Source organism: Nostoc sp. JL34 (assembly GCF_017114945.1).
Lineage (GTDB): Bacteria > Cyanobacteriota > Cyanobacteriia > Cyanobacteriales > Nostocaceae > Nostoc.
The window spans coordinates 1-42,784 of record NZ_JABXKQ010000184.1 but is presented as its reverse complement, the minus strand read 5'-3'; the positions used below and the strand labels follow the sequence as shown (position 1 = coordinate 42,784).

General features: G+C 42.6%; 39 protein-coding genes and 3 pseudogenes. 19 read left to right on the top strand and 23 right to left on the bottom strand.

Annotation, left to right across the window (positions count from 1 at the left end; translation table 11 throughout):
* Positions 1–48 precede the first annotated feature (48 nt).
* Positions 49–996 (bottom strand): serine/threonine-protein kinase, encoded by a 948-nt coding sequence (locus tag HWQ44_RS33465; RefSeq protein WP_292726787.1) that lies wholly within the window; start codon positions 994–996, stop codon positions 49–51.
* 322 nt (positions 997–1,318) lie between these two features.
* On the opposite strand from HWQ44_RS33465, the gene HWQ44_RS33460 reads away from it, so the two are divergent.
* Positions 1,319–2,647, top strand: a complete 1,329-nt coding sequence (locus HWQ44_RS33460) for an acetyl ornithine aminotransferase family protein (RefSeq protein WP_292726785.1) — start codon at positions 1,319–1,321, stop codon at positions 2,645–2,647.
* 52 nt (positions 2,648–2,699) lie between these two features.
* On the opposite strand, the gene HWQ44_RS33455 is transcribed toward HWQ44_RS33460, so the two are convergent.
* Complete coding sequence (locus HWQ44_RS33455; RefSeq protein ID WP_292726783.1) at positions 2,700–4,046, bottom strand: FAD-binding oxidoreductase; 1,347 nt, start codon at positions 4,044–4,046, stop codon at positions 2,700–2,702.
* A 234-nt stretch (positions 4,047–4,280) separates the two neighbouring features.
* Here HWQ44_RS33455 and HWQ44_RS33450 point away from each other — a divergent pair, with 234 nt between their 5' ends.
* Together HWQ44_RS33450 and HWQ44_RS33445 are read left to right on the top strand one after the other, a co-directional pair.
* Entirely contained in the window at positions 4,281–5,510 is a 1,230-nt protein-coding gene (locus HWQ44_RS33450; RefSeq protein ID WP_292726781.1) for an ABC transporter substrate-binding protein, read from the top strand.
* Between the two features lie 384 nt (positions 5,511–5,894).
* Complete coding sequence (locus HWQ44_RS33445) at positions 5,895–6,506, top strand: hypothetical protein (protein WP_292726779.1); 612 nt, start codon at positions 5,895–5,897, stop codon at positions 6,504–6,506.
* A 95-nt stretch (positions 6,507–6,601) separates the two neighbouring features.
* Here the strand turns inward: HWQ44_RS33445 and HWQ44_RS33440 are convergent, their stop codons facing one another.
* Positions 6,602–6,970 carry a Dethiobiotin synthetase gene (locus HWQ44_RS33440; RefSeq protein ID WP_292726777.1) on the bottom strand — a complete coding sequence of 123 codons (369 nt, stop codon included), beginning with the start codon at positions 6,968–6,970 and terminating at the stop codon, positions 6,602–6,604.
* Positions 6,971–7,179: 209 nt separating this feature from the next.
* Between HWQ44_RS33440 and HWQ44_RS33435 the strand changes: the two genes are divergently transcribed.
* The 3 genes from HWQ44_RS33435 to glmS all read left to right on the top strand — a co-directional run bounded on the left by HWQ44_RS33435 (position 7,180) and on the right by glmS (position 10,480).
* Complete coding sequence (locus tag HWQ44_RS33435) at positions 7,180–7,416, top strand: hypothetical protein (protein WP_292726775.1); 237 nt, start codon at positions 7,180–7,182, stop codon at positions 7,414–7,416.
* A 527-nt stretch (positions 7,417–7,943) separates the two neighbouring features.
* Positions 7,944–8,189, top strand: a complete 246-nt coding sequence (psaC, locus tag HWQ44_RS33430) for a photosystem I iron-sulfur center protein PsaC (protein WP_015175986.1) — start codon at positions 7,944–7,946, stop codon at positions 8,187–8,189.
* A gap of 401 nt (positions 8,190–8,590) precedes the next feature.
* Positions 8,591–10,480, top strand: coding sequence for a glutamine--fructose-6-phosphate transaminase (isomerizing) (gene glmS / locus HWQ44_RS33425; protein ID WP_292726773.1), 1,890 nt, complete (start codon positions 8,591–8,593; stop codon positions 10,478–10,480).
* A 306-nt stretch (positions 10,481–10,786) separates the two neighbouring features.
* Here the strand turns inward: glmS and HWQ44_RS33420 are convergent, their stop codons facing one another.
* Positions 10,787–11,035 carry a Ycf34 family protein gene (locus HWQ44_RS33420; RefSeq protein WP_292726771.1) on the bottom strand — a complete coding sequence of 83 codons (249 nt, stop codon included), beginning with the start codon at positions 11,033–11,035 and terminating at the stop codon, positions 10,787–10,789.
* A 287-nt stretch (positions 11,036–11,322) separates the two neighbouring features.
* Here HWQ44_RS33420 and HWQ44_RS33415 point away from each other — a divergent pair, with 287 nt between their 5' ends.
* Positions 11,323–12,621: a CCA tRNA nucleotidyltransferase gene (locus HWQ44_RS33415; protein ID WP_292726769.1), complete on the top strand. Its 1,299-nt coding sequence runs from the start codon at positions 11,323–11,325 to the stop codon at positions 12,619–12,621.
* A gap of 771 nt (positions 12,622–13,392) precedes the next feature.
* Positions 13,393–13,605 carry a hypothetical protein gene (locus HWQ44_RS33410; RefSeq protein WP_292726767.1) on the top strand — a complete coding sequence of 71 codons (213 nt, stop codon included), beginning with the start codon at positions 13,393–13,395 and terminating at the stop codon, positions 13,603–13,605.
* 1 nt (position 13,606) lies between these two features.
* Here HWQ44_RS33410 and HWQ44_RS33405 read toward each other — a convergent pair whose 3' ends face one another.
* From HWQ44_RS33405 to HWQ44_RS33395, 3 genes and pseudogenes are all read right to left on the bottom strand, one after another.
* Positions 13,607–14,002 (bottom strand): DUF2294 domain-containing protein, encoded by a 396-nt coding sequence (locus HWQ44_RS33405; RefSeq protein ID WP_292726765.1) that lies wholly within the window; start codon positions 14,000–14,002, stop codon positions 13,607–13,609.
* A 255-nt stretch (positions 14,003–14,257) separates the two neighbouring features.
* On the bottom strand, positions 14,258–14,893 hold the full coding sequence (gene upp, locus HWQ44_RS33400) for a uracil phosphoribosyltransferase (protein WP_292726763.1): 636 nt from the start codon (positions 14,891–14,893) through the stop codon (positions 14,258–14,260).
* A 263-nt stretch (positions 14,894–15,156) separates the two neighbouring features.
* Positions 15,157–16,259: pseudogene (locus HWQ44_RS33395) on the bottom strand (ISAs1 family transposase).
* Positions 16,260–16,483: 224 nt separating this feature from the next.
* Between HWQ44_RS33395 and HWQ44_RS33390 the strand changes: the two are divergent.
* Positions 16,484–17,125: a hypothetical protein gene (locus HWQ44_RS33390; protein ID WP_292726761.1), complete on the top strand. Its 642-nt coding sequence runs from the start codon at positions 16,484–16,486 to the stop codon at positions 17,123–17,125.
* Positions 17,126–17,289: 164 nt separating this feature from the next.
* On the opposite strand, the gene HWQ44_RS33385 is transcribed toward HWQ44_RS33390, so the two are convergent.
* A complete protein-coding gene (locus HWQ44_RS33385) occupies positions 17,290–18,519 on the bottom strand; it encodes a URC4/urg3 family protein (RefSeq protein ID WP_292726759.1) in 1,230 nt (409 codons plus the stop codon).
* A gap of 72 nt (positions 18,520–18,591) precedes the next feature.
* Positions 18,592–19,848 carry a GTP cyclohydrolase II gene (locus HWQ44_RS33380; protein WP_292726757.1) on the bottom strand — a complete coding sequence of 419 codons (1,257 nt, stop codon included), beginning with the start codon at positions 19,846–19,848 and terminating at the stop codon, positions 18,592–18,594.
* A gap of 255 nt (positions 19,849–20,103) precedes the next feature.
* On the opposite strand from HWQ44_RS33380, the gene HWQ44_RS33375 reads away from it, so the two are divergent.
* Together HWQ44_RS33375 and HWQ44_RS33370 are read left to right on the top strand one after the other, a co-directional pair.
* Positions 20,104–20,586, top strand: coding sequence for a tetratricopeptide repeat protein (locus tag HWQ44_RS33375; RefSeq protein WP_292726755.1), 483 nt, complete (start codon positions 20,104–20,106; stop codon positions 20,584–20,586).
* Positions 20,587–20,826: 240 nt separating this feature from the next.
* A complete protein-coding gene (locus tag HWQ44_RS33370) occupies positions 20,827–21,144 on the top strand; it encodes an ABC transporter substrate-binding protein (RefSeq protein WP_334847783.1) in 318 nt (105 codons plus the stop codon).
* A 614-nt stretch (positions 21,145–21,758) separates the two neighbouring features.
* Here HWQ44_RS33370 and HWQ44_RS33365 read toward each other — a convergent pair.
* The 3 genes from HWQ44_RS33365 to hemW all read right to left on the bottom strand — a co-directional run bounded on the left by HWQ44_RS33365 (position 21,759) and on the right by hemW (position 25,065).
* Positions 21,759–22,880 (bottom strand): THUMP domain-containing protein, encoded by a 1,122-nt coding sequence (locus HWQ44_RS33365; protein WP_292726752.1) that lies wholly within the window; start codon positions 22,878–22,880, stop codon positions 21,759–21,761.
* Positions 22,881–22,985: 105 nt separating this feature from the next.
* Positions 22,986–23,873 (bottom strand): UTP--glucose-1-phosphate uridylyltransferase, encoded by an 888-nt coding sequence (locus tag HWQ44_RS33360; RefSeq protein WP_292726750.1) that lies wholly within the window; start codon positions 23,871–23,873, stop codon positions 22,986–22,988.
* 10 nt (positions 23,874–23,883) lie between these two features.
* Positions 23,884–25,065 carry a radical SAM family heme chaperone HemW gene (gene hemW, locus HWQ44_RS33355; protein ID WP_292726748.1) on the bottom strand — a complete coding sequence of 394 codons (1,182 nt, stop codon included), beginning with the start codon at positions 25,063–25,065 and terminating at the stop codon, positions 23,884–23,886.
* A 250-nt stretch (positions 25,066–25,315) separates the two neighbouring features.
* Here hemW and HWQ44_RS33350 point away from each other — a divergent pair, with 250 nt between their 5' ends.
* The gene (locus HWQ44_RS33350) at positions 25,316–26,392 is read left to right on the top strand and encodes a PIN/TRAM domain-containing protein (RefSeq protein ID WP_292726746.1); all 1,077 of its coding nucleotides are present in this window, start codon (positions 25,316–25,318) and stop codon (positions 26,390–26,392) included.
* A gap of 76 nt (positions 26,393–26,468) precedes the next feature.
* Here HWQ44_RS33350 and HWQ44_RS33345 read toward each other — a convergent pair.
* The 3 genes and pseudogenes from HWQ44_RS33345 to HWQ44_RS33335 all read right to left on the bottom strand — a co-directional run.
* Positions 26,469–26,603 (bottom strand): annotated as a pseudogene (locus tag HWQ44_RS33345) (flagellar assembly protein H); the annotation flags it as partial.
* The gene (locus tag HWQ44_RS33340; RefSeq protein ID WP_292726744.1) at positions 26,600–27,061 is read right to left on the bottom strand and encodes a GNAT family N-acetyltransferase; all 462 of its coding nucleotides are present in this window, start codon (positions 27,059–27,061) and stop codon (positions 26,600–26,602) included. The pseudogene HWQ44_RS33345 and the gene HWQ44_RS33340, both read right to left, overlap by 4 nt.
* A 9-nt stretch (positions 27,062–27,070) precedes the next feature.
* Positions 27,071–27,457, bottom strand: coding sequence for a VOC family protein (locus HWQ44_RS33335; protein WP_292726742.1), 387 nt, complete (start codon positions 27,455–27,457; stop codon positions 27,071–27,073).
* Positions 27,458–27,851: 394 nt separating this feature from the next.
* Here HWQ44_RS33335 and HWQ44_RS33330 point away from each other — a divergent pair, with 394 nt between their 5' ends.
* The gene (locus HWQ44_RS33330) at positions 27,852–29,234 is read left to right on the top strand and encodes an esterase-like activity of phytase family protein (protein WP_292726740.1); all 1,383 of its coding nucleotides are present in this window, start codon (positions 27,852–27,854) and stop codon (positions 29,232–29,234) included.
* A gap of 405 nt (positions 29,235–29,639) precedes the next feature.
* On the opposite strand, the pseudogene HWQ44_RS33325 reads toward HWQ44_RS33330, so the two are convergent.
* The 6 genes and pseudogenes from HWQ44_RS33325 to HWQ44_RS33300 form a co-directional block, all read right to left on the bottom strand.
* Positions 29,640–29,876: pseudogene (locus tag HWQ44_RS33325) on the bottom strand (hypothetical protein); the annotation flags it as partial.
* Positions 29,869–30,078: a PIN domain-containing protein gene (locus tag HWQ44_RS33320; protein ID WP_292726738.1), complete on the bottom strand. Its 210-nt coding sequence runs from the start codon at positions 30,076–30,078 to the stop codon at positions 29,869–29,871. The gene HWQ44_RS33320 and the pseudogene HWQ44_RS33325, both read right to left, overlap by 8 nt.
* A gap of 68 nt (positions 30,079–30,146) precedes the next feature.
* The gene (locus HWQ44_RS33315) at positions 30,147–30,353 is read right to left on the bottom strand and encodes a type II toxin-antitoxin system VapC family toxin (protein WP_292726736.1); all 207 of its coding nucleotides are present in this window, start codon (positions 30,351–30,353) and stop codon (positions 30,147–30,149) included.
* On the bottom strand, positions 30,350–30,550 hold the full coding sequence (locus HWQ44_RS33310; protein WP_292726734.1) for a hypothetical protein: 201 nt from the start codon (positions 30,548–30,550) through the stop codon (positions 30,350–30,352). The genes HWQ44_RS33315 and HWQ44_RS33310 overlap by 4 nt, the downstream gene beginning before the upstream one ends.
* Positions 30,551–30,694: 144 nt before the next feature.
* Positions 30,695–31,975 carry a VWA domain-containing protein gene (locus tag HWQ44_RS33305; RefSeq protein ID WP_292726732.1) on the bottom strand — a complete coding sequence of 427 codons (1,281 nt, stop codon included), beginning with the start codon at positions 31,973–31,975 and terminating at the stop codon, positions 30,695–30,697.
* Positions 31,972–33,228, bottom strand: coding sequence for a VWA domain-containing protein (locus tag HWQ44_RS33300; RefSeq protein ID WP_292726730.1), 1,257 nt, complete (start codon positions 33,226–33,228; stop codon positions 31,972–31,974). Before HWQ44_RS33300 ends, HWQ44_RS33305 begins: the two co-directional genes overlap by 4 nt.
* A gap of 238 nt (positions 33,229–33,466) precedes the next feature.
* Here HWQ44_RS33300 and HWQ44_RS33295 point away from each other — a divergent pair, with 238 nt between their 5' ends.
* The 3 genes from HWQ44_RS33295 (at position 33,467) to HWQ44_RS33285 (ending at position 35,666) form a co-directional block, all read left to right on the top strand.
* A complete protein-coding gene (locus HWQ44_RS33295; protein ID WP_292726728.1) occupies positions 33,467–34,129 on the top strand; it encodes an ATP-dependent Clp protease proteolytic subunit in 663 nt (220 codons plus the stop codon).
* Positions 34,130–34,218: 89 nt separating this feature from the next.
* Positions 34,219–34,830, top strand: a complete 612-nt coding sequence (locus HWQ44_RS33290) for an ATP-dependent Clp protease proteolytic subunit (protein WP_292726726.1) — start codon at positions 34,219–34,221, stop codon at positions 34,828–34,830.
* Positions 34,831–35,042: 212 nt separating this feature from the next.
* Positions 35,043–35,666: a J domain-containing protein gene (locus HWQ44_RS33285; RefSeq protein ID WP_292726724.1), complete on the top strand. Its 624-nt coding sequence runs from the start codon at positions 35,043–35,045 to the stop codon at positions 35,664–35,666.
* A gap of 116 nt (positions 35,667–35,782) precedes the next feature.
* Here HWQ44_RS33285 and HWQ44_RS33280 read toward each other — a convergent pair whose 3' ends face one another.
* A complete protein-coding gene (locus tag HWQ44_RS33280) occupies positions 35,783–36,982 on the bottom strand; it encodes a PLP-dependent aminotransferase family protein (protein ID WP_292726723.1) in 1,200 nt (399 codons plus the stop codon).
* A gap of 151 nt (positions 36,983–37,133) precedes the next feature.
* On the opposite strand from HWQ44_RS33280, the gene HWQ44_RS33275 reads away from it, so the two are divergent.
* The 3 genes from HWQ44_RS33275 (at position 37,134) to HWQ44_RS33265 (ending at position 41,779) form a co-directional block, all read left to right on the top strand.
* Positions 37,134–37,934, top strand: a complete 801-nt coding sequence (locus tag HWQ44_RS33275; protein ID WP_292726721.1) for a basic amino acid ABC transporter substrate-binding protein — start codon at positions 37,134–37,136, stop codon at positions 37,932–37,934.
* A gap of 355 nt (positions 37,935–38,289) precedes the next feature.
* Positions 38,290–40,311, top strand: a complete 2,022-nt coding sequence (locus HWQ44_RS33270; RefSeq protein ID WP_292726719.1) for a serine/threonine phosphatase — start codon at positions 38,290–38,292, stop codon at positions 40,309–40,311.
* 184 nt (positions 40,312–40,495) lie between these two features.
* Positions 40,496–41,779, top strand: coding sequence for a protein kinase (locus HWQ44_RS33265; protein ID WP_292726717.1), 1,284 nt, complete (start codon positions 40,496–40,498; stop codon positions 41,777–41,779).
* Positions 41,780–41,836: 57 nt separating this feature from the next.
* Here the strand turns inward: HWQ44_RS33265 and HWQ44_RS33260 are convergent, their stop codons facing one another.
* Complete coding sequence (locus tag HWQ44_RS33260; protein ID WP_012407469.1) at positions 41,837–42,055, bottom strand: DUF4327 family protein; 219 nt, start codon at positions 42,053–42,055, stop codon at positions 41,837–41,839.
* Positions 42,056–42,784 lie beyond the last annotated feature (729 nt).

Here is a 42,784-nt window from a genome sequence, read left to right as displayed (position 1 = left end):
TTCTACTACTTAACTTTTCGTTACATAGCTGTAAATTTTTCCGCCCACCTACTTAAGTGCTGAAATCAAAGGTTCTATTTTAGTTGCAAGTGCGCCAGCTGCGAGGATTGCTGCTAGCAGTACCTGTAAACGTTTATTTCCCAAACTAGGAAAAGTAAATCTCCTTCTCCAACCCAATTCCTTTAACCAGTCTTCTACTGTTTCGAGACGGTTGTCGGGTTGTAGTTCCATTGCGTGGAGAATGGCTTGATTGACGCGATCGCTAATCTTATCATTCAATTCGTTCGGTGGAATTAAACGCTTATTGTTATCTTGGCGTTCAATAGCACTTTCTGGCTGTTTTCCTGTTAATAAAAAATATAAAGTTGCTGCAAGAGAATAAATATCAGTCCAAGGTTTACGTCGCGCCTGTTGTCTAGGAGAGTTGGAATACAGTTCAATTGGTGTAAACTTGTCAACTAAGTTACCGCGACTTGACACTGGGTTATCAACAAATCTTCGTGCTAAGTCGAAGTTTATCAAAACAACCTGATGCGTACCCGCCCGCAAAATGATATTTTCTGGTTTCACATCTCGATGTAAAAATCCTTGTTCATGCACTATGATGAGTGCTTTTCCAATTTGTTGAATATAATCTACGGCCTCTTTTGCTGGGAGAAATCCTCGCGGTTGGACAATCTTGGCTAAATTATCTCCTAGAATATGCTCCATGACCATGCATTTTAAATCACCTTCCTCGAAGGTATCAATGACTTGGACAATATTCGGATGTTTGCATATTGCTAGTTTGCGAGATTCATCAGCAAAACCTGATTTTAAGCGATCGCGGTCTTCGTTACTTAATTGATTCAGCAAATTGGAATCCAATGTTTTAATCACAACTTCCTTGCGATCCCGATCCTCAGCAAGATAAGTAATAGCGAAGTTCCCCTGTCCTAACTGTTGCTTAATTTCATACCGATCGCGGTGTAACTTTTGTCCAGATGCCCAAGTCATTAGTTGATTATCTCAGAGACTTGTATTAATTTTTGCATATAGCAATTCTCCTGTGGATGTAATACAGCTTCTCTCAACAAATGTTCTGTAACTTGTACCCTGACATCTAATAGTGAAGCTGTTATGCTTCAAAAAATATAATATGACGCGATCGCAAAAGTTGTGTTATAAAAACGGGCAAAGTCTTACAAAATACGAAAATCTTTACTGTGAAGCTTTTTCGGTAAATGCGTAATTTCTACATCAATGGCATCAAATGCTACTGTAACCAATCGAGCTTTAGCGTTTAATCATCAGTAATCTTTAAAAAATTGAAAAAATAATGTTAAGTATCCCTATTAACTTAAATTTACCTCGTACACCCAATTTAATAACTTCTTTACCTGGGCCTCGCGCTCAAGCTATTGTACAACGCGATCGCGCTGTGACTTCTCCTTCTTATACCCGCGATTACCCGTTAGTTGTATCTCGCGGTCAGGGCTGTATGGTAGAAGATGTGGATGGCAATGTATTTCTGGATATGACCGCAGGTATTGCCGTTACCGCCACCGGACACGCCCACCCGGAAGTCGTCAAAGCAATTCAAGAACAGTCGGCGCGTCTGTTGCACATGTCAGGGACAGATTTTTATTATGAGCCGATGGTGGAATTAGCGGAACAATTAGCAATTCGCGCTCCCTTTCCCCACCCACATAATGATAGTGGTTTTCCTGCAAAGATATTTTTCACCAATTCCGGGGCAGAATCCAACGAAGGAGCCATCAAACTAGCTCGATATTACACCAAGCGATCGCTAATTGTGGCATTCTTAGGCGCATTTCACGGACGCACTTATGGGGCGATGTCTCTTACTGGTTCTAAAGCAGTACAGCGAGCTAATTTTGGGCCTTTAGTTCCTGGGGTTACTCACATTCCCTACGGCACTCACGCTAGCTTAGATTACTTGGAACAACAGTTATTTACGGCGATTTTACCACCGCAAGAAGTAGCGGCGATCGTCGTCGAACCGATTCAAGGAGAGGGTGGGTATATCGTACCCGAAGATGGTTTTTTAAAACGGATTCGGGAGATTTGCGATCGCCACGGTATTCTGATGGTAGTGGATGAAGTACAAGCGGGAATGGGGCGGACTGGTCGCCTATTTGCGATCGAGCATTGGGGTGTAATGCCTGATATCATTACTACTGCTAAAGGTATCGCTAGTGGTATGCCCTTAGGAGCGATACTTGCCAGACCAGAGTTAATGACTTGGCCGCCTGGTTCTCACGCTACTACATTTGGTGGTAATCCCGTAGCTTGTGCTGCTGGTATTGCCACACTGCGACTGCTGGAAAGTGGTTTGATGACCAACGCTACCCAGATGGGAGAATTTTTACAAGCTAGTCTTACCGAATTACATCAAAGATTTCCTAGAGTATCGCCGCCACGAGGTAAGGGTTTGATGGTAGCGGTGGATTTATTGGATGAACAAGGTAATCTTGATCATAAATTGCGCGATCGCATTATCCAAGAAGCTTTTTTAAGGGGTTTATTATTACTAGGTTGCGGTAAAGCAGCAATTCGTTTCTGTCCGCCTCTAGTTATCGACAGCGACCAAATTAAAATCGCCCTTCAGATTATCAGCGAGATTTTAAAAGCAGAGAGACTTTGAATTTTCCCCTTCCCGACCCGGGCTATCCGGGTCTGAATCCCCAATCCCCAGTTCAATTTTGAATTTGGAATTGAAGAACCTTGCTTTTACCGGGATTCATCAATCCATAGGGATCAACTATTTCTTTAAATTTTAACTGCTCAGGATCAATAACTTTTCTGCCGCCGTCTTCAATAATATACGTATGAGGATTGGCAATACTCACACCCTGTTCTTCGTGATAGCGGATAATTTCATTGAGGCGTTCTTCTGTGGTGTAACGCACAAGTTGCAAAGCACCAGGAACTACGGCACCGTTCACCCGAAAAAATTCCAAATGCATCATTACCTCATCACCGAAATGATGATACATGCGCTCTACTAGTTGCAAACTGCTATCTCTAGGAAACATACTTTGTAAGTAGGTAATTGCAGTATCTACACTGCGGGCAAGTAAGGTGGTGTGGTTCCAGCAAAATTCTCCTAAATGTATACCTTTACCTGCTTCCTCGGCTGGTTTTTTATATGTAATCTGGCCGCCGTATTGCTGCACCAAACCCGGTAAGAATTCCAAACTCGGTTCAGAAATTATCAAAAATACTGGATGAGTGCCTTCAGGAATGTACTCTTGTATGGCGTGAAAGTATTGGGGAATTGGGGACGCAAACACAGAAATCAACTTCTTAATCATGCCATCAGCATTGCCAAGAGCTTGACCAAACTTTGCTGCTGTCATCAACTCGTCAAATGTGACAATGACTTCTGCCCAAGGATAAGCTGGTGCTAAGGGGATTTCGACTTCGGTGATGATGCCGTTAATTCCCCAAGCATGATTCACCTTTTGTACATCGTCGCCGCGTAATTCGATCGCACGCGGTTCATCTTCTACAGTTACCACTCGCAGTGCTAAGATATTACCGCGATCGCCTAGTAACCCATATTGTATCGAGCCAATCCCCCCACTCCCCCCAGCAATGAATCCGCCAATTGTCGCTGTGCGGTACGTAGAGGGTGCCATGCGGATTTCCCAGCCGATTTCTCGGGTTTTTTTATCCAAAGCCGCCAACTTCACTCCAGCTTCTACCCGCGCCACTCCCGGCTTCACCCAAAGAATCTCTTGCATCCGCGTCATATCTAAAATTACGCCACCATGCAACGGTACGCATTGCCCATAATTCCCTGTACCCGCACCCCTCACAGTTACGGGTACACGGTGTTTAGCACAGGCGGCTGCAACTTTTAAAACCTCTGCTTCATTGGCGGGACGCACTACGATATCCCCAACTTTTCCCTCTAGTTTCGGGACTAGCACTGGGCTAAAGGTATGATAATCCTGGGATAATTTTGCTACTTGAGTGGAATCGGTGATGGTTTCTATGCCTTCTAGAGAATTAATTAGGGCATCTAATTTTGTCGTCATCGGTTACATCCTTTTTTTGAACGCAGAGGGACGCAAAGGTTAGCGCAGACGTACGCAGAGGAGTTAACTCTCTGTGTAAACCTTTGCTACCTGGTGCGTTTGAAAATCTTAATTCTCATGTTTCACAGCACTTTCATGCCACTTCCTTAATATAAAGTCAGATAGGGCACTCAAGCTGACAAAAATTAATCCACTCAATCAGGTTGTAAGAAATAATATAATGGTCACACATTTATGAAAAAAGCACTTATACATCAAACTGTCTTACTATTTACATGCTCTATGCTGCTGGTAGCTTGTGGTAAAAGTGGCAGTAATAATGCAAATTCCACAAATAATTTAACAGCCACAACAGGTGCAGCTAATGCCATTCCTATTGGTATCGCCTTTGCACAAACGAGTAATGTAGCATTACTTGGTCAAGAGGGAACTGATGGAGTAAAAATTGCTGAGAAGTATTTTAATAAAAAAGGGGGTATTAATGGTAGACCAATTAAATTAGTCTATCAAGATACTGGTGGCGATGAAGTTGGAGCTATTAATGCTTTTCAAACTTTAATTAGTAAAGATAAAGTTGTTGGCATTGTTGGCCCTACCCTATCACAACAAGCTTTTAGCGCTGATCCCGTAGCAGAACGCAATCAAGTCCCAGTTATTGGAGCATCAAATACTGCTAAAGGTATTCCCGAAATTGGTGATTATGTGGCTCGTGTTTCTTCATCTGTTGCTGTTGTTGCTCCTTATTCGGTAAAGGCTGCACTCAAACAAAATCCTCAAATCAAAAGAGTAGCTGTATTCTACGCTCAAAATGATGCTTTTAATAAGTCGGAAACAGAAATATTTCAGAAAACAGTTATAAATTTAGGATTAGATTTAGTCACAGTCCAAAAGTTTCAAACTACAGATACCGACTTTCAAGCTCAAGCCAGCGACGCTATTAATTTAAAACCAGATTTAGTGATTATATCGGGGTTAGCTGTAGATGGAGGTAATTTAGTTAAACAATTACGAGAACTTGGTTATAAAGGAATAATTGTTGGTGGCAATGGTTTTAACACATCTCATATATTTTCAGTGTGCAGAGCGCTTTGTGATGGTGTGATTGTGGCTCAAGCTTATAGCCCTATATATGCCAGTGAAATTAACACCGCATTTCGCAAAGCCTACCTCGAACAATATCATAGAGAACCCCCCCAAGTAAGTGCTCAAGCTTTTGCGGCTTTACAGGTATATGTAGAAGCTCTTGCATCTTTAGATCAAAAAAGCAAAATTAATAAATTGAGCCTGCCACAGTTGCGTACAGAATTGAATAAGGAGTTACTAACAAAAAAGTTTCAAACTCCTCTTGGTGAAATTGCTTTTACACCAGTAGGCGATGTAATTCAAAAAGAGTTTTACGTTGCACAACTCAAGATGGAATCAAACGGTGTCAATGGTAAATTTTCTTTTTTAAGCATAAAATAGTTGCAATATTCCCGATGCTATGCAAGATTCAAAAGGGACGGATAGAAGAAGTATTTAGTAACAATTAATTCAACTTCACCGTCAGATCAAAATTTTTCATCCCAGACTGGATAATAGCACTGCTGTTTTCGCTAAACCTTACTTGCATAATGTCATATTTTCCCGGAGACAAGATAAAAGTATAGTTATGCAGAGCATAGGAACGAGAAAACAATGAGAAATTGAGCTTTTTTCGACTTGTGTGTACACTGTAGTTCTGGCAAATAGAGAAGATTCGGCTTTACTGGGCTATTGCTGCGACTCATTGAAATAATTTTGTTGAAAAACGGGAAGACTATGGTTACTCCCTAATGGGAAATTTCTATAAAAGTCCTGAATAGCAAAATGCTCAAAAAATCTCTGCTTAATTTTTTAATTTTGCCTTTTTCTCTAGTGCCTTGCTTGTGCGTGGGAACACTTTTTGATTCTCAAGCCAATGCTTTACCAGGGCAAAGTACAGAAGAAGTAGGCACCTGGATTCAAGCACATCCCACACTCCGCCCCAGAAGTGGGGAGAAATTATTTGTGCAAAAGACTGATACTGCTGCCCAAAGATTCACTTTTCAAGCGTCAGTATTGCCGCCCGGTAGGGTAGAGTTTTCCAAAGACCGTGGCACAATTCGCAGTGAACGCATTGCTATGTATGATGCTATTAACGGCATGACATTTGCGCGTCTCCAGGAATCCTTGCGGGTGATTTATGGCTTGGAGATTTATCAAGACTACGATCGCGCCCAAGTCGTGTACCAGTATCCCAACGAAAAGGTTGTTAATTCGGCGCGTCTAGCCAAAACTCCGATTCGGGAAGCCTTAAAGGGAGAATTACGAGTAGGCGATCGCTATGTATATTGGGTGGAAATTGCCCAACCCAAAACGGGCAAAGCTTTTACTGGTCAAATGACGATTTTGCTCAAAACCGACCTAGACAAGTTAGAAAATGAACTGCAAATTCGTTAATGGGCATTGGGAAAGAAAGGCAGCAGGCAGAAGTTCTTTAATTTTGAATTGATTTCTCCTTCATCTTCTGGTTGAAAGATTACTGAATCCGTATTCTACAACTTTCCCAACTCCATCTGAGGTAAAGTTTGCCATGTACCCGAAAAGATACTTTCAGATGCTAAGGAAATTCGTAGCAAATCTTCTTTCAGTAGTGGCGGCCAATCAACCCCGGCTTTACGCCCTGCGCCAAATAGCTGTTGCGCCTTAATACTTAACTGATAAAGGGCCAAAGCCAGTTCTCGGTCTAGGCTCTTTGCATCTTTAAGGGCTTCAAACACCACTTTCAATGCCAACAAAATCGAAGTGATCTGACCAGGTACCGGCGGTTTGCCCTGTTTCATACGCGTTAACAGCGCATCTGGGTTTTCCTCGGTTGTAATTGTCTGATCTATGAGGAGTTTCCTAGCTGTTTCGTAATTCATGTAGCCAGTTTAGCGTACATTTTGCTTCAGCAGTAATACCTAATTAAAAAGTCATAAAACTGGCTTCTGGTTATTTATAGCAATCTTTGATGATTTGTGAAAAGATAAGCTTGGGGAAAATGATGGAGAATTTGCGATGCTCTAGGTTAACCAGATAGACTGAATATCATATCTTTGAAAAATCCACCTTACTGAGAATCAGCAGCAAAATGATATCACCGAATTTACTAGAAATTGAGCGCTCCGTCCTTGCCTTGTCTGTGGAAGAACAACTTTGGCTGTTAGAAAGTATTGCTCGACAAATCCGAGAAAGTGAGTATATAAAAGATAAATTGGCTGAGGTCAAAAATCTAGAAGAGCAACTGGAAGTAACAGCTAGTGAGCCAAAGATTTCAACAGAAATTGCTGCTATAAACGATGAATTTGCAATTTCTGAAATTCTCTGATATGTAGAAGTAAAAATTATGAGATTGCCAGACTTAAAAAGTTAAATATACAAGTTATCGGTGAGCGATCGCTTAAAATTACTGACTGCGATCGCAGTCTCTAAATTAATCATTTACATAGCAAAAGCAGTGTTAAACAGTAATTACGGCAAACTGGATGTAACTTAGATAGCTAAAAATTTTTTATTTACACGGAGAAAGAGCGATCGCAAAATCAGATTATTACCCAAAATCCCCATAATTTTAATTATGGGATTTCTCAATTTCCAATTCTCTTTTAATTTTGTTTCATTTATCTTTACGATTCAACCCTGTTGTGGTACAAAGCTGGGGTAAATACGCTCCGATGATGTTGCTGATTAATAAGTCAATAGGGGCAATCTCGCAAAAACAAATATCAAGGGTGCTTATTACATTGTTTGAAGTTATGTAGCCTTTTGATTACGGCCTATCAACCACTGCGGTAGACTATGCGTTGATTATGATTCTTTCGCAGAGAAGAACACTCGAAAGGAGCCGTTTATTCAATGTCTCATTCTGTAAAAATCTACGATACCTGCATTGGCTGCACCCAATGCGTCCGCGCTTGCCCTACTGATGTACTCGAGATGGTTCCTTGGGATGGCTGTAAAGCTGCTCAAATTGCCTCTTCACCCCGTACAGAAGACTGCGTGGGCTGTAAGCGTTGCGAAACCGCTTGTCCCACCGACTTTTTGAGCATCCGGGTTTACCTGGGCGCTGAAACAACTCGCAGTATGGGTCTAGCTTACTAAAAGCTGAGTGCTGATCGGAGTGCTGAGTGCTGAGTGCTGAGATAAAAAGAAGTAAATCAGAAATACAATTTTTTGATTCTTCACTCGGAACTCGGAACTCGGCACTCAAGACTTTTAACTTTCACGTCGTAAGCACCTTTACGATCGGAGAGTGGACACTGCCCGCCTTACAAAATCGCAATTTTAGATTGGGGATATAATCTCTGGGTATCTAAATCTTAGAAGCTGTATTTATGCTGTCAGCTTTTGACCTGACAGCGGATTCTCTGTCAAAACCCAAAATCTATAACAATACCTAGTGGTAGAGGGAGTAAATTACTCCCTTTTTTCTTTGCAAAATGTCGAGTTTGTGCTAAACACTATACTGGATTTAATCATCCTGAAAAAAAGTGGTGTGAACAATGTGCGGAATTGTTGGATATATAGGCACTCAAGCGGCGACAGACATTTTACTGGCTGGGCTGGAAAAACTAGAGTACAGGGGCTATGATTCTGCTGGAATCGCCACTATTTGGGAAGGTGAGGTAAATTGTGTGCGGGCAAAGGGTAAACTCCATAACCTGCGTTCTAAACTGGAACAAATAGAAACCCCCGCCCAAATTGGTATTGGTCACACACGTTGGGCAACTCATGGTAAACCAGAAGAATACAACGCCCATCCCCATTTGGATACGGCAAAGCGAGTGGCGGTGGTGCAAAATGGCATTATCGAAAACTACCGTGAGTTACGCGAGGAACTCAAAGCCAAAGGACACGAATTTCGTTCTGAGACTGATACCGAAGTTATTCCCCATCTGATAGCCGAATTTTTAAAGAATCTTCCCCCCTCATCTCCTTTATCTTCCTCATCTCCCTTCCTAGAGGCAATTCGCCAAGCCGTTAACCACTTGCGTGGGGCGTTTGCACTTGCAGTTATTTCTGCTGACTACCCCGATGAATTGATTGTTGTCCGCCAACAAGCACCTTTGGTAATTGGTTTTGGTCAAGGAGAATTCTTTTGTGCCTCTGACACGCCAGCGATCGTTGCCTACACCCGTGCAGTGCTACCTTTAGAAAATGGCGAAATTGCCCGCCTCACACCTTTAGGCGTTGAGATTTACAATTTTGCTGGCGACAGGTTGAAAAAACAACCCCGGCTGCTCAACTTTAATCCTGCAATGGTAGAAAAGCAGGGATTCAAACACTTCATGCTCAAAGAAATTCATGAGCAACCAGGGGTAGTAAGAGCTAGTTTAGACGCTTACTTTAATCCCGCCGAATCTACCGAATCGCCAATCAATCTTGGTTTACCTGCGGATTTCTACAATGATTTAGAGCAAATTCAGATCCTCGCCTGTGGTACTAGTTGGCACGCAGCATTAATCGGAAAATATTTAATTGAACAACTAGCAGGAATTTCAACTCAAGTACATTACGCTTCTGAGTATCGCTATGCACCATCACCTGTGACGCCTAACACGTTGATTATTGGCGTTACCCAATCAGGTGAAACTGCTGATACCCTAGCAGCTTTGGCGATGGAAAAAGAACGTCGCCAAGGAAAAGAACCTAAATATCAAGCGCGACTACTGGGCATTACCAATCGCCCCGAAAGTAGCCTTGGTGATATGGTATCGCATATCATCAGTACTCTAGCAGGAATTGAAATTGGGGTAGCGGCGACAAAAACTTTTACTGCCCAATTGATGGCGTTTTATGCTTTAGCATTGGATTTAGCGGCTCGTCGTCAGACACTTTCAAAAGACACATTAGAGAAAATTATTAACGGGTTGCGGCAGATTCCTAAAGAAATTGAGGCAAATTTGGAAAGCCAAGAACGTTTAACGGAACAGCTAGCCCATGAATTTGCTGAAACCAAAGATTTCATTTTTGTGGGAAGGGGAATTAACTTCCCCATTGCTTTGGAAGGGGCGTTGAAACTAAAAGAAATCAGCTACATCCACGCCGAAGGGTATCCGGCTGGAGAAATGAAACATGGCCCGATCGCACTTTTAGATGCGAAAGTGCCAGTAGTTGCGATCGCAATTCCTGGTAGTGTTTACGAAAAGGTTATTTCTAATGCTCAGGAAGCCAAAGCCAGAGATTCTCGGTTAATTGGCGTGACTCCTGTCAACGATGGCGAAGCTGCGGAAATCTTTAACGATCTTCTTCCCGTTTCTCATGTGGAAGAATTACTTTCTCCGATTCTGACAGTAGTTCCTTTGCAATTATTGGCTTATCATATTGCCGCCCGTCGCGGTTTGGATGTCGATCAGCCAAGAAATTTGGCCAAGTCTGTAACGGTGGAATAGTCTATTAATAGAGGTAGTAGCGTTTTGTACAACTTTTTTATACTTCTACAGTTTGTAGACAATTAACTAAGATATAGAACGCAAATCAGAGGGTTACACACGTTCAAATTGTATAACTGTTTTATTTGCCTACAACACCGCAGGCTTTTCGCGGGGTTCAACGAAATAATAAGGGTTTGAACAATTGCCATCCCCCCGCGAAAAACTTACGTGTGCAACGTCAAAATAAATACTTTTGCTTTCACAATGAAACTGTCAAGGTTGTGTTATTAATGGGTCGAAGAATAACATATAACTCTTGACTTCTCAAGTCGGTACTAATTCACCAGGACGTAACTTAGACCACTTACCCGTTTCCCGCTTAAAGCTGAGACAACCAACAACATCCCATTCCATTTCAATCACATCATCTTGAGTCCGAATGTTGACATTGATAGAGGGTTCATTCGGATCAAAATTTGGTGTTTCAGTCAAGTGAGGCTGTTGGTGCTGCCCTTCTACGGCATGATAGGTAACACAGCTGTCTACATAGTGGCAGTTCACACAAATACACATAATAGAACCAACTCCAGGGGCCTTTATTGTTAATCTAACTTAAGCCCAACTGTTATTCATGAGTTGCTGGGTTGATTTTTATTACAATGCATAAATTACTTTCTTCTACCTTATACCAATTTGAAAAATAATTGCGACAGATAGAGTGCTAAATAGCGATTACCAGTAGAGACGTGAAATTGCTACTTTGTGCGGCTTTCCTAACATATCTCTACTATTTCTCAACGAGACGCTACGCATAGCTTGCTTCTCTAGAGGAGTACATAATCTAAAATCTAAAATCTAAAATGCTATTTGCTCCTGAAAATTGGCCTTTCAGCTTGAAATTGCTACCACAACCAGCTTACTTGGTAGGTGGCGCTGTACGGGATGCTATCCTTGGCAGAACTCGCGAATATCTGGATCTAGATTTTGTTATACCATTCAAGGCGGTAAAGTTAGCGAGAGCGATCGCTCATCATTACAAAGCTGGTTTTGTGTTACTCGATGCAGAACGACAAATCGCCCGTGTGGTTTTTCCCCACGCCACAGCTGATTTTGCTCAACAGGAAGGAAATAGTTTAGAAGTTGATTTGCACAGACGGGACTTTACAATCAATGCGATCGCTTATAATCCCCATACGCAAGAAATCATCGATCCTCTGCAAGGTTGTGTAGACTTAGAACGGGGCATTTTGCGAATGGTATCAGCCGCTAACCTAGAAGATGACCCTTTGCGGTTAATGCGAGGTTATCGCCAAGCTGCCCAACTAGGTTTTACTATTGAACCAGCTACCCAAGCCGCAATTCGTTCTTTGGCATCATATATCAGCAAAGTTGCAGCCGAACGATTTAGGGTAGAAATTGGCTATCTGCTGGCAAATTCTCAGGGGACTCCCTGGATTACAAGTGCTTGGGAAGATGGTTTACTTGCTCCTTTCTTCAAAAACGCCACCAGTGAAAGCTTGCTCAAACTCGCAGCAGTTGACAATGCAGCTGCCTTAATCACAGAAAATTGGCAACAATTAGGGGTACAACTGCAAGAATATGTCCGCGATAGAATCAAAACCACTTGGTTAGGTATTGCCAAACTTGCTTGTCTTGTCAATCCAGATCCACAATTAGCAGAAATAGAGCTACAGAAACTCACTTATAGTCGCGCCGAAATCCGGGGTGTAACCACTGTTCTGAAACTATTACCACAGCTTCAAATAGTCGATATGTCCTTGCGAGAACAATATTTGTTGTTCCATAACGCAGATATTGTCTTCCCCGCTATGGCAGTGCTAGCTGTAGCAGTTGATAATTTGGTAGAGGCAATGTCTGGTGACAAGCCACTACACACAGCAGTCGGTACAACACAGGAAACCAAAGCAAGGAGCTGCCAAGTCTTAGCACCTTTGATTAACCGCTACCTGAACCCTGATGATCTGGTTGCTCATCCCACTCCCGTAGTGACCGGGAAGGAGCTAATTATAGCATTAGATATTCCAGCTTCGCCAATCATCGGCCAACTGCTGACAGAAATTGCCGTAGCACAAGCTGAGGGAAAAATCTTAACACCAACAGAAGCGATCGCTTTTGCACGTCACTTACTTGATGGTTAAATATACTTAATCAATTTTTAGTTATGCAACAGAGGCAATGCCTGCGGCGGGCTACGCCTACGCAATTTCGGCATTGTTGGGTAAGGCTGGTAAATCCGCAACCTCAAGGTTTTCTTGATGGGTGGAGTTTTTATGCCTAGCTTTTCCTGGACAGGATTAATATCATGTCCGCCTAATTAGTTATAATTCCCGCATCTGTGCAAAAACCAGGAAACCCTCTTTCCCCCTGCCCCCTGCTCCCCTGCCGTCTTAATGATAAGTCTTGAACCGGACACGATATAACTGCTTAATGAATGGACAGCCTTTAATTTTGGTTGTAGAACACGAGTCTACATGATTTAGAGCTACTTAATTCTCATTTAGGAATATTAAATTTTTCATGCATTTGTACCAAACAAGGGGTAAGGGCTGTGATATTGGCGCAAACTCATCAACCAGATTTAATCCTGCTAGATATGATGCTATAGCGTTTCCCGATCTAGCTAAGTACACGTGTAGGGGCACGGCAGTGCCCATTGGTATCAACTTAACGTGAAACCGCACGTCCGCCAGGGATTGTAAATCCCTGTCTCATAACTAAAGTCCTCTGAAGAGGACTAAATAGCGCGAAAATTTTCAGTCTACTTCAGTAGACTTGAGCAATTAGTCAGGGAATTATATTCCCTAGCGGGTGAACAACACCCAATCAGTATGCTATTTCTAGCTTAAGTTGACACCAATAGGCACTGCCGTGCCCCTACAACTCGCGATATAATTTTGTACCGCATCTGAATGGGAACCGCTATATCTAATTTGAGTGCCAACCAAGTCATTGATGACCTCAAACACGACTCAAAAACTGCTACTATCCCAATCATTACAGTAACACCTATAACAACGGCACAAGATGATGACTCCACGATGCTCACAGGATTTGATGATTGCATTACTAAACCCTATGATTTGAATCAATTAGAAGTGGTAATCAATCGCCACATTCATTAGCTTAATTCTTGACATTTTCCTGGGGAATATATTCAGAATTATGAGCATCAGGTAATTGATTTAAAACCACAATAATTCCAGTCCGACCTGTTGCTAAATTTGTGTTTATCATGAGGTCAATAACAGGTTTACCAATAATTTCCTCAATCAAACTTTTCAATTCTGGTTTAATTATTTTCTCTAAATACAATCGGACTTGTTCAGCTAAACTATCATAACCTCCCTTCAGTAGAGTTTGTTCAGCTTGGGTAACAGAGTTTTCTAGAGAAATTACAATTTCTGTATCAAAAAAATGACAAATGATTTGGCTAGGAGGCTTACCTATTCTATCATTATATAATTTGATGATCTGTTGTGATATTTCTGTTTCTAATTGTCCAATATTAGCTTGTACCATTAGCAGCTACGATGTAATATTTATCGTTCGAGTCTCAGAATCTAATTACTCAATATTATAGTAGATGATCGGGAAATAGTCTGAGGAAATCAATCAATATTGGATATGAAGTTGATGTATCAATGTGATGTATTTGGTATGAATTTGTATCTAAAAATTTTCCAAATTTGACGAAGGTAAAAGTTGTTCATCAAGGATTCGTACAGTGTTCGGTCAATTAGTATATTGTTGATTATTTGCTCATGGCTAATCAGCTTATTTTGTGCCAAATAAGCGATCGCCTGCATCTCCCAACCCAGGAATAATATAGCCATGTTCATCCAAATGATCATCAATGGCGGCGGTATACAGCGGCACATCAGGATGTACAGCACAAAAATGCTCGATACCTTCCGGTGCAGCGAGTAAGCAGACAAACTTAATTGATAAGGGATTAGTTGATTTTAGGCGTTCCACAGCTGCCACAGCCGAATTACCAGTGGCTAGCATTGGATCTACCACAAGCATATCTCGCTGCTCAACATCATGAGGAACTTTGAAATAATACTCAACAGGAATCAGAGTTTTCGGATCGCGGTATAAACCAATATGCCCCACCCGTGCTGATGGCATTAATTCCAACATACCATCCAAAATTCCCTGTCCCGCCCGCATCACAGAAACTAGCACCAACTTTTTATCAGGAGCAAGCATTGGCGCACTCATTGGGGCTAGTGGTGTTTTAATCTGTTCATATTTCAGCGGTAAATCCCGTGTGACTTCATAAGCCAACAATAGGCTAATTTCTTTGAGGAGAGTGCGGAATTTCGTTGTGCTAGTTTCAGCTTTACGCATCAGCGTTAGTTTGTGCTGAATCAATGGATGTTCAATTAGTGTTACTTGATTGTGCATATTTTAGGCAAAACTGGTTGAAATAAGAATTTTAGAAATCGTGTTGCATAAGACTTGGACTTACTCTTAATAGATGGTATACCTGTAATGAGATTATGGGTTTGGTAATGCACCTTATATTTGACTGCATTTTGGGAATAAATTCTCCAAAACGTGCAGCTTTTAGAGTTGTGTATTATATGGCAAGTGCAAACAGCTTAATCAGAAGATGATCTGGGGAATAGAACCCCACATCGGGCAATCATACTACACCAATAGCAGGGCTATTTCATTCTAAAAAGCTGCTTAAGTGTGTCTAGTCCAAAAGAACATAAACGTTGAGCTTGTGCCATATTTTCAAACATATTACTGCGATATAAATTAAGTGAAAAATTGCGAGCAAGCGCAAAAATTTGAGTAAGAGGAGTAGTGCGAATTCTAGATTTATCTTCGCCTTGAGTAACGTCTCGAACATAGTGGACTTTATTCTCAACACCCCAATATCCTCTGATACGTTCAGCAAAGGCTTGCGCCGTTTCACTTAAAGATGAAATATAATAACGGGTTTCATTAGTTACTTCAATCACATTGTGTGTGAAAACCTGACGCTCTGATTTGACTTTAATCAAAGTGGTAAGTCCAGGCCAAGGACGAATACCATCGAGATTTTTACAAATACTGACATGACGCTTTTCGATTCGACCATGCCCTTTATTTATCTGCTCATAAGCCAATTCTGGTGTGAAATTTGTTTTGACATCTTTGAATAAGTTAAGCTGATTGCCTTTTAAGGCGGCAATATAATCATTCCCACTATTTATAATCAACTCACAAGTTTTTTTTGAGTATTAATAGCTTCAATTGCAAAGATAACCCCATTGAGAGCCAGTTTGGAAATCAACTCAGGTAAAGCTTTAATTTCATTAGTTTTTGCATCAACTTGAAATGGCTCTAAAATTAAGCCTCGCTCAACAATATAAGAACTAACTAACATAATCGCTGGATGCGAATCCGAGTTAGGGTTATCATTTTCAATCTGATATGAACCTTTGAGGACTTTACCATCTAACCCAACAGTTTCTCCAGTATTTGGTTGTACATTAAAGAATTTGCTCAGACATACGGAATAATCTTCGTAATCTACGTGTAATAAGGCACGACGTACAGTGCTATAAGATGGTAGTCTATTTTTTGGCGGTTGAAAAAGTTCAATCAACGGCTCACGGTAGCTTGAAATCCAGTCTCCAATTGCTAAAAATCCTTTGTTCCCTGCTGCGATCGCCAATGTGAAAAGTGCCAAAGATAATGGTAGATTATGTCTCTGTCCGGCGCGGCGACGGGGGTCTTTTAGACCTGCAAAAGCTTTGATAATTTCGATTTCAGACACGGTAATAGATGCTTGAAGTAGAACTGGCGCTGCATCTTACCATATCGCGTCTACATTTAGAATGAAATAGCCCTGCACCAATAGTCATATATCAGAATATTCTCTAAACTTAGCGATCGCTAAGTTTTTGTAGTCTAAAAAGGGCGACGGCTAATCTCGGCTGGAAAAACAAATTGTAAGCTACAAAACCATCTTCAAGAATTAATTAGTTCTGTGAAAAAATTATGGCAGCTTTTTTGTATCCAGTCTATACGATAGCCACTTTGGGGTTGGCGATCTGGGGAATTAGTTTATTTCAACAATCACACAGAATTACCACAATTCTGCTGATTGTCGTGCTATCTGGAATGTTCTACGACAATTTGATTGTTTCAGTGGGTAGCCTAATTCATGAGGGTACTTTACTGAAATTACTTAACCGCTTGCGCTTTCTATTCCACAATTTATTTGTGCCATTGTTAGTAGTAATCGCTGTCAACCTAGCATACATTGCAGGTGTAGGGTGGGCGAATAATCCAATTGTATACAAAGGTTGCTGGGCGATTGCTATAGGGCTAATTGTACTTGGCTTGGTAACTGACTTTCGACAACTAGAGTTAATACCGACAACTTTTGCTGGCACATTGCGTTATAAACCTAAAATTTGTAGTGTGCCAGTTTTGACAATTTTTACAGCCTTGCTGGTAGCTGTGGTGGGATTCTACATCTGGTGCCAAACACAATGGTTGTGGATGTTTATGGGAACGTTGATCATGCTTTTTGGAAATGTTTTGCCAAAGAGTATTTTTGGGCCTCTGATTGGTTCGGCAGTTGATTGCGTATTTATCCTGGCTATTTTGACAACGGAGTTAATGATGTCAAACTAATTCGTAATTCCTAATTTTTTGGGAAATACTTGGTGGTCTAAACCGAGTTGGTAATTACAGGGGTTTGCTTTTTAAATAAGGTAAAAATGCAGGAATTGAAATCAGAGATAAAGAGTTTCTGCCTTCTCCCAAGGGGAGACGCTAAAAGCGATCTACCTCCTGCCTTAAAATACTGTACCATCACTATCTATTTGGATAGGGGATGTACCAGCTATTCTAAGTTCGGCGGCAATTTTACGCCCAGCTGTCCAAGTTCCCCCTTGGAGGATTTTTACTAGTGGCAGTTCTTCGGGACTCATACTTAACTTTTCTCGCACTGTGGCGGCAATCTGATCTAAGAGAATCACTGTCAAAGCCCGCCATTCAACTATAACTTCTGATGCTACTGAGTGGGGCGATCGCAAAACATCTGGATGTTTCGGATTAACAAGTCCCAAATCAATACACAATCCCCCATTCCGATATTCTGGTAATCCGGTGAGGGCATCTAAACCAGTAATTAATAAACCGAGTTCCTGTAGTGGTTCTAATAAAGAGTATGTCAGCCATTGAGACAATTTGTGAAATGGCACTAAACCATCATCCTTAACAGCTGGATGTTGCCAAACATCTCCCAAATTTATCCCAGCAACTTCTAATCTGGTAGGCCAAATTTCACTTAGTCCTTCCAGAACGGCACTGAAAACACTTGCAGCTGCTAACTGCCCATTTTGAGATTTGCCCAAAAGATAATTTACCAAATTCCCTGGACGCGGGTTTTCATTCACAAACAAATTAGGTGAAGAGACTAAAACTTGACCTAACTTTTGTAATAATCTCAACCGTCCAGAAATTCCTACCAAAGGATTTTTTGTATTTACTTGAAACCCAGTTATGAGTTCTGCTTCTGTGAATGCTTGCAATTTTTGAGCATCTACTTGAAGCAGGCTATGACTCGAAAAAGCTCCTTGACAAAACATTTGCAAACTGGCTATAGCTAACCCTTCCGATCGCGTCAAATTTAACCCAGTCTCCTGCTCATCATAGCGCCAATTATTCCCTGCACCCGCATCTAACAATACACTGACAATTGCCAAATCAAACTTAGCAGCAGCTTTTTCCACGGGCGTTAGTCCTGCTAACTGGCTATCTAATTGGGCTAAACGCGGTACACCCCCAACCTCAAAATGTCGCCAACGACTGTGAAATGGAATTTCGAGATCCGGGTACTCACAGCGCATGACCTCAACCACATAATCTGCTACTTTTGTCAACTGCATTAAATCGCAAGTAAAATAACGCGACTGTCCTTCAGTTACCAGTGCAAACAGTTGCTCACAACGTTCCCGAATCGCCACAGGGGAACGAAGATATGCAATTAATTTCCTCTGCGCCTCTGCGGTTCGCACTTCCACTTTACAACTCCTGATAGACACCAAATCATAAAGAGTGGGGAGTGGGGAAAATTTGCCCTACTCCCCTCGTAACTAGTCTAAAGTTCGCCCCTTCACCTCAGCCAAACCACCTGCATCTAATACATCCCCTGTGGTGTAATATCCAGCAGCTTTTTTAGCCTCCATTTCTACCCGTGCATCTTGGGGAATCAAATCCTCTGGGATTGGTATTCTTTCTACAATCTCAATTCCCGCCTGAATTATGGCGTTGTACTTCATATTACTCATTGACACCATCCGGTCAATGCGGGTAATGCCTAACCAATGCAACACATCCGGCATTAATTCTTGGAAGCGCATATCTTCCACTCCGGCGACACATTCTGTACGAGCAAAGTAGGCATCAGCGCGATCGCCTCCTTCTTGACGCTTCCGAGCATTGTAAACTAAGAATTTCGTCACTTCTCCTAAAGCGCGGCCTTCTTTGCGGCAATAGACAATTATACCCACACCGCCTGACTGTGCCGTTTGGACGCACACTTCAATACCATGTACCAGATAGGGGCGACAGGTGCAGATATCCGAACCAAACACGTCAGAACCGTTGCATTCATCATGTACCCGCACAGCTACAGGTTTGTTGGGATCAGCGATCGCAGCCAAATCACCGATAATATACACTGTTACGCCCCCAATTGGCGGCAAAAATACCTCCAAATCCGATCGCGTCACCAATTCGGGAAACATCCCGCCAGTTTGTTCAAATAAAGCGCGTCGCAACTGTGATTCGGCAATGCCAAAGCGCTTGGCAATTCCTGGTAAATACCAAACCGGCTCAACTGCGGCTTTGGTGACAACCAAATCACCACCTGGTTTCATAATCTTGCCATCTACTTGCAAACGACCTTTGTCTACTGCATCTTGCAGTTCTGGCATATTGATGTGAGCTTGAGTGATGGCGATCGTTGGACGAATATCATATCCCTGTTGGCAATAGGATGCGAACACCTCAGATGCGATCGCTCCAAATGGATCGAGGGATACTATTTTATCAGGGTCGCCCCAACTAGGGTGAGGCCCGATATGCTCCACTGGGGATGTATTCGTCAGATCCGCTCGATGATCCGACTGCAAAGCACCGCTAGCCACTGCTAGAGCTCGATAAATCGCATAACTGCCAGAGTGAGTCCCAATTACATTGCGATGTGCCTGTTTAGTTAGCGTAGCAATAATCGGCCCACGTTCCATAGGATCGGCTGCTCCCCATTGAATGGGGATTGGTTTAGGGCCAAAGCTACTAGGATGAGAAGTGAGAACAATATGCCTGGAAACGTCGTTTTGCTTTGGCATAGTCATTATTTTTTGGGGATGTTTTTATCAGTTATTACTCACTAGGGATCTGTCAACTACCTCTAGTAAGTTTTTATTTTTATGACTCTAAATGTCTAGTGTGTTATTAGTCGTATTGCTGAATCCAATAAATAACACAGAAAATTCATAAATAGCAATTAATCACCGCAAATTTAAAGATGACTTTAAAAATGAATGAATAGATATATTTTGTGAGAAAGTTAATACAAAGGTATATTCACTGATCTCAAATTCATGGATTCTTTATCTATCAATTCCTTACTTGAAGAGTTGAAAAACCCGGATGCCACAGTCCGCGACAAGGCAACCAGAAAAATCTGGCGGATCTGGTTTCAGCAAAAGGGAATCTATGGCTTGGAAATAATTGACCGCAGTCAAAAGTTACTGGATGCAGGTGAAATTGCTGAAGCCGAAACAGCGCTGACAGCACTTATTAAAGACCAGCCAGATTTTGCTGAAGCCTGGAATCGCCGTGCTTTCCTCTATTACAGTATTGGTGATTATCAAAAATCTCTAGCAGATTGTCAAATGGTTGTGCAGATAAATCCAATACATTTTGGGGCGCTTCATGGTATGGGCTTGTGTTATGCGGCACTAGGAGAGTATGGTCAAGCTATCCGAGCTTTTCAACGCGCTCTAGAAATTCAGCCCTATTCGCTAGTGAATCAAAAGTTGATTCTAGAATGTACATTTAGATTCAGCTACAACGGTAGATAGGAGAGAGCATTATACTGTTTTATGAATCCGTTATCACCCTCATTAACAGCAATTCATCGCTTGAGTCGCCGTACTTTTATTCAATACGGTTCTATCTGAATTGCTAGCAGCTTCATTGCTGCTTGTACTAACAGCAACCAACCGTCAACTAGCAATTCTCAGTTGGATAAAGTTACCTTTAGTACAAACTGAATAGCATAAGTAGAACACGGTAGATTTTACTAGGCGTTCGCCACTGGTATTTACAATGACTACGGTTTAGATGTAACTATCAAAATAGGTGGTCTACAAGTTCTCAGTGGTACTCAATTGTTGATGGGGGGTGCGGTAGATTTTTTTATGAGTTATGGCATGGATGCCGTAAACGCTGTAACACAAAATATTCCCAAAGTCACAGTCGCGGCAATTTTCCAGCAAGACCCCCGGTGTCTTATTTCACATCCCAACCCAGCAATTAAAATCCTTGCCAACCTTAAAGTCAAACCAATTTATGTCTCTGCTTCTGCTAAAACTACTCATTGGCCATTACTCGAAGCAAAGTATTGGTTTTACCGATAATCAAAAGCGCCCCTATAACTTTAATCTGGCTCCTTTTCTGATTGGCAAAAACTCAGCCCAACAAGGTTATATTACGTCTGATCCCTTTGCCATTGAGAAGCAAGGTGGTTTTTAGCCAGTAGTATTTTTATTAGCAGATTATGGTTATCAACTATATACAACCACTATTGAAAAAAAATCCAGAATTAGTGTAGTGATTTGTTGATGCATCAATTAAAGGTTGGTATAGCTACTGATAAAATCCGCAATCAGGGAATCATATCGTGTCCGGTTCAAGACTTATCATTAAGACGGCAGGGAAGCAGGGGGCAGGGGGCAGGGGGAAAGAGGGTTTCCTGGTTTTTGCACAGATGCGGTAATTATAACTAATTAGGCGGACATGATATCAGTTAATTAAAAAAGATAATCTAGAAATGAAGGATAAGGAGGCAAAGAATAGTTTTCCTCCTGCTTTCCTCGATAAAGGAGGATGAAAGTGTGAAAGTTATCATTGCAGATATACGACTCAACTTTAGCAGTGCGGTCATCTACAAGAGTTTTAATCTCGCTATAGGATAATAGGTTTAACTTGTTGAGTTGCCCTGAAGCTGCGGTTTATGGGGTCGATTTCGTTGTTAGTACAGCTCATATTTCATTAACTGACAGGGTAGCGCTCCGTTGTACACTGCAATCCGCTGGGATGATTTTAGTCCAATCGATTGAGATAGTTCCTTGTTTCCACTCAGCACAAACGCAGTCCAGCCTTTGAAGCGTTGTTTCAGCACATCGCCCAAAAGTTTATAGAACGCCCCTAAATCACTATCTCGCCCTAGCCGTTCACCGTATGGTGGATTGCAGAATAAAATCCCACTGTCTGCGGGGGCGACAACATCAGCAAGCTCCATTTGAGAAAACCATACATGGTTATCAACACCGCAGTTTTGAGCATTGTTAATCGCTTGCTCGATTATATTTTCATCGCGATCGCTTCCCCAAATAGGTGCAGGCAGGGTATCTAGTTGGCTGTCCTTAGCTTCTTGGAGCAGTTTTTCTAAAAGGGGCAGGTCAAAATCGAGCCAAGTTTCAAATCCAAAGCACTCACGAAACAGCCCTGGTGCGATGTTAAGTGCCTTTAAGCTAGCTTCTAAGGGTAAAGTACCAGACCCACAGAGAGGATCATAGAACATCTGGTCTGGCTGCCAGCCCGAAAGTTGAATGAGGGCAGCAGCCAGAGATTCCTTGAGAGGGGCTGATCCAACCGCAGGACGGTAGCCTCGGCGATGCAGACTATTTCCTGAACTGTCGAGTTTAACGGTACAAAAGTCGCGTTCAATATGAACATTGATCCGCACATCTGGATCGTGAAGCTCTACATTTGAACGCTCACCCAGATTTTCCTGCTGCTGGTCAACGATCGCATTTTTGATCTGGAGAGACGTGAAGTGGCTGTGGTTAAGGCGATCGTTTTTGCCCGTGGTATTTACCGCCAAGGTCATATCTGGCGTTAAATAGTTTACCCAATCGATAGTCTGGATACCGCGATAGAGATCCTTGGCATCAAGGCAAGGAAACTCATGGATATTCACCAAGATTCGGAACGGCAGTCTAGCCCAGAGGTTGACGCGATAAAGTAGGGTGCGATCGCCCTCAAAGGCTACACCGCAGAACCCTGGCTCAACTGAATCAGCACCCAGTTGCTCTAACTCCTGAGCTGCTAGAGTTTCTAATCCGCGAGCAACCGTTGCAAAATAATTCATAATTCCTAATTTGTAATTAATGGCTACTAGTAACTCAATTTATTAGTGGAGATAAAAAACGTTATTCCTTTTTCAGAGAAGCTACTTTTTTTAACTAAGATTAATCTAGAAATTTCTAAAATCAATCATTGTCTGGCGATAAGCATCTGGTAAACCTGTATCAAAACACTTACCTTTAACAACATATCCTGTCATTCCCTCTTGCTGACGCAATTTTTCTAGACAGGATGTTAACTGAAATTCACCTCGTTCTCGGAAATTTTTGTTAATATGTTCTGCTAAGGAGTCAAAAATTTTCGGCGTAAGTAAATACAAGCCAAATATACCTAAAAACTTATTTTCTGACATTCCCTCTACACGCAAATGCTGTTTTGCGTACTCTATAGTAGGCTTTTCATAGAGTTGTGTAATTGACAAAATTGAGTTTAACTCTTGCCAAACTCCTGTTACACACCCAGCTTTATGAATAATATCTGCTGGCATTTTAGTTAAGCCCACAACGCTTTGATTAACTTTTTCGTAAACATCTAAAACTTGACTAGCACAAGATTTTTCAATGTCAGATGCATAAATGTGGTCGCCCAACATGAGCAAAAACGGCTCATCTTGCACCCAATCCTTAGCACAAAATACCGCATGACCATAGCCCAATTGCTCGTCTTGCAATAAAATGGTAGTTTTGCTACCTAAATCTTCAATATATCGGCTATATTCTTGATTTTGCGGTGAAAGTTTCTCTAAAAGTTCTTTTTTGGGTGGATTTTTCAATAAATCTTCAAATATTTCTTTGTCATCCGGCTGTACCACAATCCCTACTTCTGTAATTCCAGCATTAATTGCCTCTTCAATAATTGCGAGAATCACAGGTTTTGCCCTCCCATCTCGATCAATAATCGGGAAAAGTTCTTTTTTCACAACTTTGGTAGCTGGAAACAACCGAGTCCCAAAACCAGCTACCGGAATCACAGCTTTTCTAACTTTATTTTTCTGCATAAGCAGTTCATCACCCCAACTTCTCAAACAACTCAGCCAACACCACATTAGAAAACAAAAACCCTTGGGGATCAATCAAACGCAACCTTCCCTCTGCAACTTCCACCCAACCATTCTCAAAATACTCTTGCAAACACCTGCAAATTTCCTCCACCTTCTCTTCCCCAAATGCTTCCGCCAACGCAGTTAAACTCAAACCCTCTGCCAAACGCAACCCCAACATTAACGTTTCTAACAATACTTCTTTTGGGGGAGTCAGATCACAATCAGTCACACCACCAGTTTCCACCCACTGGTAATACTCCTTAGTTTTACGCGGACGAGTGAAGCGTTTTCCCTCTATGTAACTTGCCGCACCCATACCAAAGCCGTAATAAGGGCGGTTTTCCCAATAAACCCGATTATGCCGACACTGATGGCCGGGTTGAGCATAATTGGAAATTTCATAATGCTCATAACCAGCACTAGTCAAAACTTGCTGTCCCATCTGGTACATTTTGACTGTGGCTTCATCCGTGGGCAAAGGAGTATCACCAGGTTTGTAGTAACGGCCAAAGGCTGTACCTGGTTCGATGGTCAGATCATAAATGGAAATGTGAGTGGGTACAAATGCCACCGCTTTTGTGAGAGAATCGTGCCATTGATCCAAAGACTGATGCGGCAACCCGGAAATTAGGTCTAAGCTAAATTCGGGAATCTCGACTTGGTGGATTAGTTCCACAGCTGCAAAAATATCTTCAACTGAGTGCGATCGCCCCGCCCTTTGTAATAATTCTGATTGAAAGGCTTGTACACCCAAACTTACCCGGTTCACGCCTATACTGCGATAGCCTGCTATATGTGCTAAATCAAAGGTGGCTGGGTCAATTTCCATAGAAATTTCTGCCCCAGGCGCAATCCCAAAATGCTTCTCTAGCTCTCCCACGATCCGTTGTAGCTGCTTTGTTGATAGCAGCGAAGGAGTACCACCACCGAAGAAAATTGTCTTCAGGGGTTGACCAAGTGCTGGTGTCATGGCAATTTCTTGACATAGCACCTCAACATATTGGGAGATAGTACCAGATGTTTCGCCCCGCAAGCGATCGCCCACAACAGATACCGGGAAATCACAATAAAAGCACCGCCGTCTGCAAAAGGGAATATGCACATAAGCAGAACTCGCAATTCCAGAAATCCTAAATTTTTGACTCATTTTGAGAAAAGTTTTAAGTTAATCCAACTGCGAATTAGAGACAATGAAAATGAGGAGTTTGTTACAAGTTTTTGTCGTTTTACAACGAAACAATGAAAAATATTAAGATAAAAGCCTTTAGTTATAATAATTGCAGATATTGTCAGCCTAAACCCTTAGTGTAAGTCAATATTGATGAGTTTATCTTACCGATGAAATAAAAAATACTTAACTTTCTCGGTTAACACAGTTGCAGGAAAACAAGACAACCATGCTTGACGCCATTATCATTTTCTCATTTATCTTGGCAGCGTCGGGAATAGGGTTCTACAGTATTGAACTACTACCCAATGGCACTCTCGATCAGGTAACAAATATTGAAGCTTTACGCTTAGTTGTTGCCGTCTTCGCCGCGATTATTGGTGGTGCGATCGGGCTGAGTTTCCAGACGACATATCGTCGCCTAGAATCACAAGTCAAAGAAATGCCTCTGGAAGTGATCTTAACTCGTGCCATTGGCTTAGTGATTGGGCTATTACTAGCTAACCTCATGCTAGCCCCACTATTTTTGCTACCTATACCGGCGGATTTTGGATTTATTAAGCCACTGGTGGCAGTTGTCGGCAGTATTATCCTCTCCGTCACTGGTATGAATTTGGCAGATACCCACGGGCGAGGCTTATTGCGGTTCATTAATCCCAACACCGTCGAATCAATGGTAGTGGAAGGGACGCTAAAACCAGCCAATACCAAAGTTTTAGATACTAGCTGCATTATCGATGGTCGCATTGAAGCGCTACTAGAAACCGGATTTTTAGAAGGGCAAATTCTTGTACCCCAGTTTGTCTTGCAAGAACTGCAACAAGTAGCGGATGCTAGCAAAGACCAAAAGCGGGTGCGAGGAAGACGAGGACTAGAAATTCTTAACCGCATTAAGGAAGAATATCCCGATCGCATCCTGATTAATGCAGTTGACTACGACGATATTCCCACAGTGGATGCCAAGTTAGTGCGCTTCGCCCAAGAAATCAGCGGCACACTGCTAACCAACGACTACAACTTGTCTAAAGTCGCCAGTGTTCAGAAAGTGCCTGTTTTGAATGTGAATGATTTAGTAAACGCCGTCCGTCCCAGTTATTTACCTGGCGATAACCTGGATTTGAAAATTCTCAAGGAAGGCAAAGAACCAAGTCAAGGCATTGGCTACCTAGATGACGGCACAATGGTAGTCGTTGAAGAAGGCAGCAATTATGTGGGTGGTGAACTGCGAGTAGTAGTCACCAGTGCTTTGCAAACCACCGCCGGAAGAATGATTTTTGCCAAACCCCAAGCTTCAGCATTGGCGTGAGGAAAATGTCTGGTGCAATTAGAGTTAAATTGTGCGATCGGTGTAGGTTGACTGCACCGATTATTTATTTGGATTCATCAGCGCGAATGTTTTCGAGAGATAACGCTTTTGGACTTAATTTGGTTAAAGTAATGGGTTCGCCTAATAACCAAGTGGCGAAGTCACTAGAGAAGTTTTCAGCTAAGACTTTGTAGATATTGTCAAAATTCACAGATATTTTTCCATTACATAGTTTTGAAACCAAATTCCCCGCAGTTCTACTTGCTGTTCTCTGACTACGCTAAATCCCTTGTTTTCAAAAAATGGCTTCGCAGTAATACTCGCTTCTGTATATAGCCATTTAATTCCTTCTAGTTTTGCAGTATCTTCTATATGACTTAAGAGTTTTGAGCCAATACCCTTTCTTTGGTATTTACTATGACAATAAAAACAATCAATGTGACCATCAGGTTCTAATTCTCCAAACCCAACTATCTCATCATTATTTTCTACAATGTAGGGAAGCTTGGCTTGTAATCTTTTCTGCCAAACTTCATAATCCATACTTTCCGGTGCCCAAGCATCGACTTGTTCTTGAGTGTAATCGCAAATATTGATTTCATGAATTGTATTGTAAAATAGTTTCATGATTGCCTTAGTATCAGACAGTTTATATTCTCTAATGATCATACTGAATCCTTAATGTTCATAAATCTCTAATGGCAAATTATCAGGGTCTTTAAAGAAAGTAAATTTCTTACCCGTAATTTCATCAACTCTGATATTTTCTACTTCTAGACCTTTTGATTTTAAATAAAAAACAGTTTCTTCTACATCATCAACTTTAAAAGCAAGATGTCTTAAACCACAAGACTCTGGTTTACTAGGCCGTTCTGGAGGATTTGGGAAAGAAAATAGCTCTATTTGAGCATTTTCTCCAACTCGTAAATCTAATTTATAAGAATTTCTTTCGGCGCGAAAAGTCTCTTGAATAATCGAAAAGCCTAAAATTTCTACATAAAAAGTTTTTGAGCGCTCGTAGTCAGAACAAATAATAGCTATATGATGAATATCAGTAATTTTCATTTGATGCTTACTTTTATAATCCAATGATTTAAAGAGTGTATGCAGACAGGAATACAATAATATTACATAATATAAGGTGGAGGCTAAACTTTAATTTCTTTGATTGATATTACCTTTATTTTCAGGAACAAGCCAATAGTACTAACAATTTGATGTCAAACCTATCTATGGGTTTTCTAACAATTCAATTCGGATTGCTACATAACAACGTAGTTGTTCTTTGTCTGTCGCTAGCAGATTGAGAATATTGCTGCTTAGGGTTTTTAGATGGACTTTATAATCTTTGCTTAATCTTAAGTTAATTTTGGGTTAACTATTAGGCATGGATACTAACAAAGTAAAAAAACTGACAATATTCTTCAATAAATACTGTCTCTTCATAATACAACTGATTATGCTCAACAAAAGTCTTATTTTGTCCTTGTTGGCGTTATTTGCTGTGGCTCCTGCTGCCAACGCAGAGGTTAAATTGATTGCTATTGGAAGCCTAGATGGTAAGGTTAGCGATCGCTCCAACAAAACATCTGCTCCCCTTGAAAACGGTGTTTCGGGAAACCTCTTGGGTGGTCTAGGGTCGGGATTAGCCTACGCTGGGTGTAACACCTTTATCGCTATCCCAGACCGAGGCCCAAATGCCGTGTCATACAACAGCGCTGTCAGTGACACAGCATCCTATATCAACCGCTTCCAAACTATCAAAGTGAAACTCTCACCAAGCAAGCTTGGTTCTGCGTTGCCTTTCACGCTTACCCCTTCCTTAATTGACACGACTCTGCTATTCAGCAATGAGCCTCTTTACTACGGGAATGGTGCGGGATTGGGGATAGGCAGTGGTGTCCCAGCTTTGAATACCAAGAATAAAAACTATTTCACTGGACGCTCAGACAACTTCAACCCCACCCAAATCTCCACATATCCCAACAATGCCCGTTTCGATCCTGAAGGCGTGCGTGTGTCCAACAATGGCAAGCAGATATTTATCTCTGATGAATATGGGCCTTATGTATATCAATTTAACCGCAATACAGGTAAGCGGATTAGGGTCTTTAACCTACCTAGCAAGTTTGCAGTCAGTAACTTAAGTCCCGTTAGTGATACAGAAATCAGTGATAATACATCCGGTCGGGTTGCGAACAAAGGTATGGAAGGACTTGCAATTACTCCCAACGGTAAGACTCTGGTTGGTATTTTGCAAAGTCCACTGCTCCAAGACGGTGGCACTAATGGTGCTTACACCAGAATCGTCAAGATTGACATAGAAACAGGTGCCACCCAGGAATACGCTTATCAGCTAGATAATATTGGCACCTTAGCTAAACCAAAATATCCCACCGTCAGCGAGATTTTGGCAATCAGCGATCGCGAATTCTTAGTAGATGAACGCGATGGCAAGGGGTTTGGCGATGGCTCCAAAGCTGCCTTCAAGAAAATCTATCGGATCGATCTGACGAATGCTCAAGAAGTAAGCAATGTCACCGGGGAAAGCAACCTTGCAGGCAAGGCGGTCAGCAAGACCTTGTTCCTTGATGTCGTGACTGCGCTAACTCAAAACGGCATCAAAGAAGAGGAGATTCCAGCCAAGCTTGAAGGTTTAGCCTTCGGAGAAGATGTCGTTATTAACCGTGTGAAAAAGCATACGTTATTTATCGCTAATGACAACGACTTCGTTGGTACTATAGCGCCGGGTATTGACAACCCAAACAAATTTTTCGTCTTCGCTGTTGACACTACTGACCTACCAGGTTTCGTGCCCCAGGATATCAAAGGAGAAGATTGATATCAAGTCCGGTTAATTACTTATGATTACCGCATCCGTGCAAAAATCAGGAAAACCTCTTTCTCCCTGCTCCCTGCCCCCTGCACCCCTGCGGTCTAAATGATAAGTCTTTACCCGAACTGAATATCATATTCGGTTGATATTTAATTATTAGAAACCGTTATAGTGGCACTTTGCCTACTCTAATAGCTATTGAAAAATTCAGAAAGTAGGAGGCTCATAATCAAAGGCGATTACTATAGTTTATTTAAGAGCGTAGCCCGTCGTAGACATCGATTTTACAGTTTTATTACACGCAGGCTTTCTTACTTTCTTTCTTGCTCAATTGGTGAATAAAATATTTTTTCTCGCTTTGCGCCTTGGCGCGAAACTTTCATCCCGTTGATGAGCAAGGCTGAATTTTTACTATTCTTGTAAAACAGTCTTTGATACAATCCTAGTTTTCTTGAGGTCTGCTTCCGAAAGTTCTTCCCCAGCTTGCAAGCGAGTGGCAGAAGTTTGCAACACTGTCGCAGCCCCTTTATCTCCAATTTGTAAAGCGGTTTTAGCTGCTGTTTGCAGCATCGTGGCTGCACCAGTGCGATCGCCTTGTTTCAATTTCGCCTCGGCTAACTAGATTTGCCGATACTTTGCTTTACTTAAGGTCGGGAATTACCTGAATCAGTCCAGTCTGGAAGGCTTTGTCGTAGGTGATGACAACTAAACTTTCGAGTTCAGCCTGAGCCATGATCATGCGATCAAAGGGATCTCGGTGGGCGATCGGTAGGCTTCCTGCTCTGAGCGCATGGGCTGTGGTGATGGCAAGTTCGATAAATTTAGCCTGATGCAATAAGCTAATCGTCATTCATTTTTCCAGACTGATTCGCTTGTAGTAAAGGCTTTATCCCTGGTTTTATGCAACTTAAATGCTCATTAGCTTATCTGTGAATATTGCTCAAAGAGTTGTTTGGCTTCGGGTAGTTTACCCATCCGGTATTTAGTGGCAATTTCCCAAGCAGAAGCACTGCTGACAATAATCCGATGATCTGGGTTGCGAATGATGTCTCGGCAGTCAGTGTGGAGTTTTGGGTCGTCAAAGAGCCACCACAGCAGAATATGGGTGTCGATGAGGTAGCTCATTCCCATTGCTGGAGTTCATCTTCTGGCAGTGGTTCAAAGAAAGCATCGCTGAGTTGTCCTTTTAATAAACCAGGGGTGCGGGGTTGTGTACGTTCTTGACTTAAACCTAGCCGAAAGTAGTGAATTAGGTCATAAAGTTCTGCTAGTTTGTCTTCAGGGATATCTTGCAATTCTTGGACAATCTTTTGGATTAGCATAAGTCAAACTCTTCGGCGGTTGTTAATCAATAAGTTAGGAATATGCGACTACTTTGTTGCTCAATTGAGGAATAAAATATTTTTTCTCGCTTTGCACCTTGGCGCGAAACTTTCATCCCGTTGATGAGCAAGGCTGAATTTTTACTATTCTTGTAAAACAGTCTTTGATACAATCCTAGTTTTCTTGAGGTCTGCTTCCGAAAGTTCTTCCCCAGCTTGCAAGCGAGTGGCAGAAGTTTGCAACACTGTCGCAGCCCCTTTATCTCCAATTTGTAAAGCGGTTTTAGCTGCTGTTTGCAGCATCGTGGCTGCACCAGTGCGATCGCCTTGCTGCAATTTCGCCTCGGCTAACTGAGTTTGGCGATACTTCGCTAATGCTAAAATGGACTGTTGCACTTGGGGATTGGAGTCCGGTTGATACGCCCGCACAACATCTGCATACACTGGCACGAGAGGCGAGAGTAAACCTTGTTCGTTAACCAACGGGTCATCATAACGGATTTGTAGATGCGCGATCGCTTGTTTACCTTCTGGCAATTGTCCCAGATAAATGTTCGCCAAAACTACCCGTTCTACATCCTGCATCAAATCTCCCAAACGCACAGCAAAGCTACCATCAGCTTCGGGTTCCACTGGTAACTCGATTGTGTCTGGGGCAACTTGGGCAATGGGTTTTAATTCCGCTAATCGGACATTGGGTACTAGAGATAACAGCAAGTAGGCATTCGTTAGTCCAATCGATTGAATCCGTCCAAACAGCCGACCAAATTGCTCTACAGCTTGTTCAGGATGTTCAATATGAGCTAAAGTCCCACCACCGACATCGGCAATGTTTTCTAACAAATCCTGATTCCAGCTATTACCAAATCCGAAAGTGTTGATAGTTAGGTTCAGTTTGGCAGCCTTTTGCGCCAGTTTAAGACAGCGCTTGTTGTCATCTCGCCCAATATCCCACTTCCAAATTCGCAAACCACTTTCACCATGTCCATCCGTTAATAAGAACGCCTGGGAAACAGCGCCTCTTGTACCCTTCATCAGTTCTGTAATTCCCAGTTCCAAACCCTCAGCGATGACAGTACCGCCGCTAGCGCTGAGTTTGCTTTTAATTTGAGATTTGATGCTTTCGGGGTCTTCGAGCGCTTGGTTAGGGATAATGACTTCCGCAGTCCCGGAAAAAGCCACAACTGAGATGCGATCGCCTACTTTCAACCGATCGATTAATCCTTCCACTGCCTGGATCACCGTTTTAATTGGTTGTCCATGCATGGAACCACTTCTATCCAAAATCAAGCAGAGGTTAAGGGGCAGATTTTGGTCAGACTCACCAGCGATAGCAAAAATCGTCATTGCCAGTTGACGTTGGCTACTTGTTTGAGCCACATCAACATTATTGTCATTTAACGCCGAGAGCAATTTAACTTTCATTGCGGAGGGGTATCTTGCAAAACTGTTTTGGAGACAATTCTGGTTTTCTTGCGATCGCTTTCAGATAAATCTCCACCAGATTGTAGCTGGGTGGCAGAAGTTTGCAACACCGTCGCCGCCCCAGTATCTCCCATTTGCAAAGCAGTTTTCGCAGCTGTTTGTAGCATTGTCGCCGCACCAGTGCGATCGCCCTGTTGCAATTTCGTTTCCGCTAACTGGGTTTGGCGATACTTCGCTAATGCCAAAATCGACTGTTGCACCTGGGGATTCGGGTCTGCTTGGTAATTTTTCACTACATGGGCATAAACTGGGATATTTGGTGTAACTAAACCTACTTTGTTGGCAGATGGATCATCGTAGCGGACTTGCACATTAGCGATCGCTTGTTCACCTGTTGGCAATTGTCCCAAATAAATATTAGCTAAGATTACCCGTTCCGCATCTTTCATTAAATCTCCCAGCCGCACAGCGAAACGTCCATCAGCTTCTTGTTGCAGTGGTAACTCGATTGTGTCTGGGGAAACTTGGGCCACAGGTTTGAGTTCCGCTAGCCTGACATTGGGCATCAGGGAGAATAATAGATAAGCATTAGTCAATCCCACCGTTTGAATGCGACTGAACAGGCGATTAAACTCTTCCACTGCCTGTTCGGGTTTTTGAATATAAGATAAAGTACCTAAACCAGCATCAGCAATTTTTTCTAAAACATCTTGGTTCCAGTTGTCACCAAATCCCAAAGTATTCAAAGTCAAATTATAGCTAGCAGCCAATTGGGCGAATTTCAAACAGCGATTGTTATCACCGTGTTCATTTTCCCCGTCGGTTAACAAAAAGGCTTGGGAAACAGTATCTTTTTTCCCCTTCGCTAATTCCTCAATCCCCAAGCGCAGTCCTTCATCAATCGCAGTTCCACCATCGGCGGCTAGGCGGTTGATTTGCTGTTTGATTTTCTCTGGATTTTCGATACTTTGACTGGGTACTAGGACTTTGGCACGGTGATCAAAAACTACCACACTGAGGCGATCGCCAGGATTGAGTCTATCTACCAGACGAATCGCTGCTTTTTTGACCGTTTCTAGCGATCGCCCGTTCATCGAACCACTATGATCGAGAATTAAGCATAAATTCAGGGGTACATGGCGGTCTTGAGTCTCTGCGATCGCCGAAATCGAAACTCCCAACTGACGTTGACTGTTCAGTTGATTTGCGTCCAAATTACCATCATTCAAGGCAGGCTGCAAACTAACCTTCATAACTCAAAGTCCCTATTCAGGATATACATATTAATAAATAACTTCAAAGCACTACTTTAGCTCTACGGAAAACTTATCCAACATAAATACACTAATATAATCAGAATATCTTAGAAGCCAAGCATTGGCAGATGCAAAGCCACCTTCAGCATTAGGGAGAAATCCGCACCTTGAGGGAAGCGTGCATCGCGCTAGGATGTATTACAGTTAACGGCATAGTTTCAGGCGATCAGTTGCTATGGACATTTCCCCAATTAAGGCTGTTCAAGCCCCATATTACGGCGATAACTTTTACCGGACACCACCGCCAGATTTACCTTCCCTCTTATTGAAGGAGCGAATCGTCTATATTGGGATGCCACTGGTGCCTGCTGTCACGGAATTAATCGTGGCCGAATTGCTATTTTTGCAATCCGACGACCCCGAAAAACCGATTAAAATCTATATCAACTCCACCGGCACTTCCGGTTACAGTGGCGAACCCATTGGCTTTGAAACCGAAGCCTTCGCTATCTTTGACACCATGAAATATATCAAGCCTCCTATCCACACCATCTGCGTCGGTTCCGCGATGGGTATGGCAGCGATGCTACTCAGTGCTGGTACAAAAGGTTGCCGCGCTAGTTTGCCTCACTCCTCGATTATCCTGCATCAGCCTAAGAGCTACGCCCAAGGTCAAGCAACGGATATTCAAATTCGCGCCAGGGAAGTTTTGGTAAATAAAGGAGCCTTAGTTGACATTTTGCATCGCACCACTGGACAGCCTCCAGAAAAAATTATTAAAGACATGGATAGGCTGTTATATCTGACACCTTATGAAGCGAAGGAATACGGGCTGATCGACCGAGTTTTTGAGAAAGAAGAACTCGCCAATCCCCCACTTCCTGCTAGTGTCCTCTAGTGAGTGCTGAGTTATTTAATACTTCGGACTCCTCACTCCTAACTCCTCACGCTGCGATCGTCCCCAAATTATTAAAAACGGAGTAAGTTATGCCTATAGGCGTTCCTAAAGTTCCTTACCGGATGCCCGGTGGACAATATACAGATTGGATTAGCATCTACGATCGCCTTTACCGGGAACGGATTATATTCTTGGGGCGAGATATTGATGATGAAATTGCCAATCAAATTATTGCTGTAATGCTGTATCTGGACTCAGATGATCCAGGTAAAGATATTTATTTATACATCAACTCTCCCGGTGGAATGGTTACATCTGGCATGGCTATTTTTGATACCATGCAACATATCAAATCAGATGTAGTGACTATTTGCGTAGGTTTAGCTGCTTCAATGGGGTCTTTCCTCCTAGCCGCTGGCACCAAAGGTAAACGGTTAGCATTGCCTCACTCACGGATTATGATTCACCAGCCTTCAGGTGGCACCCGTGGACAAGCAACCGATATCGAAATTGAAGCTAAAGAGATTCTGCGGATTCGTCACCAGCTCAATGGCATTTATGCTGATAAAACAGGTCAGACCATAGCAAAAATTGAAAAAGATATGGATCGTGACTTTTTTATGTCTGCTGAAGAGGCTAAGGAATACGGTTTAATTGACCGTGTGATTGAAGACCGAACCTCTGTAGTAACAGGAGAGTAGGAAGGCAGAGGGGCAGAGGGGCAGGGGAGGCAGGGGAAGCAGGGGAATAATTAATTGCCCAATGCCCCATTCCCAATGCCCAATGCCCTTCCCTAAACAAACTGTCAACATTGAACTTTAAAATAGCAAATTTGCCCTTATTATTAATAGTTCAGGCTTAAAGCTGATAGCTGATAGCCTCTAGCTGGATATTCGATAGCTCATAGCTCAAGATGGATCTTGGAGATTGCTACCGTTTATTGGGTTTAAGATCGGGAGCTTCTTTTGCTGACATCAAAGCGTCTTATCGACGACTGGCGCAGCAATATCATCCCGATATCAACCCAGATGACAACAAAGCCAAAGATAAGTTTATTGCCTTGACAGAGGCTTACAAACTCCTGTTGACGGTAGTACTGCCAGAAGAAACTGTTGCACATTCAAGTCAGGTATCAACATCTGGGCGCGATCGTGCCAAGGCAACGCAGCGGCAGAAAACACCAGTAACAACGGTGACAAGTCAAGAATCAGGGAAACCAAAGCCGCCTAATCTGTTAGAAATAGAAGAGCGGCTGAAGTGGAAGACTTATGAGCAATTGCAGCGATTTTTGCAAGAAAGACGATTTCCTCAAGCGATCGCCCTGGCGGAAGCTTTAGCAGATCGTTTGTCAACAGATGCAGAAGTTCGCCAATGGCTAGCGATCGCCTATCAAATTTGGGGACGGGCGCTAATTTCGGAAAAACAACTACTCAAAGCCAGAATTTATCTCAAAAAAGCTCTGAAGACAGACCCCCATAATAAAAGTCTCTGGTATGAAGTGCAGCGAGATTTTCAGCGCTTAGAACAAATTTTTTAAAGGTTACAAAATTTTAAATCTTGTTTCCAGATTAAAAAAGAAATGCCCTTGGGAAAGCTTCTGCATTCCAAAGGGCATTTCCAGTGGGAGACTAGAAACGAATTACGAATTACGAATTACCGCCATCCGCGCAACACTGTTCCCAAGACAGCAATTCCCTCGACAATCTTCTCAGTTGGTTGAAAGCTAAAAGCTAATCTGATGGCATCATCTCCTTGTCCATTGGCGTAGCAGCGAGTTCCTGGCAGAAAGCTGATGCCATGTTCATTGGCAGCCGTTAGGAGTGCTTTGGCGCTGATGTCTGGCGGCAATTTACACCAAACGAAAAAGCCGCCACCTGGTCGCAAAGCAACAATATCACTGGGAAACTCTTGAGCGATCGCTTCTAACAACAAATTACACTTATGCTTGTAGCAGGCGATTAGCTCCTGAATATGATGATCTAGTTTGCCTGTAGCACAGTAGCGGGCGACCACATGGCTGACAAATGGCCCTACAGGCCCCTCACTTTTGAACATTGCCAACCGCTCAATAATTGCTGGATCGCCACAAGCCCAGCCTAGCCTGACACCAGGTGCAATGATTTTCGAGAAGGTGCTGACGTATAACACCCACCCCTCCTTGTCGAGGCTTGCTAGGGAGGGCACAACTTCCCCTTGAAAGCGCAAATCGCTATAGGCATCGTCTTCCACCACTAGCACGCCATACTCAGCCGCTAACGCTACCAGTTTTTGGCGGCGAAATAACGGCATAGTAGCGCCTGTGGGATTATGAAAGGTAGGGATGGTGTAAATAAACCGGGGTCGAATGCCCTGTTTGTGCAAATCGCTCAAAGTTTCTTCTAGGGCATCTACATCCATTCCTAATTCATCAATAGGAATGGTAATCACGTGTGCGCCAGCCTGGACAAATCTACTAACTACTCCCAAGAAGGTTGGCCCTTCCACAATTACCACGTCACCAGGTTCGACAAACACATCTGGTAGCAAGCCCAAAATCTGACCGGAACCGTAGCCAATGATCAGGCGATCGCGATCGGCAGTGATTCCTTTAGCCTGCAAACGGAGGATAATTTGCTCATACAGTTGATCTGAAGGTGGGCCGTAATTGAGAGCGATCGGAGCCTCTTCTGCCAGCACAGCTGCACTTGCAGCAGCCAAGTCGGCGTGGGGAAAGAGAATTGGGTCAGCTAGACCGTAGGCAAAGCTAACAGTGATAATTTTAGTTAACTCAGTGCCGTAAGTTGGTGGTGCAAGCTTTCTAGCTCGTTCGGCGAACAAATCAGCAATTTGGTAAGCAGAAGTAGTAGGAGGCATAGAGGGCAAGTTGTCTTCTAGGTTGATGAATATATCAGCATTTTAGGGAAGAAATACTGATAGTCATCTGAAAATTACTGTAAGTTGAATTGGTGCGATCTTTAATTATTCACGCCTACCTACTTAACTAATGATTAATGATTGTTGACTAATGACTATAGTGAAATTGATTAACTTGAAATGGCGGCAGCTAATTCTGAGCTTAGGCTGTTTACTACTGCTCATTGCCTGTAACAATTCTTATCCAACTACAAATCCAGGTGCTCAACCTCTGAAGGTGGCGACAGACCCCACCTTTATCCCCTTTGAAATCCAAAGGGCTAGCAGTCACTTGGAAGGTTTTGATATTGATTTGATGAATGAGATCGCTAAAATAGCAGGTTTTGCAGTCCAGTTTGAAAGTCTGCCCTTTGATGGCATGATCTCCACCTTGCAAGCTAAAAGAGTCGATGCAGCAATTAGCGGAATCACGATTACCGCCGAACGCCTGAAAACAATTGCTTTTTCACGACCTTATTTTAAAGCCGGACTTGCGATCGCTGTACGCGAAGACAACCAAAATATTAAAGACTTCAATAGTCTTAAAGGTAAAAAAATTGCTGTCCAAATTGGTTCGACTGGGGCAGATTTTGCCAAAACCATCCCCAACGCCAAAATTAGTACTTTTAATTCTGGCCCAGAATTTTTCCAAGACTTGCTCAATGGCAACGTTGATGCTGTGGTTAGCGATGCTTTCGCTACTTTCTATGCAATTAAAAATGGCAACCTCAAGGGTATCAGAGTTGTTGCCGATCTGCTCACTGAAGAATACTACGGGATTGCTACACCTAAAAACTCGCCCCATCTGGATGCAATTAACAAAGGTATAGCGACTTTGTTATCCAATGGCACTTACAGGCAAATTTATCAAAAATGGTTTAACGCTGAACCTCCACAATTACCAGACTCTTGACAATTGGGCATTGGGCATTGCTTATTTCTCCCTCATCCTCCCACTCTCCATTCCCCAATAGACCTCTTGCAAAAGTCCCTAACACCCCACCCCCAACCCCTCCTCTTACCAAGAGAGCGTTTGCTTTACTCAAATGCGGGGTGGGGTTCTTGATTTTTGATTTATGCAAGAGGTCTAATCTATAAGGAATTAGCTGCTAATATATGAAATATTTATCTAATATGCGTCACAATTAATACTGCCACCAAAATTCATTGATAAACTACAATCTACTGTATTCAGGGACAGCCAATTGTGGCACCTTGGATGTTAGTGGCTAGAAGCACCTTGGAACGGGAATAAAGGAACTTCCACTATGCTGATTTGCCCTCAGTGTAAATTTGAAAACCCCAATAGCAACAAATTCTGTCAAAACTGTGGCACGTCCCTGACTCACAAGGTCTGTCCTGAATGCAGTACCGATGATGTACCTGTGAATGCACTACGTTGTCATAACTGTGACACAGAATGTGGAACAGTGTTTTGGGCAATTATTGCTAAGGAAAAGACTGACGAAGCTTTGGGAGATGCGGGAGATGTGAGAAATGCGGGAGATGCAGGAGATGTGAAAGATGTGGGAGATGAGGAAGATGAGGGAGCAATATCTTCCTTATCTCCTGTATCCCCTAGTTCTCAGATTGCATTAGGCTCCTATTTAGACTCCCAAGAGCGCTATCAATTGTTAGATCCGCTACCTGCCCAAACGGAAACTTCGACTATTACTGATGTAAACATCAGAGTTCTAGACTGCCAACCGTATCAAATATCACCCATTGAGGTAATGCTAGCAAGTCAGCAATCAGATTTGCTAACGCCATCAGTAGAAGCAAGTGGAATTCCTCGCCTTGCTAAACTTTATATTGCTTTACAATCCCAAAGTGAGCGGGGGATACCGCAGATTCATGATGCATGGCAGCAGGGTGATATGCAGGTAGTAATCATCGAAGATCGCTCAGATTGGCAGTATTTACTCGACCTGTGGCAACAAGAAACAACGAGTTCGTTAAAAATTTTACACTGGTGTTATGAAATGACCCAACTTTGGGCAGTATTAGAACCAGTAAATTGTCGTCAAAGCCTTTTAGATTTGTCGAATTTGCGATTGGATGAAGACCAAACGCTGGCGCTACAAAGGTTGTATGTGGAATCATCGAATTCGCAGCCTGCCGCTGAGTCGCCAGAAGATGCCCAAGCCCAAACATCTGCTATTCCAGAGGAGCCGTTAACTATCCAAGCTTTGGGGCGGGTTTGGCAAGCGCTATTTAGGGAGTCTCAACGCACTCAATTTGGCTCTGTAGTCCAGATGTTGGGGGATTTAGATGTAGGTAAAATTCACACCATTACACAGTTGCGATCGCGTTTGCAGGAAATCTCTGTTGAACTGGAAGCCCTAGGAAGCGAAACTTTGCCCCCAATCAAGGAGAAAAATACTGCTGTGCCCACTATCTCGCAATCAGATGAGCCAGAAGATATCATTAGCAAAACTGATGATATGCCAACTGTTGTGCTAGCGATGCAGTTAAGTAGCTTGGAAGATGCAGGACGCACAGATGTAGGGCGTCAACGTCATCATAACGAAGACTACTTTGGTATTGAAACCAAAATTCACAAGCTGGAATTGCCCAAAAGTCGAGTCTTGGAAGGGCATGGTCTGTATATTCTCTGTGATGGTATGGGTGGACATGCTGGTGGCGAGATAGCCAGCGAGTTAGCAGTCAACACCCTACGGCAATACTTTCAAGAACACTGGATTGCCAACCAACTGCCAACAGAAGATAGTATTCGTGAGGCAGTGTATTTAGCTAATGAGGCAATTTACAAGCTCAATCAACAAGATGCCCGTTCTGGAGTTGGGCGTATGGGTACAACTTTGGTAATGCTCTTAATTCAAGATACTCAAGCAGCAGTTGTTCATGTGGGAGATAGCCGTCTCTATCGTCTGACGCGCAAGCAGGGACTACAACAAGTCACAGTAGATCACGAAGTTGGGCAACGGGAAATTAACCGAGGAGTGGAAGCAAGCATAGCTTACGCCCGCCCGGATGCCTACCAACTCACCCAAGCTTTGGGGCCTCGTGATGAGAACTCAATTAATCCCGATGTAGGTTTTTTCGAGATCAATGAAGATACCCTTCTATTGTTGGCATCGGACGGTCTATCAGATAATGATTTACTAGAAACTCATTGGCAGACTCACTTAGAACCCTTACTTAGTTCTGCTGCTAACTTAGAACGGGGCGTTACAGACTTAATTGAGTTGGCAAACCAACACAATGGTCATGACAACATTACTGGTATACTTATTCGGGCAAAAGTACGCCCAAATCTGGAAAGTTGAAAAAATGGGCAGGAGCATGGGGCATAGGGCATGGGTAATAAGAAGAAAGAACAATCACTAATTCCCAATAGACATGTCCGCAAATTATCTCTAACCCTTATAAATCAAGGGTTAAAGCCTAATTTACGGATAAATTTAATGCCCAATGCCCAATCCCTAATCCATTTATCTTGTAGGTTGTATTGTGGTTAGTCTGACCCTGTTAGAACCGCAACAGAAAACGCCCCTCCAGCAGTGGTGCTTTGAGAACTCCTCCATAATTCGGATTGGTCGAGCGGCAGATAATCACGTTGTTTTAATTGATAGTTTAGTTTCGCGGCATCATCTAGAACTTAGACAAGTCGGTTCCGCTAGCAATGGTGGTACTTGGCAGCTAATTAGTCAGGGTACAAATGGGACTTTTCTCAACGGTATCCTTGTGATTCAGAGTCCATTACCAGATAATTCCCTTTTGCAACTGGCACAGGGAGGCCCAATACTGCAATTCCAAATTCAGGATGTAACAGCATTGGAAACTGGTTTGCGATCGCAACAAACACAAGGGAGAGAAGAAAACGCCGCCGAGACACTTTACTCAGCCAAAAATCAGGCAAATTCCTCCTCCACTTGCACGCACGAAGGCAACTCGCCAAATAATTTATTCTGTATCCACTGCGGTCAACCTCTCTCAGTGCAACAGAAAATTCGCCATTATCAGGTGTTGCAAACTCTCGGACAAGGAGGGATGGGTACTACCTATCTCGCTTGGGATGAGGCTGGTCTGATTGCGGGGATGCCACAACTGCTGGTGTTGAAGCAAATGAATGCTGATATGGCAAAAATTGCCAAAGCTCAAGAATTATTTGAGCGAGAGGCGTACACTCTCAAATCCCTTAACCATCCTGGAATTCCCCAGTATTATGACTTCTTTGTAGAAGGCGGCAAAAAATACTTGGCAATGGAACTAATCCACGGACAAGATTTAGAGAAACGTGTCTATACCACTGGCCCCGTGACACCAAACCAAGCGATCGCTTGGATGATCCAAACCTGCGATATTTTAGACTATCTTCATAGCCAAGATCCTCCACTGATTCACCGCGATATTAAACCTGCCAACTTAATGGTGCGAAGTTCAGGAAATCGCATAGTAGTGCTAGATTTTGGCGCAGTTAAGGAAATTGGCACAGCCCCTGGGACTCGAATTGGTGCAGAAGGTTACTGCGCTCCTGAACAAGAACGAGGACAACCTTTGACTCAATCTGATTTGTATGCAATTGGGCCAACGCTGATTTTTCTGCTCACAGGCGAAAACCCCTTCAAGTATTACCGCCAACGAGGGCGAAACTTCAGGTTTGATGTGGCAAAAGTCCCCACCATTAGTGCCCAATTAAGAGATGTGATTGATCGCGTTACAGAACCATTGCCACGCGATCGCTATCAAACTGCAAAGGAATTAGCTGCTGCTTTAGCTACTTGCAAAGTTTAGGGCTGGGGAGTGAGGAGTAGAGAGTGGGGAATATTGAAAATCCCTATTTTCTATTCCCTACTCTTCATCCCAAGTTTCTACAGCTAGTAATTCACTAACTGGGTCTTGCATACTAAAGCCAAAGTCAAGCAGTTCTTGTTTCCAGTGCTGCCATTCATTACCGTAGAGCAAAGCGATTTTCCAGATGCTATCGCTTGGCTTGATAATATTAGATTCTATGAGTGATTGCACGTTGCGCTGCAATTTCACCATTGGGTGAATCACTTGCTGAGTCATAACCTCGATTGAATTCAGATTTTGTTGGTAAATGCTTAATTAAAACTGCTTCCCATTCTGCAATTGTTGCCGGGCCGTAGAGTGGTGTAATTTGGTAAAGCTAGTCTTAACTTTCTAACTATACCATAACAAACTCTACTAAGTTACTGGCAAATTCGGTTTTGTACGGTAATTACCACCACAAAACTCCGATTTTACCAAGCACTCCTGAAACTTTTTGCAGAAGTTAGGCAAAGGTTTAGGAGGAAGGATTAAGGGATGAAGGGGATAAAGGATGTTTCTGCTTCCCCTTTTCCCTTTCTCCCTCTTCTTTTTCCTCTTTACCTTTACCCTTTTTCCACAAGAGTGCGACACTACCTTTCGTAAGATATCTATTGTGGACACCGAGCAGAATAATTAGTCCTCAGGGAAGTTCCACTAAGTAGTGTGATTGAGGACGACTGGCAAAATTTTATTTGTTTGAATCACCAAAAATATGCTTGCTTGTTGAAGAACCCATAATAAACGGGCTAGTTTTGAAAGTTTTTGCCTAACAGGGAAATTTGCAATTGATTAGAAATGTCTACTATTTCTATTTATTTAAACGTTATATACAATATCGCAAACATCTAGCATTAGGCAAATTAATTGCAAATCTTTATATATTTTTAATGTTTTGCTCAAAGAATAAGACCTATAGAACCCATTTGACATCTTTTACTGTGTTGAAGTAAAGTGAGCGCAAAAGTT

Excerpts from the sequence above, each read along its gene's own strand:
- HWQ44_RS33310 (WP_292726734.1), bottom strand. The coding sequence starts at position 30,550 with ATGCTAATCCAAAAGATTGTCCAAGAATTGCAAGATATCCCTGAAGAC.
- HWQ44_RS33305 (WP_292726732.1), bottom strand. The coding sequence starts at position 31,975 with ATGAAAGTTAAATTGCTCTCGGCGTTAAATGACAATAATGTTGATGTG.
- HWQ44_RS33450 (WP_292726781.1), top strand. The coding sequence starts at position 4,281 with ATGAAAAAAGCACTTATACATCAAACTGTCTTACTATTTACATGCTCT.
- HWQ44_RS33290 (WP_292726726.1), top strand. The coding sequence starts at position 34,219 with ATGCCTATAGGCGTTCCTAAAGTTCCTTACCGGATGCCCGGTGGACAA.
- HWQ44_RS33350 (WP_292726746.1), top strand. The coding sequence starts at position 25,316 with ATGCTTGACGCCATTATCATTTTCTCATTTATCTTGGCAGCGTCGGGA.
- HWQ44_RS33360 (WP_292726750.1), bottom strand. The coding sequence starts at position 23,873 with ATGCAGAAAAATAAAGTTAGAAAAGCTGTGATTCCGGTAGCTGGTTTT.
- HWQ44_RS33300 (WP_292726730.1), bottom strand. The coding sequence starts at position 33,228 with ATGAAGGTTAGTTTGCAGCCTGCCTTGAATGATGGTAATTTGGACGCA.
- HWQ44_RS33405 (WP_292726765.1), bottom strand. The coding sequence starts at position 14,002 with ATGGTACAAGCTAATATTGGACAATTAGAAACAGAAATATCACAACAG.
- HWQ44_RS33440 (WP_292726777.1), bottom strand. The coding sequence starts at position 6,970 with ATGAATTACGAAACAGCTAGGAAACTCCTCATAGATCAGACAATTACA.
- HWQ44_RS33375 (WP_292726755.1), top strand. The coding sequence starts at position 20,104 with ATGGATTCTTTATCTATCAATTCCTTACTTGAAGAGTTGAAAAACCCG.
- HWQ44_RS33410 (WP_292726767.1), top strand. The coding sequence starts at position 13,393 with ATGGGAACCGCTATATCTAATTTGAGTGCCAACCAAGTCATTGATGAC.
- HWQ44_RS33295 (WP_292726728.1), top strand. The coding sequence starts at position 33,467 with ATGGACATTTCCCCAATTAAGGCTGTTCAAGCCCCATATTACGGCGAT.
- HWQ44_RS33335 (WP_292726742.1), bottom strand. The coding sequence starts at position 27,457 with ATGAAAATTACTGATATTCATCATATAGCTATTATTTGTTCTGACTAC.
- HWQ44_RS33270 (WP_292726719.1), top strand. The coding sequence starts at position 38,290 with ATGCTGATTTGCCCTCAGTGTAAATTTGAAAACCCCAATAGCAACAAA.
- psaC (WP_015175986.1), top strand. The coding sequence starts at position 7,944 with ATGTCTCATTCTGTAAAAATCTACGATACCTGCATTGGCTGCACCCAA.
- HWQ44_RS33315 (WP_292726736.1), bottom strand. The coding sequence starts at position 30,353 with ATGAGCTACCTCATCGACACCCATATTCTGCTGTGGTGGCTCTTTGAC.
- HWQ44_RS33280 (WP_292726723.1), bottom strand. The coding sequence starts at position 36,982 with ATGCCTCCTACTACTTCTGCTTACCAAATTGCTGATTTGTTCGCCGAA.
- glmS (WP_292726773.1), top strand. The coding sequence starts at position 8,591 with ATGTGCGGAATTGTTGGATATATAGGCACTCAAGCGGCGACAGACATT.
- HWQ44_RS33365 (WP_292726752.1), bottom strand. The coding sequence starts at position 22,880 with ATGAATTATTTTGCAACGGTTGCTCGCGGATTAGAAACTCTAGCAGCT.
- HWQ44_RS33420 (WP_292726771.1), bottom strand. The coding sequence starts at position 11,035 with ATGTGTATTTGTGTGAACTGCCACTATGTAGACAGCTGTGTTACCTAT.
- HWQ44_RS33330 (WP_292726740.1), top strand. The coding sequence starts at position 27,852 with ATGCTCAACAAAAGTCTTATTTTGTCCTTGTTGGCGTTATTTGCTGTG.
- HWQ44_RS33435 (WP_292726775.1), top strand. The coding sequence starts at position 7,180 with ATGATATCACCGAATTTACTAGAAATTGAGCGCTCCGTCCTTGCCTTG.
- HWQ44_RS33285 (WP_292726724.1), top strand. The coding sequence starts at position 35,043 with ATGGATCTTGGAGATTGCTACCGTTTATTGGGTTTAAGATCGGGAGCT.
- HWQ44_RS33415 (WP_292726769.1), top strand. The coding sequence starts at position 11,323 with ATGCTATTTGCTCCTGAAAATTGGCCTTTCAGCTTGAAATTGCTACCA.
- HWQ44_RS33380 (WP_292726757.1), bottom strand. The coding sequence starts at position 19,848 with ATGCCAAAGCAAAACGACGTTTCCAGGCATATTGTTCTCACTTCTCAT.
- hemW (WP_292726748.1), bottom strand. The coding sequence starts at position 25,065 with ATGAGTCAAAAATTTAGGATTTCTGGAATTGCGAGTTCTGCTTATGTG.
- upp (WP_292726763.1), bottom strand. The coding sequence starts at position 14,893 with ATGCACAATCAAGTAACACTAATTGAACATCCATTGATTCAGCACAAA.
- HWQ44_RS33320 (WP_292726738.1), bottom strand. The coding sequence starts at position 30,078 with ATGACGATTAGCTTATTGCATCAGGCTAAATTTATCGAACTTGCCATC.
- HWQ44_RS33455 (WP_292726783.1), bottom strand. The coding sequence starts at position 4,046 with ATGACGACAAAATTAGATGCCCTAATTAATTCTCTAGAAGGCATAGAA.
- HWQ44_RS33445 (WP_292726779.1), top strand. The coding sequence starts at position 5,895 with ATGCTCAAAAAATCTCTGCTTAATTTTTTAATTTTGCCTTTTTCTCTA.
- HWQ44_RS33465 (WP_292726787.1), bottom strand. The coding sequence starts at position 996 with ATGACTTGGGCATCTGGACAAAAGTTACACCGCGATCGGTATGAAATT.
- HWQ44_RS33260 (WP_012407469.1), bottom strand. The coding sequence starts at position 42,055 with ATGACTCAGCAAGTGATTCACCCAATGGTGAAATTGCAGCGCAACGTG.
- HWQ44_RS33275 (WP_292726721.1), top strand. The coding sequence starts at position 37,134 with ATGACTATAGTGAAATTGATTAACTTGAAATGGCGGCAGCTAATTCTG.
- HWQ44_RS33460 (WP_292726785.1), top strand. The coding sequence starts at position 1,319 with ATGTTAAGTATCCCTATTAACTTAAATTTACCTCGTACACCCAATTTA.
- HWQ44_RS33340 (WP_292726744.1), bottom strand. The coding sequence starts at position 27,061 with ATGATCATTAGAGAATATAAACTGTCTGATACTAAGGCAATCATGAAA.
- HWQ44_RS33390 (WP_292726761.1), top strand. The coding sequence starts at position 16,484 with ATGGCAGCTTTTTTGTATCCAGTCTATACGATAGCCACTTTGGGGTTG.